The following is a 54308-nucleotide window of genomic DNA, read 5'->3' as shown; positions in this document are numbered from 1 at the left end:
GATTTTTGGTAAAAGCAGCCTGATCCCCACCACCACGGCGACTATTGTGGTGGCGTGTATCCTGTTCGCGATTGCCATCGCGATGATCGAGATTGGTTTGCAGAGTGAACGTGAATTTCATCGACTGGCGATTAAAGTACTGCGCGCCATTTTAAAGAACCCGCTGATTATCTCACCGCTGTTGGGGGCAGCTTGCTCCAGCGCGGGTTTGACCATGCCCGGCAGCGTTGAAACCTTCATGAAACTGCTCGGCGGTGCGGCCAGCCCTTGCGCGCTGGTGTGTTTAGGGGTGTTTCTAGCCAGCCGACAAAAAGCCAAAGCCAGCGAATTGCCCACCGCGGCGAAAATGAGTTTCACCACGGTGGGCCTGGTCGTGGTGGCCAAGTTGGTGATGCAGCCACTGCTGACCTGGATTTTAGCCGTCTGGCTGTTTCACCTGCCGCAGGATCTCACCAACATGGCGATTCTGCTGGCGGCACTGCCCACCGGCACCGGGCCCTTTATGCTGGCTGAGTATTATCGGCGTGATGCGCAAATCACTTCTGGCGCGATCCTCATCTCCACGGTGCTGTCAATCGTTACACTGGTGGCGATCATGCACTTTATGCAAGTCACGCCCATCGCCTAGCGCGTCATTTCGCCGCTGAGCGTTGATCTCCAGCGGCGTAAATGGTGCACGCCGCCTCTTCCTTCTCACGATACTGCTCGCAATTTGCCAGAGCTTCATGGTTCGCATCCTGCTGGGTGCGAGCCCAGTACGCGCGGCCCCACACACCTTCGCCGTTGGTCGCGAACGCTTTCTCATAGCCGAGATCTGACAGACAGTGTTTGAAAGCCTGTAGACCTGATGACGTTAATCCTGCCGGTGCAGCAAGCTCGGCCTCAGCAAGGGACACGACACCATGGCTCGGCAAATGTTGCTGGCTAAGAAACGACGAGACGCTGCGCCACCAGAATCCTTCCGGTGCTGAAATCAGTAAATCATGCCCATCGTTACCGTAAGCCGGCAGAGTGATCAGCTTACCCTTAGCCTCTGCGTGATGGTAAGCCTTGAACATCTCCTCGCCAAGCTGGGGTGAAAACGACTGATCATTGGCAGTGTAAAGCCAGAGTGTTGGGATTCGTGCGGTTTGACCATAAGATTTCAGCGTCGCCAGCAGTGAGGTTTTATCACAAACCTGGCCCTCACCCATGGCTCCGCGTCCACCTGAAAAGCTGATGATAGCCTGTACACCCGGTGGATTCAGGGCACTGGCGGCGAGCACGCTGAATCCGCCAGATGATTGGGCGACCAGCACCGCTTGATGTTTTGCCGCCCAGGGCTGTACCCGTATCGCCGTCAGTGCAGCAAGGATATCGTCTCGTGCCATTTTCCCTGCTAGAGCATGTTGCGGCTGGGCGCAGCTGTTGCCTTGATAATCGTTGTGGCCGGTGGATTGACCATAGCCCTGTCGCATCACCACCACAGCGGCATAACCATGTCGGGCAAAGGTGATGGCGGCAGCTGAGAAACGGTTCGGCGTGAGATGCTGGCGATCGCTTTGCTCGCTGCCATCGGTGCCGTGGGTGATCAGCGCGATGGGAAATACACCGGGTATGTCGGGTCGTGTAACATACGCATCCAGCACCGCGTGTTGCCCGTTGGGGAAGGTTATGGTTAATGAGAGCGGCTCACGTATCAATCCCGCGAGTTGCGAAGCGCCGGCTGTCTGTTCGGCGAGACTCAGGCAACTGCTCCCCAATAGACCGATGATGAGAAAACTGCGGATAAAATACCGGCGCATCAGTTAATACTCCCTTATTAACACCAGGTGATGTTTACCGGGAGATACTATCACCTAATCTGGAGTTAAAACCTGTACAACGCCCTGCTTGAGATCAAACCCCATATTTTATGAAGCCAGCTGTTGCTGCACCGCATCAAGAAACAGTCGCAGCGCGGCGGGTTGGCGTTCGCGCGACATATACAATCCATAAATGCCGAGGGTTTTCGGCGTAAAGTCCGGCAGTACACATTGCAACTGACCGTTAGCTATCCCGGCGCGCGCCTCCATTTCTGGCACCATGGCCAGCCCACATCCGGCGATGGCGGCATCGCACAATACCGATGAGATGCCGGCACTGAAATTGCCGCTTACGGCTGTGCTCAGGGCATCGCCATTGGCATCGTTGAACTGCCAACTCTGCCCGGCAAAGCGGCTATAGTGCAGGCAATTATGCTGGCTTAAATCCTGCGGCGTTTCAGGATTGCCATGCTTGCGCAAATAATCGGGTGATGCGCACACCACAGAAGCACATTCGCCAAGACGGCGGGCAATCGCGCCCGGTTCCGGATTGTCCGTGATCCTGACTGCTACATCGATGCGCTCTCCCACTAAGCTCACCGGCTGATTGTTGATTTCTAATTCAATTCGCAACAATGGATAGCGCGCCAGAAATGCCGGGATCATCGGCCCCAGAATATGGGTCGCGGTGGAGTGCGCACAGGCGACGCGCAATGTGCCCTGCGGTTCTCCCGGTTCACCCTGTCCGGTTATCTCATCGGCCAGCCGTGCCAGCATGCGGGTTTTTTCCAGCACTTTTTCCCCGGCCGGGGTGATGGTCAGGCGACGTGATGAACGGTGTAGTAAACGTGCGCCTGCCCATTTCTCCATTTCATCCAGATAACGGCTGACCATCGGCCGGGAGATATCCAGCGCCCGCGCTGCGGCGCTCAGGCTGCCTAATTCGCAAATGCGATTAAATACTGAAGCGGCTGTGACTCTGTCCATCTGCTCTCCATCTGATCGTTTTATGAAACTGATCATCTCTATTTGCGGGAATTCTAGCAGACAGCAAAATCCTTACAATGATGTGCTTACCAGCCATGTTGGCACTGAAAGGAAAATGAGATGAAGATGAACTCACTGACGTTGGTGCTCGCACTGGCAGCCGGCCCGGCGTTTGCTGCCCCATTGCAATTGGCAGTTTACAATCCACAGGAACAAGGGGTGTTTCCGGTATCGTCAACGCTGATTACCGGGCCACATGAAGCGCTGCTGGTCGATGCACAGTTCAGCCCGAAAGATGGCGAGAAACTGGTGGAGATGATCAAATCCAGCGGTAAAAAACTCACACAAATCCTGATTACCTCAGGTGACCCTGACTTCTACTTTGGACTGGAGCCCATCGTCAAAGCTTTCCCTCAGGTGAAAATTGTCGCAGCACCAACAGTGGTTGAGCATATCGAAGCCACTAAAGCCGCCAAGTTAGCGTATTGGGGCCCGAAAATGCCGGGTGGTGCGCCTACCCAACTTTATGTACCACAGACCACCCATCAGACTTCGTTTAGCGTGGATGGTGAACGTATTGAACTGCGCCATGCGGGGGATAAATCCGCTTATCTGTGGATCCCAGCCAATAAGGCCGTGCTGGGTGGCACCGCCGTGGCAGCGGGCATCCACGTCTGGACCGCAGATACGCAAACGCCAGCCAGCCGTGAGCAGTGGCGCAGCGTGCTCAAAGAAATTCAGCAGCTTAAGCCGAAAGTCGTGATTCCAGGACACTACATTGGCGCGCGTCCGGCGGGCGATGGCGCGGTGACATTTACCCTTGATTATCTGCAAACCTTTGAAAAAGCACTTCAGCAGCACAAAGGGTCAGCAGAAGTGATTGAAGCGATGAAAAAAGCCTATCCGAATTTGCCGGATGAGAGTTCACTGGAGCTGAGTGCGAAAGTTAATACTGGCGAGATGAAGTGGTAATCACTGTAATGTGATGAGGTATCAGGTCGTTATTAATAACGACCTGACTTTATCATCACGCCATGATGTTATTATCTGAATGACTGCAATCCAATCCCATTTTACTTAATAGTCAATCCCACCCTTACCTGCTAATTTCCCCGAGCCTGCAACATATTTATTATTCTCACAAAAGGGTTCGCGAGATGAATGCATTGCGACGTTTAAGTCGAATTTTATTTATTACACTAATGGGAACGCTTAGTATCATTTCAGCTCAAGCGGAAGCGCCACAAAAAGGCGGGACGCTGACGCTAATTTTACCCAGTGAACCGTCAGCACTGGTCGCGCTGGCAACAGTTGCGCAACCTGTGATTGCCACCAGCGCCAAGGTCAATGAAGGTTTACTGACCTACGACTATAATCTCCATCCGCTACCACAATTGGCTACTTCCTGGGAAATCAGCCCAGACGGCAAGCGCTATACCTTCCATCTGCGTAAAGGGGTGAAATGGCATGATGGTCAGCCCTTTACCTCTGCCGATGTGGCCTATTCTCTCGATCTACTTAAGAAAACCCATCCGCGCGCCAAATCCACCTTTGCCAACGTCACCAGCATCGAAACCCCGGACGATTTGACTGCGATACTGGTGCTTAGCCATCCGGCACCTTATTTGATCACCGCGTTTGCCGCCGGAGAAACGCCGATTCTGCCTAAGCACATCTATGAAAACGGTGATGTGCTGAAAAATCCTAACAACAATGCACCGATTGGTACCGGGCCGTATATTTTCGAAAAATGGGAGCGTGGCAGCTACATTCTCTATAAACGCAACCCTAACTATTGGGATGCGCCAAAACCTTATATCGACCAGCTGGTAGTGAAGTTTTCGACCGATCCCACCGTACGTTCACTGGCGTTGCAAACCGGTCAGGCTGATATTGGCTATCGTACGCCGGTCGCGCTCAGCGAGCTGAAGCGATTGCAGGAAAACCCCAAATTAGAATTTGAAACCAAAGGCTATAACTACTCCAACAGCGTGGCCTCGATCCACTTCAACCTGGATGACAAGCTGTTTAAAGACCTGCGCGTGCGTCAGGCGATTGCGCACAGCATTAACCGCAAGGCGCTATTGAATGTGGTTTATTTTGGCTATGCCACCCCCACAGAAACGCCTGTTGGGCCTAACCTGAAAGCATTCCATAGCAATAAGCCTTCCCCTTATCAATACGATTTGGCAGCAGCAAACGCCTTGCTGGATGAGGCGGGCTATAAGAAAGGCGATGACGGCGTGCGCCTGCGCGTCACGCTGGATTACAGCACCTTCGACGACACCTTCCGCCGCAACGCTGAATTTGTCCGGTCCGCACTCGCTCGCGTGGGCATCGCGGTGACATTGCGTTCGCAGGATCTGTCGACCTACGCCACACGCGTATTTACTCAACGCGATTTTTCCTTCTCCATCGATCAGTATGCCAACCTATACGATCCCACCGTAGGCGTGCAGCGCCTGTATTGGTCAAAGAACTACCGTCCGGGTGTGCCATTTACCAATATCTCTCATTACCAGAATCCTCAGGTTGATCAATTGCTGGAAGCGGCACAAACCGAGAATGATGCGGCGAAGCGCGTTGCGGAATTTCAGCAATTCCAGGACATCGTGCAACAGGAACTGCCGGATATTAATCTGGCCTCTCCGCAATTTATCACCATCAGAAGTAAACAAGTCCATGATGACTCGCCTACTGCCGATGGTCTGGAAGGTAATTTGTCCAGCGTATGGATCGATAAGACAGCCAAATAATGTAGCGCTCGTAACAATAATTAAACCGGCAGATTAACGCTACCGCTTTTCGTTATCAGAAAAGCGCAAAACTTTTGCGCTTTTAATTGATTCTTCCCGTCAGCCCCCTTTGTTAACGTCAATCTTTATTATGCCTTTCGGTATTTCCAGGGATCACAATCATGACGCAATCCATACACCAACCCGCCACCATTGGCATTCTGATGGTCAAAACTGCTTTTCGTCGCTATCAGGGCGATATTGGCAATCCGCAAACCTGGCGATTTCCGGTGCGCTATCAGGTGGTGGACGAGGCCATTCCTCAGCGCATGGGGCATTTGGGTGAGCACGCGCTGCTGGAGCCATTTAAACGTGCCGCTCAGTCCTTGATTGATCAGGGTGTTGATGGGCTCACCACCAGCTGCGGCTATCTTTCCTGGTATCAACAGGAACTGGCGGCCTGGTCACCGGTGCCCATCGTCACCAGCAGTTTGTTGCAGTATGTCAGCCTGCGCCAGATCCTGCCGGCTAACCGCCCTCCGCTAATTCTGACTTTCGATGAGAGCACGCTAAAGGCGGATTATCTGACCCGCGTGGGCATTCCCGCAGAGGCACAGGTGGCCGGTATGCCAGCAGATTCTGAGTTTGTGCGCTCCATCCGCGAAGGCGACAGCAGCGTCAACTGGGCAACGCTGGCCGATGAAGTGCTTAGTGCGGCGGCAAGCGCTTTACAACGCTTCCCCAACAGCGGCGCACTACTACTGGAATGCACCAACCTTGCGCCCTTCAGTGCGCTATTGCAGGCGCGCTTTGTCTTACCGGTTTATGACACACTGACGCTGGTCAACAGCTTTCAGGCGGCTTTGCGCCCTCCGCATTGGGATCGGGGGGCACAATGGACCCTTTAATGTCGCGCAGCCACGCAGCCGATCGCCAACCCGTACGGCCGCTGTCACGCACCACCCGGCGCGTACTCTATGCACTGCGTGATGCACTGATTCAGGCGGTTCCCGCTGCGTTAGGGATCGTGCTGGTGGTATTCGTTTTACTGCAACTGGTACCCGGCGATGTGGTGGATGTGATGGCCAGCCAGTCTGGCAGTGCCTCCGCCGAAACCATGGCGTGGTTGCGGGCCGAATACGGTCTCGATCAACCTGTTCTGACGCAGTTCTGGAACTATCTGTGGCAACTTGCTCACTTCAGCCTCGGTTACTCTCCGCGCTTTGGCACCGATGTCACCGGGCTGATACTTGGCCGTTTACCCGATACGTTATTGCTGATGCTGCTGGCACAAGCCGTTGCGTTGGTGATCGGGATTGGTTTCGGTGTCGTCATGGCCGTCTGGGCCAACAAATGGCCTGACCGTCTGCTGACGCTGGTGAACCTGCTGTTATATTCCTTGCCCGGATTCTGGATTGGATTGCTGGTGTTACTGCTGTTTTCGGTGCAACTTAACTGGCTACCCAGTGGCGGCAACCAAACGATTGGGGCCAATCTCTCGGCCGGTGGCGCGTTGCTGGATAAACTGCAACACGCGCTGTTGCCAGTGCTGGCGCTCAGCAGTTATTTCATCGCGATTTACGCCCGCCTGACCCGCACCGCGTTGCTGGACGTCGCCGATCAGGATTTTATCCGCACTGCGCACGCCAAAGGTCTGGCACCGTGGCGCATCGTACTGCGCCATATGCTGCGCTGCGCGCTTACGCCAGTAACCACTGTTGCAGGCTTGTATTTTGGCAATCTGTTGGGCGGTGCCGCCGTGATTGAAACCGTATTTAGCTGGCCAGGATTAGGCAGTCTGGCTATGGAAGCCATCGTGGCACGTGATTTCAATGTGGTGCTGGGCATTCTACTGCTGTCCGCTTTTATGGTGGTGATTGTGAATGTGCTGGTCGATGTGCTGCAAAGCCTGATTGACCCGCGTATGGAGGGACGCGCATGAAGGCCCTCACACTCTCTTTCACGCCATTAGCCGTCTGGCGCCGTTGGTTTCGATCGCTGGAAGTGGTCTTGGGCAGTCTGCTGCTGGCCATCGTGTTGCTGATGGCATTACTGGCCGATTGGTTGTATCCCGGTGACCCGCTGGAGATGGTGGCTCAGCCCTTTCTCTGGCCGGGTGATGATGCGCAATTTCCGCTGGGCACTGATTCTCTCGGGCGCAATGTGGCCGCCGGAATTTTTCATGGCGCGCGGGTTTCTCTGCAAATCGGCACTATCGCGGTGATGGTTAGCGTGGTGATTGGCCTGATCGCCGGGGCCAGCGCAGGCTATTTCGGTGGCAAAACCGACCGCATCGTCACGCGTATCAGCGAGCTGTTTCAGACCTTCCCGGCTTTTTTACTGGTGGTGGTACTGGTCGCGATTGGACATCCCACGGTGAATTACATTGCTGGCGCGATTGGTGTAGCGAGCTGGCCGATGATTGCGCGGCTGGTGCGGGCTGAGTGTCGTCTGCTGCGTCATCAGGAATTTGTGCTCGCGGCACAAACGCTGGGTTACAGCCCACTGCGGATTCTGTTACGTGAAGTGCTGCCCAATCTGCTGCCTACCTTGATCGTCACGCTATCCGTGATGATGGCCAGCGCCATTTTGACAGAGTCCTCATTAGGTTTTCTCGGCTTCAGCGATCCCAATCGCATCAGTTGGGGCGGCATGATTGGCGATGGTCGCCAGTCATTGCAGAACGCCTGGTATCTGGCGGTACTGCCTGGCAGTGCACTGGCCGCGACCATACTGGCGCTGAATTTACTGGGCGATGCGCTCAATGATTGGCTCAATCCGCGTCGTAAAGGAGCATCTCAATGAGCGCGATACTGAAGTTTCGTCACTTCTCTGTCCATTTTGATGGACGTTATGCGGTACAGGATCTCAATCTCAGTGTGCGGCCTGGCGAGATGCTGGCGCTGGTTGGCGAATCGGGGAGTGGCAAATCGATCAGTGCCCTGGCGGCTTTGCGGTTAACGCCGCCAGCCGCCACGCTGGAAGGTGAGATTCACTACCAGGGGTTAAATCTACTGGCACAGCCGGAAGCCACATTACGACGGCTACGTGGCAAGTCCATCGCCATGATTTTTCAGGATCCGATGACCTCGCTGAATCCGGTGCTAACCGTCGGACAACAGTTAGCCGAAAGCGTACAGTTACATCTTGGCTTGAACCGGCATGAGGCGCGTCAGCGTGCCATTACCTTACTGGAGCAGGTGAATATTGCTCACGCACAGCAACGCGTTGATGATTATCCACACCATTTCTCTGGCGGTCAGCGCCAGCGCATCATGATTGCCATGGCAATTGCCTGCGAACCGAAGTTGTTGATTGCCGATGAACCCACTACCGCGTTGGATGCCACCGTGCAGCGTCAGATTCTGGAGCTGCTGGATCGCCTGCGCCATGAACTTGGCATGAGCGTACTGTTTATCACTCACGATCTGGGGTTAGTCGAGCAATATGCCGATCGCGTGGCGGTATTGTATCGCGGCGTAAAAGTCGAAGAGAGCAGCAAGGCCGCGCTGTTCCATCAACCGCAACATCCCTACAGCCGTGGACTGCTGGCGGCTTCATTACATGCAGGGGAAACACCTCATTACCGTCAGCGCCGCCTGACAGAGATCGTGCATCAAGCAGATGGCCCGCCGCGCCTTGTGACACCTGAAGCCCACGCGCTACCGGCGATTGATGCGCAGGCAGCACCGCTGCTGGCGATTGATGACTTGCAGTTTCGTTATCCTTCCATGCCAGCGGGCAGCGCTTCAGTGCGGGATGTGTCATTGCATATCCAACCCGGAGAGACACTGGGGCTGGTGGGCGAATCTGGCTGTGGTAAATCAACGCTCTCGCGCCTGCTGTTAGGATTGTTAAAACCGGATGGCGGCCAGATTCATTTCGCCGGTGAGCGGTTAGATCATCTTAACAACCGTCAGCGTGCGGCATGGCGGCCGCGCATCCAGATGATCTTTCAGGACCCGTTCTCCTCACTCAATCCACGCCATACGGTGGAAGAGATTCTACGAACACCTTTACGCGTTCATGCGAGAGGCTCGCACGCTGAGCAACTGCGTGCTGTGCATGAAATGCTTGAGCAGGTTGGCTTGCCATTAAACGTACTGAAACGCCATCCATATGAGTTTTCTGGTGGGCAGCGTCAGCGTATTGGCATTGCCCGCGCGCTGATGCTCAACCCGGATTTGCTAATTTGCGACGAACCTGTGTCAGCGCTGGATGTGTCGGTTCAGGCGCAAATTTTAAATCTGCTGGTGAGTCTCAAACAGCAGCGCAACCTGTCGCTGCTGTTTATCTCCCACGATCTCGCGGTGGTGCGTTATATCGCGGATCGAGTGATGGTGATGTATCAAGGCGAGATTGTGGAGCAAGGCGACCATCAGCAGATTTGGCAGAGACCGGTGCATGCGTATACGCAGCAGTTGCTCTCGTCGGTGCGCCCTGCCACTGCACCGCCATTGCTGACGGCGACAGGGTGATCGACTTAAGCGGGATAAAGGAAAACCTTATACTTCCATGCCTGCGCGGTATTGGCCCCACTTCAACACCGAGTTCACGCCAATCGACAGGAAAGGCTCAGCTGGCGTGAGGTTGGGTCCCGGTGATTGGGTGAGGAAATCGATCAACTCGTTTTTCTCTCCCGCGATCATATCCGCAATCAATTTGCCGGTTGCCGTGCCGCGCGTTATGCCCAATCCGTTACAGCACAGCGCACCATAAACATTCGGTGCCAGCTTGCCAAAGAAGCCTTCGTGGTTTTCCGACAGGCAAATCGCGCCGCTCCAGGTGTATTCAAAATCCACCTGCGGCAGCATCGGGAAACGGCGTTCAAACGATTTGCGATGGTTTTCCAGATACTGCTTGAGGTATTTCTCGCGTGGTCGTCCATCCGGATGGAAACTAAAACTGTTGCGCACCAGAATACGATTATCCACTGTGCGACGAATGGTGCTGCCAAACGGATGCGCCGGAATCACCCCCCACACCGCTTTGCCACCCAATCGTGCCTGCTCTTCTTCAGTCAACTGACGTGACAGGCTGCCGTAAAGAAAAGTCGGTAGCAAACGGCGCTGCAGGAAACCAAAGTGCAACGCAAAACCGTTATTAGCCAGGATCAAGGTATCAGCGGTGATACTGCCTTTATCATGCACCAACGTCACTTTGTCACCGTAATCAATCGACGTTATGGGCGTGTACTCGTACAGCGTGACATTAGCAGGCAGATTATCCGCCAGACCTTTTACCAATGCTGAAGGCTGCAACAAGATGGTGCCGGGAATAAACAGCGCCTGCTTGTAATAAGAAGTGCCAATGTGATCCGGCAGATCTTTACCCGAGATCATTTCGGATTCGCGCCCGATCTTTGCCAATCCGCTACGATAGGCTTCGAGAATCGCCGTGCCCTGCTCACCGACTGATGCCTGATATTTACCGGATTCGGTCATCTGACATTCGATGCCGTGTTCCTGCACAATCTGACGCAGATAGTTTTGCCCTAATGTATTCAGCTTGAGGACTTTATTCGCAATGGTGACGTCGCCAATATAATCCCTCGCGCCGATATCATGCGGTACATCGATGGCAAAACCGGCGTTACGTCCTGCCGATCCATATCCCACTTCCTGCGCCTCAATCAGCACCACTTCATCATTGGGGAAATTGAGCGCTAATTGTCGCGCAGCTGCCAGACCTGTTAAGCCCGCCCCCACAATCGCGAAGCGTACTTTTTTCTGACCAATATGCGCCGGGCGTGGCGTACGAGCGGCACTGGTATGAAACCAACCCGGCATCGAATCATCGGCAGGCAGTGAGGTGATCTTTTGCAATTCCGTTACTCCAATACACGTTTTCATTGTTTGTACTGGCGGATTGCCCGTACAACGTAGGGTTTTTTAGCGGTGTAAAGCGTAAGTATTTAATGCATTTCACGGGTATTTATCATGTATACCTGATGTATAAAGTTTTACTGAATCTCATGAAATGTTGTCAATATGTTCACGATACGATTGTGTTATGGATCGCAAAAAATCGGGGGTTCAGGCGCGGGGATTGGCATGAAAGTGTTAGAGGGATCCGGTGTGCTCAACTTACGCCACAGCACCGGACCTGAAATAAATTTGGTGGCCTGAAAGGGGGAATACTCATTACGACGTCACAACGCTGACGCGTGAGAATGGGGCAACTAGCGCTGATGGGATCCTTCAAGCGATTGCAGCAAGCCCGACAGGTGGCTATCCAGTGCCATCAGCACTTCAGGAGAGAGCCCAGACAAAATCTTTCTTTCGTTATCAACGTGTTTTTCTACCGCACGGTCGATTAACGCCAGCCCGTCCTGACTTAATTGCACCAGCATGCTTCGTGCATCCTCTGCATTTACCTGTCGGGTAATCAGCCCTCTGGATTCAAGACGTTTTAGGCGATGGGTCATGGTGCCCGAGGTGACCATTAGCGTCGAAAACAACTCGGTGGGACTCAGACTGTAAGGTGCTCCGGCACGGCGCAGCGTTGCCAGCATATCAAACTCCCACATGCTCAATTCAAACTCGGCAAAGGCCTCTTCAAGTCGCTGTTCAATCAGCGCCGTGCAACGCTTGAGACGTCCAATCGGCCCCATCGGGCTGCAGTCTAAATCTGGCCGCTCGCGCTGCCACTGCTGAAGGATGAGATCGACGGCATCAGATTGGGTTTCAGATAGATCATTCATTTATCTTGACTTCAAGGTAATAGGTGGACACACTAATTTTATCTTGAATTGAAGATAAAGGCAAAATGATGCAATCCTCTTTCTCACTTTCGTACTGGCGTGATGTGATATTGACTGCCCTGGCCCCGGCTATCTGGGGATCGACCTACATCGTCACAACACAATTTCTGCCACCCGACCGTCCTTTTACGGCGGCGCTGATTCGGGTACTTCCGGCAGGGGTATTGTTGTTGCTGTTCACTCGTCGCCTGCCCGCCAGCCGCGATATTGGACGGCTCATTATTCTTAGTGCGCTGAATATAGGTGTTTTCCAGGCGCTGTTGTTTGTCGCTGCCTATCGACTGCCTGGCGGGCTTGCTGCCGTCTTAGGCGCGATACAACCGCTGCTGGTGATGTTACTGGCATGGGGAGTTGAACATCGGGCGCCAGCAAGAATCACTTTATGGGCAGCGCTGGCCGGGGTTGTCGGTATGGCCTTGCTATTACTCTCTCCACAAACGGTGTTCGAACCCGTCGGCATTGTGGCAGCGTTGTTGGGCGCGACCTGTATGGCCACAGGCGTATGGCTGACACGCCGCTGGAAAATGGATTTGCCGGTGATGGACCTCACTGGCTGGCAGCTGATACTGGGTGGAATAATGTTGCTACCCGCAGCGTGGTTGATCGACGCCCCACTGCCCACACTGACGCTGCCGCAGTGGGCGGCTTATGCCTATCTCTCCCTGGCCGGTGCATTCGTGGCATATGGGTTATGGTTCAGGGGAATTGGCCGCCTGCCCAGCGTTGCGGTGGCATCGCTCGGATTACTCAGCCCGATCACCGCCGTGCTGCTCGGCTGGATAGTGCTATCTCAGGTGATGAGCGGTACGGCTTTTGTCGGACTGGTCATCGTTTTAATCAGCGTGTTGCTCGTGCAGCGCACATCCCTTCGTGGCAGTTAAGGTTTCACTCGACATTTTCCAGACGTCGAATCCACCATCCTCTCTCCTTTAATGAACCAGCCGGTTTTGTTAATATTTATCGCCGACAGAGGAGAGAGTGATGCGCACGCTAACCGAACAAAAGAGAACTGACATTATCAACGCCGCTTCAGCCGTGTTCCTGGAACAAGGATATGAGCGAGCCTCAATGGATGGCGTAGCAAAGCAGGCCGGTTGCTCGAAGGCGACACTCTATAATTACTTCGCTTCTAAAGAGAGCCTGTTTGAAGCCGTTGTCAGATGTTTTAGTACAAATTTTCTGATGCGTGCGGCTGATGAACTTAACCACCCGGAGACTCAATCCCTGTTGTTAAGTGAGAAGTTGCAGCGTTTTGGTGAAGGTATGCTGGGCGCGCTGACATCAGACTGGAAGGCTCTGCAGTTGTACAGAATGGTGGTCGGTGAAGCGGGCCATTCCGATATCGGCGTGCTTTTTCATGAGTCCGGGGTACGTGAGAGTATGAACGCCCTGACGGCGGTAATGGAGCATCACATCGCCAGCGGGGAATTAATTGGCGGCACACCAGCCTTACGCGCCAAACAATTTTCAGCTTTAGTAAAAGCTGAAGTCGATGAATTATTCCTTCAGCGAACGTTGCCGAATTATACCAAAAGTGAGGTGACGACTATGGTGCAAAACGCCGTTTCGTTGTTCCTCAGAGGTGCTGCTCACAACATCTGAATTCTGGCTGACAGAATGCAAATAAGCGCCACCACCACAATGGTGTCGATAATCAGCAGCATCACTAAGGGTTTGCGGCGCGCCCCCCAAACCCTGACCGCATAAAAACGGCTTTGTTTTATGCCTGATTGCCATAGATAAATTAACTCCACGAGATTGCGGATGGCGCGGATGAGCAAAAATACAATTGCCGCAAATCCGGCCATCATTCCACCAGGTCTCCGGTAAACCTTTCACTCGACACTAACGAACGTCTTTCATTCACCTCTCTGCCCCCGCATCACGATGTCACACCCTGAAACCTCTTCTTGACAGATTTATGCTAACTGATATTAACTAAACCGTACAGTTCATTTATGTCTTCTATCGGAGAGTATCAAGATGAGTCGTTTGTTCAGCCCGTTGTGTCGTAGCCTTGTATTAGCGGCCGCTTTTACCGCTGTCGGTTGTTCCTCCACTAGCCCGGTGAAATATGCTGGTATCGCGTCAGCATCACGCATGTCGCCGAATACGTCTGACGATAGCGATCGCATTCCCTTTCGTTATGCCGCTCCCGTAGACTGGAGCAAATATCGCAGTATCAGCATTGAACCGGTCGACATTTACAGCGGCAATGATGCGCAATTCAATGACTTGTCTGTGGATGATCGTCGTCAACTCGCTGAATATATGCGTAAGAAGTTTGAAGACGTGCTAGCGGAGAAATTCATCACCAATCCCCCTGCCGGGGCGGCTCCTGCGCTCAAATTGAAACTGACGCTGACCGGCGCCGATACCACGCCGCAAGTGATTGGTACATTCACAAAGTTTGATTTAGCCGGCGGCCCTTACAATATCGTTCAGTCGGTACGTGGAGGGCGTGGCTTGATGAGTGGATACGTTAATTTCGCCGTGGAGGTGAAAGATGCGGGATCGAATGAACTCTTACTGGCGTACGTTGCGGAACAATATCCAAATGCGATGAACGTGGGTGCGACTTTTGGTTCACTTAGTGCAGCAGAGACAGGAATTGATAAAGGGGCTGAGCAACTTTTAGAGAAGTTACGCCAGTAAATCAAACGGTAAAGGCTGCCAGCCTCTGTTCGGCATGCTGGCAGCATCAATGATCAGTGCCGATTATTTCTTCTTATTTAACATCGATTTTAAATCAGCAAAGGGATTATAGGTTGCTGCTTCTACATCGTTCTGCGCATCTTCCCCGGCCACCACTCGGGTGCCGTATATGTCAGCTTCGGTGTACTTAGAGTGCTCATGGTCGTGACAAAAGAGACACAACAATTCCCAGTTACTGCCATCTTCCGGGTTGTTAGTATGATCGTGATCGATATGATGCACGGTGAGTTCACGCAGGTTGGAGTAAACAAATTCACGTGAGCAGCGTCCACAAACCCAAGGATAGATTTTTAATGCTTTCTCACGGTAGCCGCTTTCCAGCCGTGCATAGTTTTTCGGGATCAGAGCCATTGCCAATGTTACCTGTTTCGCAGAGATATTCGGGTGTTAGTGCTGCCAATATAGCGCAAAACCTTCGCCAGGCGTGTGCTGATTTCGCCGTGCTGTTTCAGGGTTGCTGCAGTGAATGCTGATTAACCTCGAACAGTGCGATTAGATGATCAGCGACTGCTCTGACACGTCTGGAACCCGCTAAATCGGTATGCATCACCAGCCATAAACCTTGTTCGACGTCGATGTCCAAATCGATACATTTAAGCCCCTTCTGGCGCGCCATAAAATGCGGTAAAACGCCCAAACCCAGGCCAGCGGAAACCGAAGCAACCTGCGCAACCAGCGTATTGGCTTCAATTTTACAAGGCCTTCCTCGAAGTGTTCGGCTGATCCACTTTGCCGCGGGTAGCTGCTGATGAGATTCAGACCAACCTACATACTGCGCATCACTAAGCGAAAAGCCAACGCCCTTAACGCTTATTGCATCGAGATAAGGCTGAGAACCGTACACGCCAAATCCTACTGTACCGATACGCTTTAAAGTTAAATTTCCTGCATCAGGTTTAACCATTCTGATGGCCAAATCGGCATCACGGCGATGCAGGTTGAGAGATTGAATGCCGCTTAGCACCTCTATCCGAAGGTCCGCATGAGTTTCCAACAATACAGGTAGCGAAGGCAGGATAAAATGTGTGGCCAGATTATCTGATGTCGCCAACCTAACGAGCCCCGAAACGCTCCCCTGAAGTTTAGCCGTTTCGCCAAATGCAATGACGGCATGTTCCAAAACCTCTGCTCTTTCCAACATGGCTTCACCATCATCGGTAAGTCGATACCCATTCTGGTGTCGGCTAAACAGCGGCATAGCCAAAGTCTGTTCGAGTCTGTCCAGTCTTCTCGACACCGTTGCTATGCCCATGTCCATTGCATTTGCCGCACCGCTTAACGTGCCCGCGCGTGCTATAGCCAGAAAAATTCTTGTGTCATCCCAGTTGAACTCAGTTTTCATGATTTTCCATTTATGGAAAACGGCTCTCCGTTTTCGTGTCTTTTTTATCAATTTAGAGAAGATGATACTGCAGCTCAACACAGGAGATAAATATGCAATCACGAAAATTGAGTTCCACGAACAACACTGCACTGACTCAAAATTCAACGTCATCGCGCACATGGTTAGCCGTTATAGCATTAGGCGTAAGCGCATTTTCCATCGTCACCAGTGAGCTTGCGCCGGTTGGCATGCTGAGTTCACTGGCAGCCGATCTTCATCAGACCGAAGCAGGTACTGGCCGGGTGGTAATGGCTTATGGCTGGGTTGCTGCTGTGGCAGCCCTGTTATCCGGGGCAATACCCTCGACAATTTCCCGGAAAGGCCTGCTGGTGGGGCTGATGCTCATTCTGGCGATTTCCTGCATGGCGGCGACTCATGCTACTACGATGAACACCTTTATGAGTGCTCGCATGGTCGGTGCACTCGCACATGGGGCGTTCTGGGCGTTAATCGGAACAGTAGCCGCTCAACTCGTCCCTGTTGAAAAGCTGGGGCTAGCAACGTCTGTGGGTTTGGCGGTGTTTCTGCAGCCAGCGTACTGGGGGTGCCATTATCGAATTTGATTGCCGACTTATCTGGTTGGAGAACCGCATTTATGGCCATTTCAATGCTTTCTCTCGCGACAGCTTGCGCCCTGTTATGGACGCTTCCTGGCTTGAAAGCACCTGGCACCCTATCCGTCAGTATTTATTACCGTATTGTCAAAAATCCAATTTTACTATCACTCTATGCTGCTACAGCTTGCATCATCACAGCCCACTTCGCCGCTTTTACTTATCTTGAGCCTTTACTAACAAAAGAGCTGAGTGTGCCGTCAACCTCTGTTTCCCTGCTGTTACTGGTTTCAGGCCTGTCGGGATTGGGCGGCAATATCGTCGCGGGTAAACTGATTGACCTACATCTTAAAAAACTCATCATCGGCTCACTGATATTATCTTCGCTCTCAATGTCCGTGCTGGGCATGCCTTTTATCGCATCACTACCCGTCACAATGACTGGCACTTTACTCGCCATTTGGGGTGCAGGTATCGCCATTGTTTTCGTAGGACTACAAACCTGGCTGCTACGCAGTGCCGCTGATGCTACGCAACCTGCGTCAGCAATCTATGTTGCGATTTTCAATGCAGCTATTGGAACGGGTGCGCTGGTCGGTGGCATGTTGTTATCCGCTGTGGGCTTGAAAGAGATGGTTCTGGTTGCATCGGGTATCATCCTGGCAAGCGTTGTTCTGGTCATAAGGTTAAAAGAGTCGGTAAGATAACTGAACTGGCAATCTTTGCTTCTAGAAGAAAACTTTACCGCAAGGCCCTGACCGTTTCTTTTTTCTGGTTCGGGCCAGACCATCAAATTAAAAGGCATTTAAACTGACCTATCAGGTGATATATGGAAAATTTTTCAGTTAAAGTATCCGCCGTTATCGAGCCAGAACATTTACAACCCATTGATGCTGGGCTGACGGCATTTAATACGGATATGACAGGTTACAATGACCATTTGCCGCTATCAGTGGTAATACGTTGCAATGAAACGCAAGAGGTCTTGGGAGGAATACTCGGGCGTACCTATCTTGGGATACTGTTTATCGACCTTGTTTATTTACCCTCAGAACTGAGATCGAAAGGTTTAGGAGAAAAACTTCTTACACATGCTGAAGAAGAAGGCAGAAATCGAGGCTGCATTTCAGCTTTTCTCTATACCATTAGTTTTCAGGCTCCTGAGTTTTATAAAAAACACGGCTGGGAGGAGTTTGGCCGCATTGCCTGCCTACCGGCAGGCGCAAGTCGCATTTTCATGAAAAAAACGCTTTAGAAGATTGGTACACATTCGCGACTGCTGATAAGTTGCTGTTACCTCTTTTGATAAGGAATATCGAATGCCTGAATATTTTTTTTATAAAAAAGGAAATCAGATCGTGGCGCTGCGAAAGTCAGACATTAAAGGAGCTACTCTGTTAACCCGTCAGGGATTCGAAAAACAGTTTGAAGAAGTCAGCGCGGCCGATGAAAAGGCAGCACTTTCACGTTTTAATGACATCCGTAAAGAAAAACACATAGATCAGCATAATTTTCGAGCGGGGGCTATCACGATGCCATTCATTGGGATATTAACTGCTATCGCTAATCTTTTTTTCCGGAAAAAATAACCGGCGCTAATCTGGCTTAAACTTTCCATACATTTTAAGAACGCTCAATTAAGGAATTCCGTGTTAGCCAATATCCTTGTTGCTCTCGTCGCCGTGATTCACATCTACATTCTGGTGCTGGAAATGTTTCTGTGGGAGACGAAAACGGGCCGGAAAGCCTTCAAACTCAGCGTCGACTTTGCGCGCGAAACCCGTGTGCTCGCGGCCAATCAAGGCCTTTATAACGGCTTTCTGGCGGCGGGTTTACTCTGGGGGTTATGGCTGGGAGAAAACGGAGTGCCTGTCACTCTGTTTTTCCTCATCTGTGTGTTGATTGCCGGAATCTTCGGCGCGATGACCGCCAGCCGGAAAATTCTTTACGTGCAGGCCCTTCCAGCTCTGATTGCCTTGATCGCAGTACTCCTGCGCTGATACGACGATTTATCAGGATCTCGAACCTCGCCGTGATCAGCCTTCGTATTACAGGTATAATCCGGCCAGGTTTTAACGGATTTTAGAGACGAAGATGACAAAACTCACCTTACAAGAGCAGATGCTCAAAGCTGGATTAGTTTCCACCAAGAAAATGGCCAAAGTGCAGCGCACTGCCAAGAAGTCTCGTGTGCAGGCACGTGAAGCGCGCGAAGCGGTGGAAGAGAATAAAAAAGCGCAAATTGAGCGTGATAAGCAGCTAAGTGAGCAGCAGAAGCAAGCCACTTTGTCCAAAGAGTACAAAGCGCAGGTTAAGCAACTGATCGAAATGAACGCGATCACCGTTGCCAAAGGGACGATTGATTTCAACTTCACCGATAACAACTTAATCAAAAAAATCGCCGTGGATAAAACCACGCAAACACAGTTGATCAACGGCCGTCTGGCAATTGCGCGCCTGGCGGCGGATAGCAGTGGCGAAAGCAAATACGCGATTATTCCCGCCAGCGTGGCTGATAAAATTGCGCAGCGTGACGCAGATAGCATTGTATTGAACAGTGCATTGAGTCAGGAAGAGCAGGATGAAGACGATCCGTATGCAGACTTCAAAGTGCCTGATGATTTGATGTGGTAATACATGCCGCCCGTGTCAAAACGGGCTGGCATGACGCGCAGTGATGTTCTCCCCGCTAATGGGATGGACAAAATGCAATTCACTGGCGTGCAGCATCAGCCGGGGTGTTTTTTCCGTACCCGGCTGCAGCAATCCTCCATACAGATCACAGCCAAGAATCGGATGGCCCAATTGCTGGCAATGGATACGCAATTGATGGGTGCGGCCCGTCTCTGGCAATAGCTGCACCCGCGTAACCGGCAATACCACGCCATTATCCCCTTCACGAGTTAACCGTTCTATTACCTGATAGCGCGAACGCGCAGGCTTCCCCGTCTCGGCACAAATCGACATCAACGGAAACAGCGCCGGGTCTTTTGCTATCGCGGCGTCAATCACCCCTTCATCGTGGTTGAGATGCCCGCATAATAGCGCCGTGTAGACTTTAGTCACGCTGCGCTGGCTAAACTGCTGGCACAACAGAGCGTTGATCGCTTTGTTGCGCGCCACCACCATTAATCCGGATGTCCCGAAATCGAGGCGATGCACTAAGGTGCAGCCGGGGAACAACTTCACCAACCGATGGTGTACGGAATCCAGATTTTGCGGATTTTTACCTGAAAGGCTGAGCAGCCCCGTGGGTTTATCGATCAATACCAGATGCTCATCCTGATAGTGAATCGAGATCTCTTCAGAACACGGCGGAGCTATAAAGGTATCGTTAATGGTGGACATCGGACTGCCAGGCTGGGAAGTGGGTGCGGATGATAACCAATTTTCATCGGGCTGACGAATTTTGCCCTCTTCTCACAGGCTCGCGCTCGCACAGCAGAAATTTATCGTCCAGACTTACAGCAAAGGCGTAGTCTGCGCAGGCAATGTGCTTTACACTGCGCGCTGCAAAAAACTGATTAGATTAACGATTAAGTAGGCGGTAATGGCGATGAACGGAACGATCACAACCTGGTTTGAAGACAAAGGTTTTGGATTTATCAAAGATGAAAACGGAGACAACCGTTATTTCCATGTGATTAAGGTCGCCAACCCTGATCTGATTAAAAAAGACGCGGCAGTGACGTTCGAACCGACCACCAATAACAAAGGTTTATCGGCCTTTTCGGTGAAAGTGATACCGGACAGCAAATACATCTTTATCGCCGGTGAGCGTCTGAAGCTCACATCGATTAAATCCTTCGTGGTTTACAGTGAAGAAGAGCCGGTTGATACCCGCATTGATAAAGAAAACACCGTACTGTCGGTGGGCCTTCTGATGAACAACATCAAACCCAAGACAGACGTAAAGCCTGATGAAATGCGCTCAGTGAAAAAACTGGCGGTGACCACTTTCCAGGGGACGACGCTGATCTTTACTGAAGATGAGATCGACATTGATGCCGCAGTGAAAATGCTCAAAGTTTAAAGGGGAGCTGATAATGAATAACAATATTCCACTGAAGTATTATGACATTGCTGAAGAATACGCGTCGGAATCTGAACACGATGTGAGCGAAGCAGAACTCGATGCACTGGCGCACTACTTCCAGCTGTTACTGACTCGTCTTAGCAATAACGAAGAGATTAGCGAAGAGTCGCAGCAAGAGATGGCCCGTGAAGCGGGTATTCAAGCGGTGCGAATCGATGAGATTGCCAATTTTTTGAATGAGTGGGGCAACGAGTAAGCCCTGTTGTTTAAAAATACTCTGCGCATTTCAAGGCGGTCAAAAGGCCGCCTTATCGTATCAAAATCGACAACCCTGAAACTACAGCTTATCCCCTTCCGGTGACTGCACCAGATCGTCCGCTTTTAACCCCTGCGGCGCGATAAAGATCTCCATATTTTCGCGTGACAGTTCCCAATGTTCGAACACCAGATCCACCACCTTCTGCTCATCTCGCGCTTCAATCGCGCTGATAAAGGCATCGTGATGTTCGGCGGCTAGCTGCAGGCGCCGTTCCATGTCTTCATTTTGCGGGCGGAAGAAGGTGTGGCCGATGCGGCAATGGTCGATCAGTAAGCGCCCCAGGCTAGGCTGTAAATAGGGATTGGCAGCCATCTCGCCCATGATCTCATGGAAACGATTGTTCTCCAGTGCCAGCGCTTCGGCATCACGCGTCTGCACCGCTTTACGGAAGCGCTTTTGCGTCTCTTTCAGCGATTTCAGCTGGGAAGGTTTAAAATTCTGTACCGCCAGGCGACCGGTAGCGGCGTAAATCATCGGTGCGACGAGGAAGAAATTGCGCAATGTGGAATGGCTCATCGGGATGACGCGCACGCCGCGTTTTTCGACGATTTCTAAGTAACCCTCTCCTGCCAGTCGCTGGAAAACTTCACGCACAGGCGTGCGAGATAAACCGTATTGTCCCGTCAGGCTGGCTTCATCCAGCAACTCGTCTGGGTCCAGTTCCATGGTCAAAATTAGGCGTTTTAAATCTTCGTATAACGCTGCTTTTCCCGATCTCAAAGTGACCTCCTGTGATGACATTCCGCATGCGATTCCTGCTTAACCTACAGAAAAAGTGTGTATACAGCAAAAATAATTATGGGATATTTTTTGCATTCTGCGGTGGATCACAGAAAAGGGAATGATGATATTACAAGGAGTTACAGAAGAAAAAACGAGTCGTCATCTGCAGAGAATTATCCTATATCCAGGGCATACCCGCCATCCGTGGCGGGCATTAAGCTTACTCAGCAGGCACATCAATCCAGATGGTTTTCAGCTCGGTGTACTGATCAAGTGCGTATACAGATTTATCACGTCCACCAAAACCAGACTGTTTATAACCACCAAATGGCGTGGTTGCATCACCTTCACCGAAACAGTTAACCGTCACCGTTCCCGCACGCACTGCACGTGATACGCGAATAGCACGGCTTAGTTTGCCAGTGTAAACCGATGCCGCCAGACCGTAATCAGTGTCATTTGCCAGTGCAATGGCTTCGGTTTCCGTTTTAAAGGTGGTGACACACAGCACCGGCCCGAAGATCTCCTCGCGGAACAGTGCGCTTTTCGGCGTCACGCCATCCACAATGGTCGGCTGCACGTAAATACCGCGATCGGTGAATCCGCCCTGAATGATGCGTAATCCTTCTTTGCGCGCGGTTTTCAGATAGTCACTGACTTTGCAGAAATGATCGGTGGTGATCATGGTGCCCAGACGATTCTCTGGATCCAGCGGATTGCCCATACGCCATTCACCGATCTGCTCCGCGATCTGAGCGAGTAATTTATCCTTAACCCCTTCCTGCACCAGCAGTCGGGAAGTTGCAGAACAGTTTTCACCCATATTCCAGAATGCGCCGTTTAACACATTGGCGGCAACGCTGGCCAGATCTTCGGCATCATCGAACACCAGCGCCGGGTTTTTCCCGCCGCATTCCAGCACAATCTTCTTCAGATTCGATTCCGCGGAATAGTGCAGGAAACGGCGTCCGGTCGCCGTTGAACCGGTGAAGCTCACCATATCAATATCAGGATGCAGGCCGATGGGTTCCCCCACCTCTTTCCCGGTACCGGTGACGATGTTGAGCACGCCGGCTGGAATACCCGCTTCATGCGCCAGTTCAGCCACGCGCAATGCCGTTAGCGAAGTTTGCTCCGCCGGCTTCACAATCACCGAGCAGCCAGCAGCCAGCGCTGGGCCGATTTTCCACGCCAGCATCAGCAGCGGGAAATTCCATGGCAGCACGCAGCCCACCACACCAATCGGCTCACGAACGATCATCGCCATCGCCCCGTTGCCGGTTGGCGCGGTCTGGTCGTACAGCTTGTCGATGGCTTCAGCATGCCAGCGAATCACGTGAATCGTCTCTGGCACGTCGACTGCCAGGCATTCGCTAACCGGTTTGCCGCTGTCGAGGCTTTCCATTACCGCCAGTTGCGTGACTTCGTTTTCCAGTAAGTCAGCCAGCTTGAGTAGTACGGCTTTGCGCTCGCCGGGATGAAGCTGGCTCCAGCTGCCGGCTTCAAAGGCACTGCGTGCGCCCTGTACCGCCAGGTTCACATCCGCGCTTTCACAAGCAGCGATGTGCGTCAGAATCTCACCCGTCGCAGGATTGGTGGTTTCCAGTGTTTTGCCGGAGACCGCCGCAGTAAAACGTCCGTTAATGAACGCCTGATCCGGGAACCGCAGTTCTCGCGCCACGTTCACCACATCGCTCAGCGTTTGTACCTGTTTCATGCGCACTCCTTAAAGCACTGCAACGGCTGCCACATTGCGTTTCACACCGTCGATCACGGCCTGCAACTGCGCTTTCTCATCTTCTTCCAGTCCCTGCAGTGGTGCGCGCACCGGGCCTGCTTTCAATCCTGCCAGTTCTGAACCGTACTTAATGGACTGGACAAATTTTCCGCCATCCAGGAAGTTCATCAGTGGCATCATCGCAGCCATGATCTTACGTCCTTTATCAAAATCTTTTTCCACGACGCAGGCGTTGTACAACGCGACGTGCTCACGTGGAATGAAGTTAGAGCCCGCACACACCCAGCTACGCGCGCCCCAGGCGAAGAACTCCAGCGCCTGATCATCCCAACCACAAGAAAGCGCGATGTTCGGGAATTGACAGGCCAGCAGATGCAGATTGTTGAAGTCGCCTGAACTCTCTTTAATCGCCACCACATTTTTCGAACGGCTCACTTCGCGGAAGTAAGTTTCTCCCATGGAGATGCCCATACGGCCCGGATAGTTGTACAGCATGATCGGCAGCTGAGCGGCCTTGTCGACGGTCAGCGCATGGTGGGCGTTTTCCAGTTCGGTTGGCAGCGCATACGGCGGTGACGTCACCAAAATGGCATCGGCTTTATGCTCACGAGCGTGGATTGCGAAAGCCACCGCGTCTTCAGTGCGAATCGCGCCGATACCCACAATCAGTGGCAGACGATTGCCAATCACTTTACGTGCATGTTCAACCAGAGACAGACGCTCTTCTGCGCTTTGTGCATAATACTCACCGGTTGATCCACCGATGATAATGCCGTGCACGCGCGCTTCGATCAGCGATTCGAGGACGTTGGCGAACGCCGCGAAATCAATGCTGCCATCTGCTGCGTAAGGGGTAATTGCCGGGGTGTAGATACCTTCAAATGTCATCACGAAATCTCCAGGTGAATTCAGGACCAAATGCAACGCCGTATGGTTGCGTTTGTTAACAATTTGCATATCGCATGGAGAGAGGTCAATCGGGATAAGTTTTTTGTATACGTGAAAAATACAAAGGAAATACTATAAGATGGAACATTCCTACCTGGAATTAACTTATATTCACTATTAATCAACAATTTAAATTATTTTTAGTGACGTAATAATTTTCTAAATGAATTCAGATAACGATCACATTCCACAACTATCGTCCCCTTTGACGTATTTACACTGTGCGTCAGGCGGCATAGTTTTATGCTGGTTTTAACCTGAATTTAACAGGTAAGCTTGCACCGGCATTTCAGGTGAACATTGTGTAGAAGAGGTAGCGGGTGATGCCCCAAAAGAAAGCGACGCTCATAGGTTTGATTGCCATCCTGTTATGGAGCGCGATTGTTGGATTGATCAAAAGTGTTAGCGAAGGCTTCGGTCCGATCGCTGGGGCGGCGTTGATCTACAGCTGCAGTGCCATATTGCTGCTGTTCAGCGTGGGATTTCCCAACCTGAAAAAATTTCCCCGCCGCTATGTGATTGTCGGCAGCGTCCTTTTTGTCTGTTATGAACTTTGCCTTTCGCTCTCACTCGGATTTACCCATAGCGGACGGCAAGCGATTGAAGTGGGCATGGTGAATTATCTATGGCCAAGTATGACGATTGTGCTGGCGGTGATTGTTAACCGGCAAAAAGTCAGCCCGCTGATTATTCCGGGCGTGATTTTAGCCGTGGCAGGAATATGCCGCGTACTGGGTGGTGATCAAGGGTTTTCGCTCAGTGAGATGACGAACAATATCATGGAAAACCCGTTAAGCTATGGCCTGGCATTGACCGGCGCCATCATTTGGGCCATTTATTGCGTGGTCACCAAAAGAATAGCGAACGGTAATAACGGTATTACGCTGTTCTTTGTTTTAACAGCATTAACATTATGGGTTAAATATCTCATTTCGCCGCAACCCGAATTTGCACCCTCTTTTAATACGTGGATTTCACTGGCGCTGGCGGCGATGGCGATGGGATTCGGTTACGCGGCGTGGAACGTCGGCATTTTGCATGGCAATGTAACGGTATTAGCCGCCGCGTCTTACTTTATCCCGATCATTTCGTCGATTTTAGCGGCCTTTATTCTCAGTTCGCACCTTACCCTGTCGTTTTGGCAAGGCACGGCGATGGTCAGTCTTGGGTCATTAGTCTGCTGGTGGTCAACACGTACCGTTGCCACCAAAAGTGTCAGCAGTAAGATTTCTGAATAATGCCTCGGGAGGCATGGTCGCCTCCCGCAAAAAAGCCACATCAAAATGATAAAACTCTCAGTTGTATTTATCCGACTATCCTGCACCGGAGGAAATGATATATGAAACAATCCCGTTAGCGTTATCGATGCACTTCTTTTTTAATTTCTGTTCTGAATAACATTTTAATCACCGCTACAGGTTTAAATTTATCTGGCGTCCTGATGATGTTAAGCACCCATCGCAGATTGTGCTTAATTCAGTCGCATTGGCGTAGTGAATTTCCCTCACGCCGAAAAGAAACAGGAGTAAAACATGTCAAATAACATGTCTGTTGAAGATGTTCCTATCAGCCGTTTCCACCGCTTATTAACGGTGCGCTCAGGCGGCGGCTCTTTCGTCGATGGCTATGTGCTCAGTATTATTGGTATAGCCATGACGAAAGTGTCGCCGGCCTTGGGTCTCAGCCCATTATGGGAAGGTCTGATTGCGGCTTCTGCCCTGATCGGGATTTTCTTTGGTGGCTTCATGGGTGGCGTACTGACCGATCGCCTGGGTCGCCGCATGATCTACTTCGTCGGCCCCACCCTCTTTATTGTCTGTTCGCTGGTGCAGTTCTGGGTACAAAGCGGAGAAACGCTCTTTGCCTTACGCTTTATGACGGGCGTCGCAGTGGGCATTGAATACCCGGTTGCTACCGCTTTTCTGGTTGAGTTTATGCCGAAGAAGTCGCGCGGTCCCTGCCTCGCCACGCTCACCATTCTGTGGTTTGCCGGGGCGGCCACCGCGTATCTGGTGGGTGAAGCTTTGCTGAATTTTGGCGGTGTAGAAGCATGGCGTTATACGTTGGCGAGCACGGCAGTCATCGGCGCGCTGCTCTTCATTGTCAGAATGGGCACACCTGAATCACCGCGCTGGCTGATTAGCAAAGGAGGACATCAGGAAGCAGAAGCTGTTATCCGCCGCGTCTATGGCGACCGCTTTAGTTTAAAAAACTTGCCCGCACAACCTGAAAACAATCACTTATCATTCGGTAGTTTGCTGCATTCCGGCTATGGCAAACGCATGGCGTTTGTGACTATTTTCTGGACCTGCTCGGTTATTCCGGTGTTCGCCGTATACGCCTTTGCACCCAAAGTTTTGCAGGCGCTACATCTCAGTGGTGATTGGGCATCATACGGTTCCATCGCCATTACCTTGCTGTTCGTGGTGGGCTGCATGATCGGCACGCGTTTGGTGAACTCACTGGGACGCCGTAAGTTGCTGTTGCACAGTTTCTTGTGGTCAGGTCTGGCACTGCTGTTACTCGGTGCCTTGCGTGATGGCCCTTCAATGATCATCCTGCTGATGTTTGGTGCTTACGCCCTGTTTATCGGCGGCGCGCAGGTGCTGCAGCTGGTCTATCCAAATGAGATCTTCCCGACTGAAATTCGCGCCGGAGCCGTCGGCATTGGCACCTCAATGTCGCGCATTGGCGCGGCGGTGGGAACATATCTGGTGCCGATTTCACTGCAAACCATCGGCATTGGTTCCACGATGTACATTGCTGCAGGCATTACGTTTATCGGCCTGATCGTGTCGTGGTTCCTGGCACCGGAAACCGCATCACGCAATCTGGATGATGCGGCCTCACTGGAGGAAGAAAGCCCCGCGCCATCCGTTTCTGGCAAACTCTCTAAGCATTCGCACTAAGTAAAAAGGGGCCATTTCGGCCCCTACTCCTTAACCAATCTCTCCACCACACGCCGCCGTTTACGAAACGAACTGGGCGTTTCGCCATACTGCTTACGGAACCAGGCAATCAAATGTGAAGCATCGGCAAATCCTGTCGCAGTGGCAATCGCATTGATGCTGTTGCTGGAGTCCGCCATCAACTTGCGCGCCAGCTCCAGCCGCATACGCCGCCAGTAGACAGCCGCCGAGTAACCGGTGCATTTGGTGAAAATCAAATTGAGCTGGCGGAAAGTGACACCTGCGAATTCGGCTACATCGGCCAGCGGAACCGGCGAATCGAGGTGATGTTTCATAAATTCGATGACCTTATTCACCAGCTCGTTTTCATACACATCCGGCTCGTTAAGCGTGTTTTTTTGCTGTGTCTTTTTGACCGGTGCAGCGGGCTCTTCCACCAGCAAATACTTTAAGACCTTCTGTGAACGCACCAGCCCACAATGCTGGCGGATCAGATCGGCAGCGAGATCGATCGCCGTGCCGCCGGGGCAGGAAATGATGCCGCCATCCTTGATATAGGTCTTGTCGATGACCGGGATCGCTTTCGGAAATCGCAGGCGAAATTCATCACGCGTGGTGAAATGAATGGCGCAATGCCGTCCATCCAGCAGGCCTGCGTTGCCAGCGACAAAGGCGCCGCTACACAGCGTGATGATGGGAATATTACGCGCATGCAAGTCGCGAAGTGCCTGTAACAGCCACGGTGGCGACTGGCGTGTTTCTTCCAGTAAGCCTCCCGCCACCACAAAGTAATCCCAGTTCTTGCTGAAATCGAGGTCAGCCGTAGGCGAAACCGGTAGTCCGCAGCTGGCTGTGATCGGCTGGTTATCACAAGTCATCCATTCCCAGCGACAAAAGATCTGGCGACTGGTAAACGATTCGTCTGCCGCAAAACGCAGTGACTCTACCAGCCCCGCGACGGAGGCCAGGGTAAAACTTTTCATCAGCAAAAAGCCGATGGTGAGATCCGGTTTCGGTTCGCCAGGTTGCTCGGCGAAAGCTGTTTGCGGCATGTTATTCAGGTTCCTGCAATCCACCCAGTTTGCTTAATAAGCGCTTCAGATCGGCGATATCCTGGCTGTCGAGGCCGGTGGTGATCATCTTTTCCGCGCTTTTTGCCTGCTCAATCATGCGATTCAGCATCACTTCCCCTTCTGCGGTCATCGACACCAGTTTACGACGACGGTTGTTCACATCTGTCACTACATTCAGCAAACCGCTTTTATTCATGCGATCAATAACATAGGTGCCGGTAGCTTTATCAAACCCGGCACGCTGACCCAGCGTTTGCTGATCGCAGGCTGACTCCTCAGCCAATACCACCAGAATCGCGTATTGCACGGCTGACAGGCCGGTATCCACACATTGAGACCAGCAAAAAGTCGAGTGTTGTCCGGCACGCCTTACAAGGTGCATTAACGAACAATCGCCGTGCGGCCACAAGGGGGCGGCAAGAATTAAGTCAGGATTTTGTGACATCGGTGCACTTGACTCCTTAAATCGTCAAACTTATAGTTCGAACACAAACAGTTTGAACTTAAACTATATAATAATTCGGGATACATATGAAGCTAGTTATCGGGATGACTGGCGCAACGGGGGCAGCAATCGGCGTCCGCGTGCTGTCTGCGTTGCGTGAACTTGACGTCGAAACCCATTTAGTCATCTCCAAATGGGCGCGCGCCACCATCCAAATGGAAACATCTTACAGTGTACAGGAGGTCGCTGCCCTCGCGACCAGGACTTACAGCGAACACGATCAGGCTGCGGCCATCTCCAGCGGATCATTTCGCGTGGATGGCATGATCGTGGTGCCGTGCAGCATGAAAACCCTGGCCGGGATTCGCAGCGGTTACGGCGACGGCCTCATCACACGCGCTGCTGACGTGACGCTCAAGGAGCAACGCAAGCTGGTGCTGGTGCCTCGCGAAGCCCCGCTCAACGCCATTCATCTGGAAAACATGCTGGCGCTCACTCGCGCGGGCGCGTTGATGCTGCCGCCAATGCCTGCCTTCTACAACAACCCGCAGTCCGTTGACGACATCATTAACCACACCGTTTCTCGCATTCTTGATCAGTTCGGCCTGGATAACGACATTACCCATCGCTGGACGGGTCCACGATCTACCCTGGCTTAAGGAGAGCCTGATGAAATATTACGGCGATTTACGCAGCTTTATCACTGCCCTCGATGAAATGGGCGACATCATGCACGTGCACCGTGAAGTGGATGGTGATTTCGAACCCAGCGCCATCACGCGCCGCAGCTATGAAATCCAGTCACCTGCGCCGCTGTTTCACAATGTTGCCGGGGTCGCACCGGGTTTTCGTCTGTTTGGTGCGCCTGCGGCATTATCGTCGCGCAGCGATATGCCCTACGCACGCGTCGCGATGTCACTGGGCTTAGCCCCTGAGTCCAGCGGCCCGGAGATTATCGAAGCTCTGTCCGCTGCCCGCTTTAAACCCGGTATTCCGCCTGTCCGCGTTGAGTCTGCTCAGGCAGAGTGCCAGCAGAATATTTTACGTGGCGATGCGGCGAATCTTGACCGCTTCCCTATCCCGTTCGCTCATGACAAAGACGGTGGTCGTTACGCCAACACCTGGGGCACGCTGATTGTGAAAACCCCGGATGGAAAATGGGTCAACTGGTCTATTGCCCGCGTGATGAGAGTGGATGGCAAGCGCATGGTTGGTCTGATTGTACCAAGTCAGCATATTGGTCAGATCTGGACGCAGTGGGTATCACGCGGTGAGCCGATGCCTTATGCACTCGTGCAAGGTCCTGCGCCAGCGATCTCATGTGTGTCAGGGATTCCGATCCCAGCCAACGCGGATGAAGCCGATTACATCGGCACTTTGGCGGGAGAGCCAGTGCCGGTAGTGAAAGCCATTAGCCTCGATCTTGATGTGCCCGCGACGGCCGAAATTGTGATTGAAGGCCATGTCTCGATTGAGCGTGATTGTCAGGAAGGCCCCTACGGCGAGTACGGCGGCTACCTCGGCGAAGGTTCTTCGGCTCAGCCCACGTTCCACGTGGAAACCATTACCCATCGCGACGATCCGATCTGGCCGATGTCGATTACCGGTCGCCCCACCGATGAATCGCACACCTTATGGGCGATGGGCTTAGCGGCGGATGCGCTGACTTATCTGCGTGAAGCGGAACTGCCAATCAAAACAACCTGGATTCCGGAAGATTCCACCGTTCACTGGTTGCTGGTGGTGATGCCAGAAAACTGGCGCGAACTGCTGCCGGGTATCAGCAGTGAAGAGTTGACCCAACGCATTGGTGAAGTGCTGTTCAAAACCGATGCGATGGTATTTATCCCGAAAGTCTACGTGGTGGATGATGACTTTGATCCCACCAACCTGCGCGAAGTGGTTTGGGCATTGTCAACGCGCGTGCACCCGGTAGGCCGTCGTGCGGTGTTTGAGGATCAACGTGTCATTCGCCTGCCACAATGTTACGACGAGGCAGAATACGTTGCCGGGAAAGGCGCCAAAGTCGTGTTTGACACCTTACAGACTAAGCGCCATTTGCATGCTTCGTTCGCGCAAGGCTATCCGGAAGAAGTACGTCAGCGCATTCTGGATAACTGGCCGGAATAAATAATACACACCAACCGTAGCGGCCACATTTATTGCGCATCTTCCAGTGCCACCCTGGCTTTGAATACGCGTGATAAATCACGCCGCTAAGGTGCTCAACGCCTCTTCTACTCATGAAACGTAGCGACGCAATATATTGCCAGTATTGACGTCTCATGCATGCGCTAAGAGCCGCGCCGCTAGCGCATAAACATCTTGCGATACATCGATGGCGTCATGCCCGTCACCTTAACAAAAGCCCGTCGTAGAACATCGTTACTGCGGTAACCACAGGCGGCCGGAATGGCTTTCAGCGGCATTGATCCTGCTTCCAGCAACTTACGCGCTTGATCAATTCGCGCATTCTCCAGCCAATTGCCCGCCTGTACATCCATATGCTGACGGAAAAGCCTCGCTAAATGCCGTGTGCTAATTTGCATATGTGCGGCAAGATCATCGAGTGAACTCACCTGTGCCAGATTGGCCAAAGCCCATCTCTGCATCTCCTGAAACGCACTGCGCCCACCCAGCGAAAGTGGTTGTTTGCGAACAAAATGCCCTTGATTCACTGGCCGTTGAAAGAACATCACCAAATTGGCAGCGATATCCTGAGCCAATTCGCGCCCCAAATCTTCTTCCACCAACCTCAGGGCAAGATCGAGCCCCGACGTGACGCCAGCGGCGGTACGCAATCGTCCATCAGCGATATAAAGCGCATCGGCCTCCACCTGCGCATCCGGTACCTGTTCCATCAGTGCGTCAGCGCAGGCCCAATGGGTCGTCACTTTTTTACCACTCAGCAACCCGGTTTGTGCCAGCAGCAGCGCACCGGTACAAATCGAGCCAAAGCGCTGGCTGTGATGGCATAGCTCAATCAGACGAGCGGTTTGCTGCGCAGTTAGCTGCATATCCCGCGCCTCAGGTGCCCCCGCGATCAGAAACGTGTCAGTTTGCTGGATATCGTGCAGTGTGATATCCGCCATCAGGCGCACGCCCGAGGAACAACGAATATGTTCCCCTTCCAGTGACATGACTTGCAGCTGGTAAACGGCACGATTGAGCAGTCGGTTAGCTTCGGCAAACACATCCAACGGTCCAGAGACATCGAGCAATTGCGCCCCCGGCACCGCTAAAATCGCAAGATGGTGATTCATGCGCTATTCCCGTCTGTAAAAGTCTTAATGTCTTAAAAGGTCGCTAAAAGCTTATTTAAGACATTCTGCCTCGGCATTAAGCTGATTGCAACTTAACCGAGCGGAGAACCTCCCATGAAATTTTCCATTAACGGCATCACTATTCCCGATACTGCAATGACCCGTGACGCGACGACGTTCGTCCGTGATACCGAATCCGATTTGCTGTTTCACCACTCCAGCCGCGTCTATTACTGGGGCGCACTCGCAGGACGCCGCTTAGATCTTAAGGTGGATGCTGAGCTGCTTTATGTCGGCTGTATGTTCCATGATGTTGGCCTGACGCACGAACACTGCAGCTGCGACAAACGCTTTGAGGTGGATGGCGCCGATGCGGCGCGCGATTTCTTGCAACAGTATGGTGTAGAGCAGGCCGATATCGATAAAGTCTGGACCGCGATTGCGCTGCATACCACCCCGGGCATTCCGCAATTTATGGCCCCGGAAATTGCGTTAGTCACCGCTGGCGTGGAAATGGATGTATTGGGCATCAACTATGATCACTTCAGCGATGCGGAGCGTGAAGCCGTGGTAGAACAGCATCCACGCCCAGCCCAATTTAAGGAGGAGATTATTCAGGCTTTCTACGATGGGATTAAAAACAAGCCTGATACCACCTTCGGCAATGTCAAAGCCGAAGTCATTGCCGATAAGCAGCCTGGTTTTTCACCAATGAACTTTTGTCGCGTCATCCGTCAGTCAAGCTGGGTGGGATGAGTGGGCTGGCGCAGCGAACTCGCGCTGCGCCATACTTCGTTGTTCGCCGAAGCATCTTCATCTCCACTCGCTACACTGCTGCCATCACTGACTGATGGAGCTGAACCATGATTGCTGTCCTGTTTGAAGCACGCACCCAACCTGAGCACCAAGCCCGCTATCTTGAACTCGCCGCACCACTGAAATCTCAACTTACCCGTTTGCCTGAGTTTATTTCAGTAGAGCGATTTTCAAGCCTCAACGATCCTGGAAAGATCCTGTCCCTCTCCTACTGGGAAAACGAAGAGGCCGTGCTGGCATGGAAGAGAAATATCTCGCACCAAAAGGCTCAACAGGAAGGTCGAAACAGCTTGTTTTCTTTCTACCACATCCGTATCGCCGCTGTACTGCGGGAATATGCGCACGAGGCAAGCCAACATGTTTGATATTCACGTGATGCTCAATAATATCCCAGGCGAGTTAGCCGCATTAGGTTTGACCCTTGGCAAGCATGGTGTAGGACTTGAAGGAGGCGGCGTGTTCACGGTGGGTGAACAAAGTCACGCGCATTTTTTAGTTGTGCAAGGGGAGCAAGCCAGACAAGTGCTCATGGCGGCCGGTTTTCAGGTGGTTTCAGTACAACAGCCGCTGATCCGCAAGCTGAAACAGGATCGACCAGGACAGCTTGGCGAAATTGCTGACGTGCTAGCACGCAATGGCGTTAACATTCAGCTTCAATACAGTGACCACAACAACCAGTTGATCCTGATTACCGATAATCCTGAACGTGCAGCAGAGGTAACCACCGCATGGCAAGCCGTAGCAGCCCCATAATCACCAATGAGACGGCGGAACAAGGCTTGCAGCAGGCGATGTCTGCTGTGGCTGCCGCTCTGGCCGACCCTTCGCGTGTCAGCATTTTGTGCGCGCTGATGGATGGCCGTGCCTGGACAGCCACAGAATTAAGCGGCGTCGCCGATATCGCCGCTTCCACCACCAGCGGACATCTGGGCAAACTACTGGATGCCCGCCTTGTGACGTGTTTATCTCAGGGCCGCCATCGCTATTTCCGTTTGGCGGGCAGCGAAATTGCGCACCTGCTTGAAACCCTTATGGGGGTATCGATGCAGCCACAGCGAGCACTGGTTTCCGCTACACCCCTCCATCTGCGCCATGCCCGCACCTGTTATGATCATTTGGCAGGTGAACTGGCGGTTGAGATATACAGTTTTATGCAAGAAAACGAGTGGGTTGTTGCCGATGGTAGTGCTCTTACCCCCTTAGGCCAACAGCAGTTAGAGAGCATCGGCATGCAGCGAAATCTTCGTAGTAAACGTAAACCTTGTTGTGCCTGCCTCGACTGGAGTGAACGCCGCATGCATCTCGGTGGCGCAGCGGGAGCCGCGCTTCTTAGTCTGCTAATTGATAAACAATGGCTAAGCCGCACGGCAGGCTATCGAGAGATAAATGTCACACCAGCCGGGAAAAAGGCGCTTCAACGCCTATTTTGCGTGCAGTTGTAAACATCAAAATAACACGCTCGTCACAAATATAACCTTTATCAAATCAGCAAAATTTAATCATCGATCATTTTATGTACTGGTCACTTATCGTTGCTAATATAGTGACGCAACACACAGCAATGCGTTGCCTACGAGAATTTTTCCTTGGTTTAATTACCCCGCCCGCTTAGCGGGCTTTTTTTTGTCCATGTATGCCCCATCCCAATAGCTGAGGCAGATGTTGAGTCAATAAAAGGAGCGTTTCCTCTCATTAAGAAACGCTTGCTCTGCCGGCGTTGATGGGCGATTTAGGCGCTGATTACGATGTGGATAGCGACCAAACACTTCAATAATCTGCCGATGCTCTAACTCACTCTGATAGTAAGACGATCCTTTCAGCGCATCGAACAACACTTCGGCTTGTTGATGGATAACACGAGACTCGGCATGCATCCAGGGCATCAAGAGAAAGCCTTTTTCATCCAGGTTCAGTGACGCATAGCCCGGAATTTTCACCGCTTCCTGCGCGAGCAATAGCGCCATGCCATCCTGCTGCCAGGCGAGAGCACTGTCCCGGTGAAGATTGCGGGAGAATTGATCCAGCACGATGATTTCTGCCAATCGTCCCCGAATGTCTTTCCGCCAGGCCGATAGCTCACCGCGACGAGCCGCTTCCCAGCTATCATAAAAACCATCTCGTATCGCTTCATCAAACCCGTCATTCTGTTTGAACCAATAGCTTTCATGGCGCGCGTTAAACCAGAATGCCAATACGGTTTCATACTCCATTCTCTTCCCCACAGATAATTCCCCTAATCACCATCAAGGTTAGGCTAAAATCGTGGTGGTTATCTGTTAGACTCGCGCGGGCGCAGTATGGATAACGAAACCACTGAGGTGAATGCATGAGTAATCAACTGGATGAGCGACTACAAACCGAGCTGGATAGAATCAACGTAGAAGAGCAGCGTAATGACCGCCCCTACTTTGATATCTCCTTTATCAAAAATTATCCCGGTTTATTCAGCCTGATGTGGATACTGTTTGTTCTTACCATGGCGCTGCTGTTGTACTCCGACTCTTTCGGCACCATCGAATATGTGGTTTGCATTCTGATTTTTGCGGTGTGTAATTTCTTCTTCTTCTTCCATGTCAATCCGTCGTACAAAGCGAAGGATATCGATAAAGGTGCCTGGAAGAATTGCTACACCGGCGACTGGTATATGGAAGTCCATGTTCGGGACGATTTTGTCGATGAACTGCTGGGCAGCGCCATTCTGACCGAGAGTGAAAAAACACGGCTAAACGAGATGCGCGCCAGAAAAGGCTATCTGTACTTTGCTGATATCTATCGTTTAAGGCATTAAACCCTTATTGCGCGCCGCTCCCGCGACGCGCTTTCAATGCTATTTCACCACCGGATGCTTAGCAAACTGCAGCGCCTGCATAAATTTGTCATCCAGATGCAGATGCTGCCGCACCAAATCTGCTGGCGTACTGGCTAACCATTGATTCAATGAAATATCCGCGTAGTAATCGCTTTTAAATAATTCTAAAAACCGCAGCGGCTTATCACCGATATTTTCAATGTAATGCCCCATGGCGAAAGGAACATAGCCAACATCGCCCGCGCGGAAATCGAAGGTCCGAGCCTGCCCCGATGAGGCAAACACGCCCATGCGCCCTTCACCTTCCAGATAGTATTGCCACTCATCGTTGTTTGGATGCCAATGCAATTCCCGCATAGCGCCGGGCTCAAGTTCCACCAATGCAGCGGCGACGGTTTTTGATATGGGGAAATTACTGGTGTCGGTAATGCGTACAGTGCCACCCGGCAGGGTAATCGGTTTTTGCGCCAGCATTTTATGCGAGAAATTCAACACAGATTTCACGCCACCTTTCACAGCTGCAGAATCCCCGCCCTCCGGCGCTTTCCCGGCAAAAATATACTCGTCGGCCGGTGATGGCAGCGTGTTGAAAACGTCCGCTGATACGCCAAAATTTTTGGCGAGCACTTCAGGCGGAATGTGTTTAAACCAGTCGCTAAGCAGGAAAGTACTGTCCTCATCAAAGTTACCGTTATCAAAGGCCAGTAAAAACTCGCAGCCGTCCGGACCGAGCCCCTGGATAGAGTGCGGCACACCGGGCGGGAAATACCACAAGTCACCCACGCCAACATCATCCACAAACCATCCACCTTGGGTGTCCAGTGCAGTGATACGTGCATTGCCATAGAGCATGTACGCCCACTCGCCCTCTTTATGCCAGTGCAATTCACGAATGCCGCCATTATCAAGCCGCATATCTACACCAGCGATGGTAGTGGAAATCCCTAATTCGCGTTGTGTCACCTGCCGCGTCCAACCTCCGCTGCCTTTGCGTACATGTGCATCGCTAAAAGAGAAGCGCAGATTCGGTAATGTACCGCTGTCTGTTGCGGGTGGATCGACAATATCGGGATTGAGCCCCTCACGGATAGGATCGTGTGGACCGGGGTCGCGGGGATGGCGGGGATCGTTTGCTGGGTAAGTAGCCACTGTTGCCTCGTGGGCATGAACTTTACCTGCTGCCAGCGCCACGGTGCCACCCGCTGCAAATGCCATGAAGGTTCGACGAGATAAGTTTTCTAATTTCATACCTGCTGTTTCCTCAGTTTCATATGGTCTTAAAAGAGCTCATTAACCATAGTGAAACTGTGGTATTGCGATGTAACAGCGTGCTGGTCATTTCAAATCAAGGATTTAATCGAGGACAGAAACTAATCTCATCAACAGGTTAAAATAAACAAATTGTTGATTAAACATTGAGGTTCTGGCGCGCATCCAAATGAATAAAAGGCACGAAGAGGTTAACTCAGCCAAAAAACCATTAGAAAAAATTATCAAAAACCCATCATAAAGTTAATGAAATGTTACAAATGACAAACAGATCGCTTATACCCACCTGCAATTTGATGAGGGTTAGCAGACAACCCACTGTTGTCTGCTCTGTGAATCTATTGTTGCCGCTGGAGGCATCGGGATAAATGGAAGCAGGTTTCAGGATTGGAAAGCCAAACTTACTCATTGAGATGTTCTGGTTTTTCAGTTCGAAAGCCTAAACCAATTAAACGACCGAACAGGTGGCGCAAGAACGGGAAACGGCTGATCATCTGCGGCACCTTACTCGGCGTAGTGCGCTTACGTTTATTACTGCTCATTTTAATTTGCAGGAATTGCGTGGCAACGGTGGGAAACTGTCGGCGCTGTTGCACTTTCTGCAGGTCACGTAGTGTGACATGACCTTTTTTCAGTGGAAGAGTCAGGCAATTGGCCGCTGCCACCGCATCCTGAATCGCCAGATTGACGCCAACGCCACCAATCGGCGACATCGCATGGGCTGCATCACCAATGCACAGCACGCCGGGCTTCATCCACTGATCCAGCCGGTCAATGCGAATCGACAACAGCTTCAATTTGTCCCAACCGTCGAGATCCGCCATACGCTCAGCGCTGAAGGGCGCCACTTCAGCCATAGCCTGCTTTAGCGTCTCCAGACCGGCAAGCCTTAATGCGTCAAACTCTCCTTTTTGGATGGTGTAGCCGCACTGCCAGTAGTCACCGCGATCAATCACAATGAAATTCTGCTTTGGCCCTTTGTGGCCCATACCCCATTCGGGATCGCTTCCCTGTTTGCCCAACCGGAACCACAGCACATCACGGGATGAGCCAAAGCTTTTACTCTGCAGTCCGGCTTTGGCACGTACCTGCGAGTTACGCCCATCCGCGCCAATCACCAGCGAGGTATGAATGATGCGCGTATCGTTACCCTGTAACGTTTTAATACCCGATACCTCACCCTCTGCATAGATCAAATCATCAAAAGCGGTGGATTGTAAGAGCGTGAAGCCGGGAAAAGCGGCCGCTTTGCTCGCGAGAAAATTGAGGAATTCCCATTGCGGCATAAAGGCAATAAAGCGGCACTGCACCGGCAAGCGCGAGAAATCAGCCATCGTGATCTCCTGACCAGCCACTTCTGCCTGTAATTTTTCGGCTCTCTGATGCGGTAAGGTCAGTAGCTCATCCAGCAACCCGAGATGGCGCATGATCTCCAGCGTCGAGGGATGGATGGTATCGCCACGAAAATCGCGCAGGAAGTCGGGATGTTTTTCAATCACCACGACACTTAATCCTGATCTCGCCAGTAAATAACCCAGCATTAATCCTGCTGGTCCGCCGCCGACGATACAACAGTCGGCGGTGAGTTCTGTTGGTTGCATCCTGACCTCAGCACAAAGCAATTGATGATAATCGTTATCATTTATATAGCATCATGATGAGATTTAAGTGGGAATAAATGCCGCAGTATCTGTCGGTACACCGCTGCATGCTGCCCGCAGACGTTAGCTGTGCGAGATCAAACCCAGCTCAATCAAGCTCTGGGCCGTCGCGATAATCGCCTGTTGGGGTGTGCGCGGCTGCCAGCCCAACACAGACATCGCTTTCTCTGCCGTGACGTTCATATCTACCCCCAACAATTTCACCATCCCAATCATCACTGGATTCGTATCTGCAGCAGCCCGCACACTCTCATCCGTGAGTTCGATCGTTGATACGTAGTGGGCGGCCTCACCCAGTGACGTTTTCAAGGTATGGGCTACCTCCACCAGACGCAAACTATGGCCCGAACTGGCAAGGAATCGCTCCCCTCTGGCTGCTGGGTGTTTCATGGCGATGACGTGTAAATCGGCGACATCCCGTACATCCACAAAACAGCTGTTGATATCAGGGCAACCCGGCTGCCCTTCTAACATCTCTTTGATAATCCGGGTTGAGTGTGAGTAGTCTGCGCCCTGCACAGGTCCGAGTACAGCCACGGGATTGATAGCTGACAGCTCTAAACCCCGCCCCTCCTTCTCAATAAAGGCCCAGGCTGCCCGTTCCGATAAGGTTTTGGAACGTTGATACGGCCATAAATCGCTGTCCAGGTTCGTCCAGTCCGTCTCCTTAAATGGGCGCGGGTAGTCCGCCGCGTGACCGACTCCGACCGCACCAAATGCCGACGTTAACACCACGCGTTTAACGCCTGCATCCCTCGCCGCCCGCAGAACGCGCAAATTTCCCTCAATCGCGGGGTTGATCCAATCGGCCTCGGTGGCCTGCTCACCGGATGGTGTAGGTGATGCGCCATGCAGCACATAAGTACAGCCTTGAGTGGCCGCATCCCAACCCTGATCGGCCATTAAATCTGCCACGACAAATGTCAGGTTTTCACCTGGCTCTACACCTCCTTGCTGTAAATTTTGTCGCACTTCATTCTCTCGCTGGGCTGAACGCACCGTCGTGCGCACTCTGTATCCCTGTTTAAGCAGGGAAATAATGCAATGTTGCGCGATAAAACCGGTACCACCCGTCACCAAAACGGTTTCTTTAGTCATGAAAAATGCCTCGCTGTTGTGATACTGAACAGAGTAAACAGCCATGACCGGACTGTGAATGCTTGATAGTGGGTGTATGTTGCGTGATAGTACGGAAATGCAAAACGACCCTTTTTCTGACATCCTGAAATTCGTCCACGCGGAATCCCTGGTGACAGGAGGCTTTAGCGCGGGCGGCCGCTGGGCGTTACGTTTCCCTGCGCCCGAGAAGATTAAGTTTTTCGCCGTTCTGAAAGGACAATGCTGGGTTCAGTTTGACGACGACGCCAGGCCAATTCTGTTCTCAACCGGCGATGTTGGTTTACTGAGTGCAAAACGCGCCTTTGTGCTGTCCAGCGAGCCCGGCGTAGAGCCGGTTGATGCCATGAGTGTGTTTTTCGGTGCCGGAAAACCTCATGCCCCCATTGGTGAAGGGGATGATTTTGCGCATATCGGTGGGCATGTCCTGCTGAATCCCACCAGTGGCCGTTTATTGACGCACGTTTTGCCGCCATGGATTCATGTCCCTGCCGCCTCACCGCAAGCGGCCTCGTTCCGTTGGTTACTGGATCACTTAGTACAAGAGCGTCGTACCACACAGCCGGGTTCGCAACTGGCCTCGTCACAGTTGGCGCAACTGCTGTTTATTCAGATTTTGCGTGCTCATCTGCAAACCTGTGATGCACTCCCCGCCAGTTGGCTGCGAGCCCTTGGCGATGCACGTCTCGCGCCTGCGCTGCAACTGATGCATGGCGATCCGGCAAGAAATTGGCATCTGGAAGAGTTGGCAAAAGCCTGCGCCATGTCACGCACCACCTTTGCTCAGCAGTTTCGTACTGTTGCGGGTGTGACACCGGTTGCCTATCTGACACAATGGCGCATGCGATTAGCCGAACGCGCCTTACGTGAGGAGTGCGATCAGGTGGCCGTGGTGGCGCAGTCGCTGGGTTACACTTCAGAAAGTGCCTTCAGCCATGCGTTTAAACGCGAGACGGGGATGTCGCCAAAAGCGTGGCGACTGGCTGAACGTTCGATGGGATAAAAGGCGCCGCCTTAGCACGTAATCGCATGCGCAAGCATGTATCGCGGATCATGCAGGATATCGACAGCTTACCCAGTGAATACGTTTTGCAGAAACACTAAGTTAAGGCTGCGGCCTTGCATCAAGCTGAAGCTGCAAAAAGGTCAGGTCGAGCCATCGGCCAAATTTGCAGCCTACCTGATTTAATCTGCCGCCATCACTGAAACCCAGCTTCTTGTGCAACGCGATTGAAGCGCTGTTCTCTGACTCAATCCCGGCAATCATCATATGTTTGCCCTGCTCGCGCGCCCGCTCAATCAAGGCGGTCATCAGCATGCCGCCCACCCCTTGGCCGCGCCCGTTTTTATGAACATAGATTGAATGTTCCACGGTATGACGATATCCATCCCAGGGGCGCCAGTCACCATAGGAGGCATAACCGATCACGCCATGTTCATTAACCGCTACCAGTACCGGAAACCCCGCAGCCTGCCGTGTGGCCATCCACTGGATGCGGTTAGCAATATCCACGGTATTCTCATTCCAAATCGCGGTGGTGTTGAGTAGTGCGTCGTTGTAGATGTCCGCGATCGCCCCGGCATCGCCCTCTTCTGCTGCTCGTATTTGCATGATTTCCGCCTCGTCACTATAGTGGATGTTTCGTTTACTATTGTAGTTATCCATTATGTTAGATGAATTGTCCAGTAAAGAAGATGACATCAATGCGCGCATTGGTCAGAACATTAAAATCGAACGTGAGAAGCGCGGCTGGTCTTTAACCGACCTGGCAGAACAGTCCGGTGTTTCACGGGCGATGATCCATAAAATAGAACGGGGTGAGAGCAGCCCAACTGCGACGTCTCTCGCTCGCCTCGCCGGCTCGTTTGCTATGAGCATGTCGCAGCTCATCGCCCTCACGGAAGTTCAACCCGGGACGTTGCTGCGTCATGCACAGCAACCGGTGTGGCAAGACCCAGAAACCGGCTACATTCGCCGCCATATTTCACCTGGCGATATCCCGTTGGATGTCGTGAGTGTAGAGCTCCCTCCGCACACTGACGTGCCAATGCCAGCGATTTCCTACCTTTCACGTCGTCAGTTGATCTGGGTGCTGGAAGGCACTTTGCGCTTTCAGGAGGGCGACAATCTGTTTGAAATGAACGTCGGTGATTGCCTGGAATTGGGCGATCCCACGGATTGCGTGTTTACCAATGCGACTGATGACATTTGTTGTTATGCGGTAATGGTGCTTAAAACCACTGTGTGAGCCCTAATGCGAAGAGACATATGCAGAAGCCTGCTGTGCAGGCGCCACCGCGAAGTTGCGCTGCATGCGCTTGATCTCCTCCGCCGGTGGCAGCCCGAACAGACGTTTGAATTCCCGGTTAAATTGGGATGCGCTTTCATAACCCACCGCAAGGCTCGCCGAGGCCGCCGTCATCTCCTGACGCACCATCAGCATTCGCGCCTGATGTAAGCGTACCGATTTCACGTATTGCATCGGTGACTGCTGGGTGATGGTTTTAAAATGCGCGCTGAAGGTTGGCACGCTCATGCCTGCTTCACCCGCCAACTGCGCCAGATTGAGCGTCTGGGCATAGCAGGCATGAATATGGCGCAGCGCTTTACCCACCTTGCCGAATTGCCCCTGCAACGTCAGCGCGGCACGCAGTGCCTGACCTTGTGCACCCGTTAACACACGATAATAGAGTTCACGCACCAGTGCGGGGCCGAGGATCTGTGCATCCAAAGGATGACTCAGGGCCGTCAGGAAACGTAGCACTGAATCACGGAGCGGCTGATCCATGGGACTCGACATCATGCTCTGCGCCGCTTTCGCCGTGAAAGGCACTTGCTGTTGCTCTAGTTCCAGCAACAATGCTGTCGCCACACTGAAATCAAGATGCATGTAGATCGCCAGCAACGGGTGTTCTGCGCTCGCCGCGGTTTCCATGGTAAAGGGAACCGGCACAGAAACCGCCAGATAATGTTGCTCATCGTAGAGGTAGATTTGATCGCCAAAGAAACCACGCTTAGTGCCCTGGCAGACAATCACAATGCCGGGATCGTAAAGCACCGGCGTGCGCGCTAGTGGGCGATCTGAACGCAAAATACGCACATCAGAAAGTGCCGTCAGGTTGTAGCCCTCATGCGGCGCGAGCGATTTAAGCAATTCCACCGTACGTTGTTGTACCTCTGAATCTACCACCACTCCTCCTCACTCATAAGATTAGGCAATAAAAGCAGAAGATACGGCCTTATAGCGCTGACCTCCAGAGAATATTATGCATGCATCATTCATGTAGGGAGAAAAACGATGTCTACCTCTAAAACACTTTTGATTACTGGTGTAAGCAGCGGTTTCGGTCGTGCGCTGGCGCTGGAGGCCTTAGCCAAAGGTTATCGCGTGATCGGGACGGTGCGAAATGTAGAAGCTAAATTGGCATTTGAACAACTCCATCCGCAAAATGCGCTGGCGTTTGAACTCGATGTCACTCATTTCGCTGTTATTGATGACCTTATAGCCGACATTGAAGCTGATCAGGGTCCAATTGATGTTTTGGTCAATAACGCGGGTTATGGACACGAAGGGATTATGGAGGAGTCCTCGCTGGAGGAGATGCGCCACCAATTTGACGTTAATGTATTTGGTGCCGTGGCGATGATCAAAGCCGTATTGCCCTTCATGCGCCAACGGCGTCGCGGGCATATCCTTAACATCACGTCGATGGGCGGATTTATCACCATGCCGGGCATTAGTTATTACTGTGGGAGTAAGTTTGCGCTGGAAGGAATCTCAGAAACTCTTAGCAAAGAACTCGCCGCATTTAATATTCATGTAACGGCCGTTGCCCCCGGTTCATTCCGTACTGATTGGGCTGGCCGCTCCATGGTGCGCAGCGCACGCAGCATCAGTGATTATGACGCGCTCTTCGATCCTATTCGACAGGCACGAGAGGAGAAAAGTGGTAAGCAGCTTGGTGACCCACAGAAAGCCGCCCGCGCGATGCTGGCTATTATTGAAAGCGATATCCCACCTGCGCATTTGCTGCTCGGCAGCGATGCATTAAAGCTGGTGAAGGATAAACTTGTGGCGTTGAATGCAGAGATCGAGGCGTGGGAAACGCTGACACGTTCAACAGATGGTGATTAGTGACCTTTGCAGGAATGTAATAGCAATTAAAATATTGGCGGGATCAAATGATTAACATTGAATTTAAAGCCCCAATTTAGGGGCTTTAGTATTACTGAAGAACACTCAAACCTTTACGATCAATAATATTGAGCAAACGCAGCGCCGCGCCGTTAGGTTTTTTCTCTTCACGTTCCCATTTGATTACCGTTGCGACTGACATTCCAACGCAAGCCGCCAGCATTGCTTGACTTAAGCCCAAGCGCTCACGCAATTCTCTAATAGCCTGGCCCGACATCATAGGCAGAACAGGCAGTGTCGCTCGCAACTCGCGCAATCTTACCCTGGAGTCAATTTTTTCTTTAAGATCATCAGAGATAACGCCAATTTCATTGAAATCATGTGCGATTTCCTGAAGATCCTTAAGGTAATTAACCATCACACTGCACCTCTCGCATTTTCCCCGACCTAATCGCTCGTCTTGCTTGTTCAGTGGTGAGATTGAATAACTCTTTGGCAACTTGCTTATAAAGTAGCAGTTCAGTTTCGGTCATTTCTCGTATTGTGCTTTTGACTGCTGACTTTGCATACCCATTTACAAAGAAGAGGTGCTTATCAATTTTGAAAGCAATGACAGCTCTGGCACCACTACTTTTACCTTTGGTTAAGGGAATGCGTTTCTTATATACCCCACCGCCTAAATTAGCTTCATATCGACCCGCGATAACTTCTAACGCTGCAATGCATAGCTTGCCGTCGTCAATCCCATCAGCTTTGGTATTTCTGTCGAATGGTTTTAAAACATAAATTGCCATGGTGTCTCCTGACTGTGATTCGATAAGGACGCTCCTTGTCCACACATGCAATATCTATAGTACTAAGTACCATAGGTTAACTCAACCTCTCTCTTATTAGCCCAGACATCAAGTTTAAATGCCCCGAAAAGAGTGCTTTTACATAAGCATTTGTAATTAATAGACTAGCACTTTTTGCAAAAACAGCTCCCCTGATGGATAACCTTATTCCTGTACAACAGGCTTTTCTTTGTATAACTTTAGTGGGCCTGGTGCTCATTAGTTAACCTGGAGGATGGAACCATGCGTCAGGGTAGAAACCTGCTATCAACGTCGGATGCGATTACGCGTTATTTTAATGAGGCTTCCCTGCCTTCTCAGCAGGAAATCCTGGGTAAAATCGTTGGAGAAATACTGCGCTCAGGCCGTTCACTGAGTCGCAAAACGATCTGCACCAAGCTGATTTGCCGACTGGAACAGGCAAACAGCCCGGAAGAAGAGTTGCACTACCAACAGTTAATTGGCCTGATGTTTACCTCCGAGCGATGATCCTGAGAACTTACGCACCGATCTGACATCGAACAAAGTGGCTTCCGCCTCATAGGTTATTTCACGTTAGACTGAATCCACTTTGTTACCTGTCGCAGGTCTGTTGCGGTAACCAGAGAACGTGTATGAACAGAAGTAAAGATGAACGATTAACTGATATCGTCATGGGCGATGCCGTACTGCAGCTGCTGAAAAAAAAGGGGCCGGTGACGAACAGCGCCCTGCTCGATAAGCTTCGTTTGATGGCGTCCATTGAGCCCGATTCTGGCCGCCAAAAAGCACTTAGCCGAGCGATGGCAGAAGTTCTGAACAACATGCAATCCGCTACTCAGCAAAGCATGGCACTCAAAGATACCAATAACGTCACACACATTTTTCGCAACCGCGATAATACGGGCAAAGACACACAGCATTGAAATCGGGGCCTCAAGGCACCCTCTTGTTAATGAAATTTTCATAACTTAAGGCTGCAATTTTAACCCATTGCAGCCCTTTTTTGTCGGACGCTTCACTACGCTTTCAATTCACCATGCTGTTGCAGCTCATAATCGATAAAAGCCGTAATCATCGCACGGTAAACCTGCTCAATAATTTCCTCAGATAACCCCTGCGCTTTTGCCTGACCTCTCACTTTATCAATCACCTGTTGGACACGATCGGGAGCGCGTACTGCGGCGCGGTCTTGTTTAAACTGTGCAGCGGCCTTAACACACTCTCCACGCCGGGCAATCAGTGCCACCAGTTGTTGATCCACTTGATCAATTTCTTCCCTGACTGCATCAATAGAGTCAAATTCCATCAAGATTTCTCCTTTATAAATGGGTTATCGCGAACTGATGAGCAATTTGATGCCCAGGCAAACAAAGCTCAACGCAAAGATTCGGTTCATAAAGCGCATCACGCGCGGTTTTTCGAGCACCCGACGCCTCATCAGCGCGGCAAAAGCGCCATACAACATAAAGATGAAAAGCGTGAGCAACATAAAAATAGCACTAAGTACTAACATATCTTGTGTCGGCGTCGAACTCTCTGAAGCGATAAATTGCGGTAAAAAAGCCAGAAAAAACAGCGATAACTTAGGGTTAAAGAGATTGAGTAACAGAGCATGGTTAATAATACGCAATGCGGATTTTTTACTCTCCACCTCCGTGGTCAGTGACGTCCGCTCACGTAGCGCCATCCACGCCATGTAGAGCAGGTAGCCAACGCCGATTAGCTTCAACATGTTGAATGCGAAGTCACTGGTATGAAAAATAACGGCTAATCCCAGCAATGCAGCGAGTAGATGCGGCACAATACCGAGCGTGCACCCTAAAGCCGTAATAAAACTGACACGCATTCCTCGATTCAGACCGCTGGCGATAGTTAACATAGCCCCAGGGCCCGGTGACATCACCACCACCAAAGTAGTGACATAAAACTCTATTCCAGCGTGCATTTTTAATCCCTCAGTCGAATGTATCGCCTGAGTATCAATTCACGAAATGCCAGCGTCTTGAACAAAATTGCAGAGGATTACAGCAGAATGGCTTTTTGATAGCGTGCCGGCGTGATACCCATTTGGCGCGAGAATGCACGCGTGAGGTGGCTTTGATCGGCAAAACCACTCATAACAGCGGCATCAGCCACACTATTCCCTTTTGCCAGCCATTGTCTTGCATTACGGACGCGCAACTGCATGAGATAGGCATGGGGCGTCATTCCAACTTCACGAGCAAAACTGCGCAAAAGTTGGAATCGACTTAGCCCACACAACGTTGCCAATTCACTCAGGCTCGTCTGACGTGATGGAGCATCATCTAAATATTGCTTTGCCCTTTGTATCGTGGGTGTCATGTTGGGCGGGAAAGCCAGGGTCAGAAGGTGGTGATGACAGAGGTGCATTAAGCATTGTAATAACGTCTCTTCCAGAAAACCCGGTTCAACCTTGGTCTGATTTAGGGCGAAAAATAGCTGAAACAGACGATGGCTCAGAGAGTTGTCTCTGACTAACGGCTTGAGCACTGCATCGGCATCACTCCTCTCCATCCGTAACTCCTGCCACAACAGTTCAGGTTCCAGATAGACCATCTGCCAGCTACGCGCGCCCTTTAGCGGCATACCATCGTGCACTTCTCCCGGATTGACAATAATCACATCTCCAGGACCGGCCTCTATCTGCCCCAGCAGGCTCCATGAGCGCTGTGCACCTTGCGAGATGACACCAATCCCGAAGTGATCATGGGAATGGCGCGGAAAGGTATGTTCGCTCTGCAGCGCCATGGCCTCTGTACCCGCCATGGGGCTATGCAGAACGCGTGACAAGTGGACGGGATTTACCAACGTCGTTTCTCCACAGATACACACTGCCCTCTACTTTAGCGCCTTTTCCTCTCAGCAGAAAAAAAACCGCAGGGATTTTGTACGATGTTGTGCTAACGTCAGATTTATTCCCCAATCTGCCGCGAGCCGATGATGTCTTGGTTCATTCCGTTGACCACAGTGACAACCACCACCGCATTCGTCGGCGGCGTGAGTGTATCTGTAGCAAAAACGTAAGCGTACAGAATCCTCACCCCGTCAGCCAATGGACGGGGATTGTCTCCGTTCATCACCCAGTGAAAGGAGACACACCATGCCATCCTCAAGTAAAAAAGCGCTATTGATTGTCGATATGCAGCACGGCTTGTTTTTTGCGCCGCAGCAGCCATTTGCCGCAGAAACTTTGCTGAACAATATCAACACGTTGATTGCCCGTGCACGCGACGCAAAAGCTCCGATCTTTGCTGCTCGCCATACCGGGCCTGAGGGAACACCTCTTGCCGAGAGCAGTCCGCTCACGCAGCTTATTCCACAGTTGGCGATAGATACCGAGTTGGATGGTGTGTTTGTGAAACGCTACCCCAACTGTTTCCGTGGCACGACGCTCCTGGCTTCGCTACAACTCGCCGGAGTTGAAGAGTTGGTGATTTGTGGTATGAAAACAGAATATTGCGTGGATACGACTTGCCGGGCAGCGGCAGACTTAGGCTTTCGCGTGGTATTAATGAGCGATGCACATAGCACGACAGACAACGGGCAGATGAGTGCATCCCAGATCATTGCCCATCATAACCAAACGCTATCGGGTCCGTTTGCCCAACTGGCGGCTACGGCTGACGCGCTTATTTGAATGTTTGGGCGCGGTCAATATCGCGCCCTGACCTCAGTACCGCGCGCGCCCGCTGAATCCCGCACCCAGTAAAATACTTTGATAAACCTGTGTGCTGGATTCTCCCTCCTCATTCATCAAGCGCGAGATAAAAAAGGGGTAAAGAAAACGGGTGCAGGCATAAAAAATCAGACTACATCAATTGTATGCCAAAGCGCTTTAGCAACGTTGCCCACAGGACAAAAAGCACGATAGTTAACAGGCAACTCGCCACCAGCGTGGGCCAAAATCCCCAGCGCTGATAGAGAAATGGAAAGGCGACAAACATCGGCAGGGTTGGCACCACGTACCAGAAGGTATACCAGGCGTGGCTGGCGATCTTTGCCTGGCTCTGACCTTCCAGCTTCATCCAGATCAGCACCAATATCGTCACTAATGGCAGCGCCGCAATCAACCCTCCGAGACGGTCACTGCGTTTCGCCACTTCAGAAATCAGCACCACCATGCCCGCCGTGATGGCGTATTTTACGATGAGCCACAGCATGGTTTGCTCCTACTTCAGATATGAACGAATAACGCTGACAATCTCTTCCAAATCCTGAGCGCGCTCCGCTTCGGTGGCAGATTCATTCATCAGGTGCTCTCTGATATGCCCCTCCAGCAGTTCTGCCATTAGACCATTAACTGCCCCGCGTACCGCTGCTACCTGCTGCAACACTTTTAGGCACTCCTCACCCGATTCTAATGCGGTCTCGAGCGAAGCTGCCTGCCCTTTAATACGACGTACGCGGGTTAACAGGCTTTTCTGATGCTTGAGTGTATGGCCCATTCTCGGCTCCTGTTGATCTTAATGTATACTGGGGTATAGTATATTTTCTTTGAATTTTTTGATTTTACGGCACTGCAATGCCGCTTTCAACTTATCACGACACGAGATGCACACCATGAATGATTTCGCTGCCCTGCTGAGTCAGGGCACGTCTAGCGCGTTGCTGTTTATCCCCAGCGCCATCTTGCTTGGGGCGTTGCACGGCCTGGAGCCGGGTCACTCTAAGACGATGATGGCGGCATTTATCGTCGCCATCCGTGGCAGTGTTCGCCAGGCGGTGATGCTGGGTCTGGCAGCCACTTTTTCCCACACTGCGGTGGTATGGCTGATTGCGATGGGCGGAATGTATATCAGTCGGCAGTTTACTGCCGAAGCTGCCGAACCCTGGCTGCAGCTGATTTCAGGCCTCATTATCATTGCAACAGCTGCCTGGATGTTCTGGCGTACCTGGTCTGAAGCACAAGCGTGGCATCAGCACCACGATCATGAACATACGCAGGATCATCATCATGAGCACGGGCATCATCATGAACATGAGCATCATCATGAGCATGGGCATCATCATGAGCATGGGCATCATCATGAGCATGAACATCATCATGGGCACGGGCATCATCATGAACACGGACATCATGGCGAATTGGCCAGGTTCGCGGAAGGTTCTCAGGAATATCAGGATGCACACGAGCGCGCGCACGCGGAAGACATACGCCGACGCTTTGATGGCCGTGAAATCAGCAATCTGCAAATTCTTCTCTTCGGCCTGACGGGGGGATTAATTCCCTGTCCCGCAGCGATCACGGTCCTCCTTCTCTGCCTGCAGGTGAAGCAGTTTAGTCTTGGTGCGGCGCTGGTGGTCTGCTTCAGCATCGGCCTGGCGCTTACGCTGGTGACCGTCGGCGTAGGTGCGGCGCTAAGTGTTCGGCATGTATCACGTCGATGGAGAGGTTTCGCCGATATTGCACGCCGCGCACCTTACTTCTCTAGTGCCCTGATTGCCATCGTGGGCGTCTATATGATGTTCCATGGCTACAGTGGCCTCACCCAATAAGGAATTATTTCCATTTCTGTAAAATCGCCTTGTACTGATGTCTGTATTTTTGAGGGAAAAAATGGCTGGTGCCGCGCCTGTGGCCGTACGCGTAAAGAGGCACAGGAGTGGCGCAAAATGTCACCCTATCACCGCAAGGCGATTGAACGCGCATTGAAAGATCGCGTTGCGACGTTGCAAATAAAATAGTCAGGTGCTTCGTTCAATCATGCGCACCAGCTTATTCACTGCGGGAGTACGTTCACGTTTACGATATAAGAACCAAATGGATGAAGGAATAACGGCTCCGGGTATTTCGCGATAAGTGATGCCGGTTAATTTTAATTGAGTCACCAGAATAGCCGGTATTACCGCGACACCATTACCTAATGCGACATTGGCCAGCACTTCATTTAAACTGCCCGCCGACCAGCTACGACTCAGAATAAACCCACCTCGCTGTGCAAAGGTCACGGTGCCAGACACTTGTTCGGGCAAAATAAAGTTTTCCCCTTTAAGTTGCGCAGGTTCGATGGGTTGTTCCTGCGCAACCAGCGGGTGGTTATCCGGCAGTGCCAGTGCGAAGTGATCTTGCTCGACTTCAATGTATCCGACATCGGCAGGTAACGGCACAGGACCGCGCACAAAGGCAACATCAATAGTACGTTCACTGACCTGAGTGGCCAGTGTATCCATGACTGATTCACGTGCATTGATTGAGATATCAGGTGCGCTGGCGCTAAAGCTCGTCAATAACCGGGTTAAAATGCCTGATAATAGTGCGGATGCCACATAGCCCACGCGGATATAACCGCGTTCGCCGCGAGCGGCACTACGTACTCGGGATTTGGCCTGCTCGGCATGTTGTAGAGTCTCGCGCGCTTCCTGTTGGAAAATTTCTCCAATCTGCGTCAACTCGACTTTACGTTGAGTACGATAAAATAATGGCGCACCTAATTCTTCTTCCAATTGATTAATCTGCACCGACAGCGTCGGCGTGGATATATTAAGATTCTCAGCCGCCACGCCATAATGCAGCGTTTTTGCCAGTTCCAGAAAATAGCGTAGATGGCGTAATTCCACGTTTTACCTCCTACTTATCTTGTGTGATCAAAATGTCGATCATTACCTGAAACGGAAACGCCAGCAATATAAATGTTGTTAGTTTTTGCCTAACAATAACTCCAGTACTGTTTATTGAATGACTTCCGTGATGGAATCAAGCTGTAAAGCATTCACTACCTTGCTCGCGGGAGAAAAGATGTCCACTGCTACCATCGCGCTCGACCATCGCCATCTGAATCGTGTTTTACTCGTAGCCTCAACCGGTTGCGCATTGACGGTAATCGACACCAATATCGTCGGCGTTATGTTGCCAACCATCGCTAAAGGTCTGCATGCTTCTTTTGCAGACATGGAATGGGTCATTGGCGCTTACGTGCTGAGCTTTTCCTCACTCCTTTTGCCGGCAGGGTCGCTGGCAGACAAATTTGGCCGACGCCGACTCTTTCTCGGCGGCATTTTACTGTTTGCACTGGCCTCACTCGCCTGTGGCATGGCGACCAGCGTTTTGGCACTCAATATTGCCCGTGCGGTTCAGGGTATTGGCTCCGCATTTCTGCTGGCGCCAGCACTGGCCATTATCGCGCACAGCTTTCGCGATAGTCAGGCACGTAACCGGGCATGGGCGATTTGGGGCGGTGTGATGGGATTAACCATGGTGCTGGCACCGTTGGCCGGTGGCATGATCAGTACGTTGCTTGGCTGGCGCTGGACATTTTTTGTCAATATTCCTATTTGTGCCCTGCTGATGCTGGCCGTCACTCGCCACATTGAGGAATCCCGGCATGAACACGCGGGTAAACTCGATTTACCTGGGATCGCGCTGTTTATCGCAGGCATGTTCTGTTTGACCTGGGCATTAATATTAGCGCCGCAACATGGCTGGTTGAGCCGTGAAGTGGTGGGCAGATTGTGTCTCGGCGCGTTGTGGTTTGGCCTGTTTATCCGTGTGGAAAGTGGCAAAAGCAGGCCGATGTTGAATCTGCAACTTTTCCGCTCGTTCCCCTTTATTGGCGCAGTATTAGCGATGTTTGCTTACGCTGCCACCGCGCAAGTTATGACCTCATTACTGCCGCTGTTATTACAGAATGTTGAGGGAATGACGCCGTTAATGGCCGGAGCGGGTATGCTGCCTTTCGCTTTGGCAATGCTGCTGTTTCCTGTTGTGGCGCGCTGGCTCGGCAAACGCCTGCATGCCGCCACTTTACTGGCTCTTGGCCTGGTCACCGTCTCCTTTGGCAACATGATGATTGCGACTGCCGTGTACCAACACCATTTGCTGCTGACCCTGGCGGGTATGGCCCTACTCGGCAGTGGCGGTGGGCTGCTCAATGGCGAAACCCAAAAGGCGATTATGGCAACCGTACCGCCGCAGCAGGCAGGAATGGCATCGGGTATCAGCACAACAGCCCGTTTTTCCGGCATTTTGTTAGGATTTGCCACGCTGGGCGCGATTCTGGCGGCCAGCACACAGTGGCAATTACAATCAGCGATGCTACACGCGCAGTTGCCCCTTCAACCCGGTTTTAGCGCGCAGGTTATCGCCGGCGATTTCCGCCATGCACTGGCGATGTATGACGCCGTTCATCAGGTCTCTTTACAACCACTCATCATTACCAGCTACGCCGATGGATTTGCCAGCATGTTGTTGTGTGCTGCCGCATTTGCCCTGTTTTCCGCCATCGTTGTGCTCTATTCGGCGCGTCAGCCAACGGCACTAGCCCAGCGCTAATTTTCACGCGTGGGATCGACTGTCGCACGCACAACCCGTCCTTGTTGAGGAGCAATAATGAAGAAGTTAATGACCCTACTCTGCTTAAGCAGCCTGCCACTGTTTGCCCATGCGGCGGCGTTTTCGCTTAAGTCAGCAGACTTCGCCGATAATGGCGTGATGAAGAAAGCATTGGGTGGCAATGATAAGAACAATCTCTCCTGCAGCGGCAAAAACCTGTCGCCCGCGCTTAGCTGGGCCAATCCGCCCGTGGGCACCCAGAGTTATGTGCTACTGCTGACCGATCCGGCTGGCGCCAAAGGCTTGGGGGTGACGCATATGCTGGCGTACAACATTGATGCTACGCGTAATAAATTCCAACAGGGTGAGTTAAGCAAAGGGGGAAATTTTAGCTATGGCACCAATACGCCCGGCACGCAAAACTATTATGGCCCTTGTCCACCCACAGGCGCGGGCTATCACCACTACAACTTTGTGCTGGTGGCGACCGACCTTGCGAACGGCACTTTACCCGCAGGACTCAGTCACACTGAGTTAGTCGCAAAATTGAAAGGTCACGCGCTGGGTTCTGCTAGCCTGGTCGGGCGTTTAGAGAATTGATTGCAGCGGGTCGCCGGCCTGGCGACCCAATAAAATTAGTGTCGAATCGCACAACCACACTGCGACATTTCACCCGGCACATATTTGCCGTGATGGGAGTGACGCACCTGCAACTCACCTTGCTGCCAGGCGTTGCCTGTATCAGCACGGTTTTCCAGTAAACGATTCAGTGCTTCGTTGACCAGCAAGTCACGACGCTGTGCCCAACTGGTCAGATGCCAGGTTGAGGCGCGGGCTTCATCCACATCATCAAAACCTACGACTGCCACGTGTGCGCCCTGGCCAAAATCGCGCACTGCCTGCAATGCACCAAAGGCCAGCACATCGCTTTCGCAGAACAGTGCATTAATGCGCTCCGCTGCACGGGTTTTCTTCAGGTAGGCCATCATGGTCTGATAAGCCAGTTCTCGATCGTTAGCC

64 protein-coding genes and 1 pseudogene (2 of these 65 running past the window's edge) are annotated in these 54308 nt (G+C 51.9%); 36 read left to right on the top strand and 29 right to left on the bottom strand.

Going from position 1 to position 54308, the window contains the following annotated elements; all coding sequences use genetic code 11:
• Positions 1 to 628, top strand: partial view of an AEC family transporter gene (locus AC1MDE_RS00620; protein WP_479415137.1) — the 3' portion only. It extends 347 nt beyond the left edge of the window; only the last 628 of its 975 coding nucleotides appear in the window; the start codon falls outside the window, past its left edge; it ends in the stop codon at positions 626 to 628.
• Between the two features lie 4 nt (positions 629 to 632).
• Here AC1MDE_RS00620 and AC1MDE_RS00615 read toward each other — a convergent pair whose 3' ends face one another.
• Positions 633 to 1784, bottom strand: coding sequence for a dienelactone hydrolase family protein (locus AC1MDE_RS00615; protein WP_480344107.1), 1152 nt, complete (start codon positions 1782 to 1784; stop codon positions 633 to 635).
• Between the two features lie 108 nt (positions 1785 to 1892).
• Positions 1893 to 2771 carry a LysR family transcriptional regulator gene (locus AC1MDE_RS00610; protein ID WP_160867539.1) on the bottom strand — a complete coding sequence of 293 codons (879 nt, stop codon included), beginning with the start codon at positions 2769 to 2771 and terminating at the stop codon, positions 1893 to 1895.
• A 120-nt stretch (positions 2772 to 2891) separates the two neighbouring features.
• On the opposite strand from AC1MDE_RS00610, the gene AC1MDE_RS00605 reads away from it, so the two are divergent.
• The 6 genes from AC1MDE_RS00605 to AC1MDE_RS00580 all read left to right on the top strand — a co-directional run bounded on the left by AC1MDE_RS00605 (position 2892) and on the right by AC1MDE_RS00580 (position 9984).
• Complete coding sequence (locus AC1MDE_RS00605; protein ID WP_479415135.1) at positions 2892 to 3743, top strand: Vmh family MBL fold metallo-hydrolase; 852 nt, start codon at positions 2892 to 2894, stop codon at positions 3741 to 3743.
• Positions 3744 to 3928: 185 nt separating this feature from the next.
• A complete protein-coding gene (locus tag AC1MDE_RS00600) occupies positions 3929 to 5527 on the top strand; it encodes an ABC transporter substrate-binding protein (protein ID WP_479403166.1) in 1599 nt (532 codons plus the stop codon).
• Positions 5528 to 5688: 161 nt separating this feature from the next.
• Complete coding sequence (locus tag AC1MDE_RS00595; RefSeq protein ID WP_479415134.1) at positions 5689 to 6414, top strand: aspartate/glutamate racemase family protein; 726 nt, start codon at positions 5689 to 5691, stop codon at positions 6412 to 6414.
• Positions 6414 to 7448 carry an ABC transporter permease gene (locus tag AC1MDE_RS00590; protein ID WP_479415133.1) on the top strand — a complete coding sequence of 345 codons (1035 nt, stop codon included), beginning with the start codon at positions 6414 to 6416 and terminating at the stop codon, positions 7446 to 7448. The genes AC1MDE_RS00595 and AC1MDE_RS00590 overlap by 1 nt, the downstream gene beginning before the upstream one ends.
• Positions 7445 to 8311, top strand: coding sequence for an ABC transporter permease (locus AC1MDE_RS00585; protein WP_479400171.1), 867 nt, complete (start codon positions 7445 to 7447; stop codon positions 8309 to 8311). The genes AC1MDE_RS00590 and AC1MDE_RS00585 overlap by 4 nt, the downstream gene beginning before the upstream one ends.
• Positions 8308 to 9984: an ABC transporter ATP-binding protein gene (locus AC1MDE_RS00580; protein ID WP_479403169.1), complete on the top strand. Its 1677-nt coding sequence runs from the start codon at positions 8308 to 8310 to the stop codon at positions 9982 to 9984. Before AC1MDE_RS00585 ends, AC1MDE_RS00580 begins: the two co-directional genes overlap by 4 nt.
• Before the next feature lie 27 nt (positions 9985 to 10011).
• Here the strand turns inward: AC1MDE_RS00580 and AC1MDE_RS00575 are convergent, their stop codons facing one another.
• On the bottom strand, positions 10012 to 11331 hold the full coding sequence (locus AC1MDE_RS00575; protein ID WP_479400173.1) for an NAD(P)/FAD-dependent oxidoreductase: 1320 nt from the start codon (positions 11329 to 11331) through the stop codon (positions 10012 to 10014).
• A 356-nt stretch (positions 11332 to 11687) separates the two neighbouring features.
• Complete coding sequence (locus AC1MDE_RS00570; RefSeq protein ID WP_480344106.1) at positions 11688 to 12209, bottom strand: MarR family winged helix-turn-helix transcriptional regulator; 522 nt, start codon at positions 12207 to 12209, stop codon at positions 11688 to 11690.
• Between the two features lie 68 nt (positions 12210 to 12277).
• On the opposite strand from AC1MDE_RS00570, the gene AC1MDE_RS00565 reads away from it, so the two are divergent.
• Positions 12278 to 13150, top strand: coding sequence for an EamA family transporter (locus AC1MDE_RS00565; RefSeq protein ID WP_058960920.1), 873 nt, complete (start codon positions 12278 to 12280; stop codon positions 13148 to 13150).
• Positions 13151 to 13250: 100 nt separating this feature from the next.
• Positions 13251 to 13871, top strand: a complete 621-nt coding sequence (locus tag AC1MDE_RS00560; RefSeq protein ID WP_479400175.1) for a TetR/AcrR family transcriptional regulator — start codon at positions 13251 to 13253, stop codon at positions 13869 to 13871.
• On the opposite strand, the gene AC1MDE_RS00555 is transcribed toward AC1MDE_RS00560, so the two are convergent.
• Positions 13859 to 14080, bottom strand: a complete 222-nt coding sequence (locus tag AC1MDE_RS00555; RefSeq protein ID WP_479400176.1) for a hypothetical protein — start codon at positions 14078 to 14080, stop codon at positions 13859 to 13861. The two genes, AC1MDE_RS00560 and AC1MDE_RS00555, sit on opposite strands and share 13 nt — an antisense overlap.
• 172 nt (positions 14081 to 14252) lie before the next feature.
• On the opposite strand from AC1MDE_RS00555, the gene AC1MDE_RS00550 reads away from it, so the two are divergent.
• Positions 14253 to 14924, top strand: coding sequence for a DUF3313 domain-containing protein (locus tag AC1MDE_RS00550; protein WP_153012305.1), 672 nt, complete (start codon positions 14253 to 14255; stop codon positions 14922 to 14924).
• Positions 14925 to 14987: 63 nt separating this feature from the next.
• On the opposite strand, the gene yajD is transcribed toward AC1MDE_RS00550, so the two are convergent.
• On the bottom strand, positions 14988 to 15335 hold the full coding sequence (yajD, locus tag AC1MDE_RS00545; RefSeq protein WP_058960923.1) for an HNH nuclease YajD: 348 nt from the start codon (positions 15333 to 15335) through the stop codon (positions 14988 to 14990).
• A 97-nt stretch (positions 15336 to 15432) separates the two neighbouring features.
• On the bottom strand, positions 15433 to 16326 hold the full coding sequence (locus AC1MDE_RS00540; protein WP_480344105.1) for a LysR family transcriptional regulator: 894 nt from the start codon (positions 16324 to 16326) through the stop codon (positions 15433 to 15435).
• A 92-nt stretch (positions 16327 to 16418) separates the two neighbouring features.
• On the opposite strand from AC1MDE_RS00540, the pseudogene AC1MDE_RS00535 reads away from it, so the two are divergent.
• The 5 genes and pseudogenes from AC1MDE_RS00535 (at position 16419) to AC1MDE_RS00515 (ending at position 19556) form a co-directional block, all read left to right on the top strand.
• A pseudogene (locus AC1MDE_RS00535) lies at positions 16419 to 17629 on the top strand (MFS transporter).
• 122 nt (positions 17630 to 17751) lie between these two features.
• Complete coding sequence (locus tag AC1MDE_RS00530) at positions 17752 to 18177, top strand: GNAT family N-acetyltransferase (protein ID WP_058960926.1); 426 nt, start codon at positions 17752 to 17754, stop codon at positions 18175 to 18177.
• A 64-nt stretch (positions 18178 to 18241) separates the two neighbouring features.
• The gene (locus AC1MDE_RS00525) at positions 18242 to 18511 is read left to right on the top strand and encodes a hypothetical protein (protein ID WP_479403173.1); all 270 of its coding nucleotides are present in this window, start codon (positions 18242 to 18244) and stop codon (positions 18509 to 18511) included.
• A 60-nt stretch (positions 18512 to 18571) separates the two neighbouring features.
• Positions 18572 to 18922, top strand: coding sequence for a DUF1304 domain-containing protein (locus AC1MDE_RS00520; RefSeq protein WP_058960928.1), 351 nt, complete (start codon positions 18572 to 18574; stop codon positions 18920 to 18922).
• A gap of 94 nt (positions 18923 to 19016) precedes the next feature.
• Positions 19017 to 19556, top strand: coding sequence for a DUF2058 domain-containing protein (locus AC1MDE_RS00515; RefSeq protein WP_058960929.1), 540 nt, complete (start codon positions 19017 to 19019; stop codon positions 19554 to 19556).
• Positions 19557 to 19571: 15 nt separating this feature from the next.
• Here the strand turns inward: AC1MDE_RS00515 and AC1MDE_RS00510 are convergent, their stop codons facing one another.
• Positions 19572 to 20270, bottom strand: a complete 699-nt coding sequence (locus AC1MDE_RS00510; protein WP_058960930.1) for an RluA family pseudouridine synthase — start codon at positions 20268 to 20270, stop codon at positions 19572 to 19574.
• A 202-nt stretch (positions 20271 to 20472) separates the two neighbouring features.
• Between AC1MDE_RS00510 and AC1MDE_RS00505 the strand changes: the two genes are divergently transcribed.
• A complete protein-coding gene (locus AC1MDE_RS00505; protein ID WP_064511353.1) occupies positions 20473 to 20955 on the top strand; it encodes a cold-shock protein in 483 nt (160 codons plus the stop codon).
• Between the two features lie 13 nt (positions 20956 to 20968).
• Complete coding sequence (locus tag AC1MDE_RS00500) at positions 20969 to 21214, top strand: DUF2543 family protein (protein ID WP_058960931.1); 246 nt, start codon at positions 20969 to 20971, stop codon at positions 21212 to 21214.
• 81 nt (positions 21215 to 21295) lie between these two features.
• Here the strand turns inward: AC1MDE_RS00500 and AC1MDE_RS00495 are convergent, their stop codons facing one another.
• From AC1MDE_RS00495 to AC1MDE_RS00485, 3 genes are all read right to left on the bottom strand, one after another.
• The gene (locus AC1MDE_RS00495) at positions 21296 to 22018 is read right to left on the bottom strand and encodes a GntR family transcriptional regulator (RefSeq protein ID WP_182057531.1); all 723 of its coding nucleotides are present in this window, start codon (positions 22016 to 22018) and stop codon (positions 21296 to 21298) included.
• A gap of 202 nt (positions 22019 to 22220) precedes the next feature.
• Complete coding sequence (locus AC1MDE_RS00490) at positions 22221 to 23717, bottom strand: aldehyde dehydrogenase (RefSeq protein ID WP_058960932.1); 1497 nt, start codon at positions 23715 to 23717, stop codon at positions 22221 to 22223.
• A 9-nt stretch (positions 23718 to 23726) separates the two neighbouring features.
• Complete coding sequence (locus AC1MDE_RS00485; protein ID WP_479415206.1) at positions 23727 to 24626, bottom strand: dihydrodipicolinate synthase family protein; 900 nt, start codon at positions 24624 to 24626, stop codon at positions 23727 to 23729.
• A 383-nt stretch (positions 24627 to 25009) separates the two neighbouring features.
• Here AC1MDE_RS00485 and yddG point away from each other — a divergent pair, with 383 nt between their 5' ends.
• Positions 25010 to 25924: an aromatic amino acid DMT transporter YddG gene (gene yddG / locus AC1MDE_RS00480; RefSeq protein WP_479415128.1), complete on the top strand. Its 915-nt coding sequence runs from the start codon at positions 25010 to 25012 to the stop codon at positions 25922 to 25924.
• 294 nt (positions 25925 to 26218) lie between these two features.
• On the top strand, positions 26219 to 27595 hold the full coding sequence (locus AC1MDE_RS00475; RefSeq protein ID WP_480344103.1) for an MFS transporter: 1377 nt from the start codon (positions 26219 to 26221) through the stop codon (positions 27593 to 27595).
• 23 nt (positions 27596 to 27618) lie between these two features.
• Here the strand turns inward: AC1MDE_RS00475 and AC1MDE_RS00470 are convergent, their stop codons facing one another.
• Together AC1MDE_RS00470 and AC1MDE_RS00465 are read right to left on the bottom strand one after the other, a co-directional pair.
• Positions 27619 to 28647: a GlxA family transcriptional regulator gene (locus AC1MDE_RS00470; protein ID WP_097119092.1), complete on the bottom strand. Its 1029-nt coding sequence runs from the start codon at positions 28645 to 28647 to the stop codon at positions 27619 to 27621.
• Position 28648: 1 nt separating this feature from the next.
• Complete coding sequence (locus tag AC1MDE_RS00465) at positions 28649 to 28996, bottom strand: MarR family winged helix-turn-helix transcriptional regulator (protein WP_230599100.1); 348 nt, start codon at positions 28994 to 28996, stop codon at positions 28649 to 28651.
• A 203-nt stretch (positions 28997 to 29199) separates the two neighbouring features.
• Here AC1MDE_RS00465 and AC1MDE_RS00460 point away from each other — a divergent pair, with 203 nt between their 5' ends.
• Together AC1MDE_RS00460 and AC1MDE_RS00455 are read left to right on the top strand one after the other, a co-directional pair.
• Positions 29200 to 29772 (top strand): non-oxidative hydroxyarylic acid decarboxylases subunit B, encoded by a 573-nt coding sequence (locus AC1MDE_RS00460; protein ID WP_480344102.1) that lies wholly within the window; start codon positions 29200 to 29202, stop codon positions 29770 to 29772.
• Positions 29773 to 29782: 10 nt separating this feature from the next.
• A complete protein-coding gene (locus AC1MDE_RS00455) occupies positions 29783 to 31243 on the top strand; it encodes a UbiD family decarboxylase (RefSeq protein WP_480344101.1) in 1461 nt (486 codons plus the stop codon).
• A 179-nt stretch (positions 31244 to 31422) separates the two neighbouring features.
• Here the strand turns inward: AC1MDE_RS00455 and AC1MDE_RS00450 are convergent, their stop codons facing one another.
• Positions 31423 to 32376, bottom strand: a complete 954-nt coding sequence (locus AC1MDE_RS00450; protein WP_058960939.1) for a GlxA family transcriptional regulator — start codon at positions 32374 to 32376, stop codon at positions 31423 to 31425.
• A 114-nt stretch (positions 32377 to 32490) separates the two neighbouring features.
• Here AC1MDE_RS00450 and AC1MDE_RS00445 point away from each other — a divergent pair, with 114 nt between their 5' ends.
• The 4 genes from AC1MDE_RS00445 (at position 32491) to AC1MDE_RS00430 (ending at position 34634) form a co-directional block, all read left to right on the top strand.
• Complete coding sequence (locus AC1MDE_RS00445) at positions 32491 to 33132, top strand: HD domain-containing protein (protein WP_058960940.1); 642 nt, start codon at positions 32491 to 32493, stop codon at positions 33130 to 33132.
• Positions 33133 to 33239: 107 nt separating this feature from the next.
• Complete coding sequence (locus AC1MDE_RS00440; RefSeq protein ID WP_058960941.1) at positions 33240 to 33557, top strand: antibiotic biosynthesis monooxygenase family protein; 318 nt, start codon at positions 33240 to 33242, stop codon at positions 33555 to 33557.
• Complete coding sequence (locus AC1MDE_RS00435; protein ID WP_058960942.1) at positions 33550 to 33945, top strand: amino acid-binding protein; 396 nt, start codon at positions 33550 to 33552, stop codon at positions 33943 to 33945. The genes AC1MDE_RS00440 and AC1MDE_RS00435 overlap by 8 nt, the downstream gene beginning before the upstream one ends.
• Positions 33921 to 34634: an ArsR/SmtB family transcription factor gene (locus AC1MDE_RS00430; RefSeq protein WP_479403178.1), complete on the top strand. Its 714-nt coding sequence runs from the start codon at positions 33921 to 33923 to the stop codon at positions 34632 to 34634. Before AC1MDE_RS00435 ends, AC1MDE_RS00430 begins: the two co-directional genes overlap by 25 nt.
• 225 nt (positions 34635 to 34859) lie before the next feature.
• Here the strand turns inward: AC1MDE_RS00430 and AC1MDE_RS00425 are convergent, their stop codons facing one another.
• Complete coding sequence (locus AC1MDE_RS00425; RefSeq protein ID WP_058960944.1) at positions 34860 to 35402, bottom strand: DUF924 family protein; 543 nt, start codon at positions 35400 to 35402, stop codon at positions 34860 to 34862.
• A gap of 116 nt (positions 35403 to 35518) precedes the next feature.
• On the opposite strand from AC1MDE_RS00425, the gene AC1MDE_RS00420 reads away from it, so the two are divergent.
• Entirely contained in the window at positions 35519 to 35980 is a 462-nt protein-coding gene (locus AC1MDE_RS00420; protein WP_058960945.1) for a YlaC family protein, read from the top strand.
• Between the two features lie 39 nt (positions 35981 to 36019).
• Here the strand turns inward: AC1MDE_RS00420 and AC1MDE_RS00415 are convergent, their stop codons facing one another.
• The 3 genes from AC1MDE_RS00415 to AC1MDE_RS00405 all read right to left on the bottom strand — a co-directional run bounded on the left by AC1MDE_RS00415 (position 36020) and on the right by AC1MDE_RS00405 (position 40029).
• A complete protein-coding gene (locus AC1MDE_RS00415; RefSeq protein WP_479400398.1) occupies positions 36020 to 37216 on the bottom strand; it encodes a cupin domain-containing protein in 1197 nt (398 codons plus the stop codon).
• Positions 37217 to 37671: 455 nt separating this feature from the next.
• Entirely contained in the window at positions 37672 to 38871 is a 1200-nt protein-coding gene (locus AC1MDE_RS00410; protein WP_058960946.1) for an FAD-dependent oxidoreductase, read from the bottom strand.
• A 123-nt stretch (positions 38872 to 38994) separates the two neighbouring features.
• On the bottom strand, positions 38995 to 40029 hold the full coding sequence (locus tag AC1MDE_RS00405) for an SDR family oxidoreductase (RefSeq protein WP_480344100.1): 1035 nt from the start codon (positions 40027 to 40029) through the stop codon (positions 38995 to 38997).
• A 97-nt stretch (positions 40030 to 40126) separates the two neighbouring features.
• Between AC1MDE_RS00405 and AC1MDE_RS00400 the strand changes: the two genes are divergently transcribed.
• Positions 40127 to 41050 (top strand): AraC family transcriptional regulator, encoded by a 924-nt coding sequence (locus AC1MDE_RS00400; RefSeq protein WP_058961010.1) that lies wholly within the window; start codon positions 40127 to 40129, stop codon positions 41048 to 41050.
• 102 nt (positions 41051 to 41152) lie between these two features.
• Here AC1MDE_RS00400 and AC1MDE_RS00395 read toward each other — a convergent pair whose 3' ends face one another.
• A complete protein-coding gene (locus AC1MDE_RS00395; RefSeq protein WP_058960948.1) occupies positions 41153 to 41659 on the bottom strand; it encodes a GNAT family N-acetyltransferase in 507 nt (168 codons plus the stop codon).
• A gap of 55 nt (positions 41660 to 41714) precedes the next feature.
• On the opposite strand from AC1MDE_RS00395, the gene AC1MDE_RS00390 reads away from it, so the two are divergent.
• On the top strand, positions 41715 to 42296 hold the full coding sequence (locus tag AC1MDE_RS00390) for an XRE family transcriptional regulator (RefSeq protein ID WP_058960949.1): 582 nt from the start codon (positions 41715 to 41717) through the stop codon (positions 42294 to 42296).
• Positions 42297 to 42299: 3 nt separating this feature from the next.
• Here the strand turns inward: AC1MDE_RS00390 and AC1MDE_RS00385 are convergent, their stop codons facing one another.
• Entirely contained in the window at positions 42300 to 43238 is a 939-nt protein-coding gene (locus AC1MDE_RS00385) for an AraC family transcriptional regulator (protein ID WP_236699754.1), read from the bottom strand.
• 108 nt (positions 43239 to 43346) lie between these two features.
• Between AC1MDE_RS00385 and AC1MDE_RS00380 the strand changes: the two genes are divergently transcribed.
• Positions 43347 to 44183, top strand: coding sequence for an oxidoreductase (locus AC1MDE_RS00380; protein WP_058960951.1), 837 nt, complete (start codon positions 43347 to 43349; stop codon positions 44181 to 44183).
• A gap of 91 nt (positions 44184 to 44274) precedes the next feature.
• Here the strand turns inward: AC1MDE_RS00380 and AC1MDE_RS00375 are convergent, their stop codons facing one another.
• Positions 44275 to 44601 carry a helix-turn-helix domain-containing protein gene (locus tag AC1MDE_RS00375; RefSeq protein WP_058960952.1) on the bottom strand — a complete coding sequence of 109 codons (327 nt, stop codon included), beginning with the start codon at positions 44599 to 44601 and terminating at the stop codon, positions 44275 to 44277.
• Entirely contained in the window at positions 44594 to 44977 is a 384-nt protein-coding gene (locus AC1MDE_RS00370) for a type II toxin-antitoxin system RelE/ParE family toxin (protein WP_479401978.1), read from the bottom strand. The genes AC1MDE_RS00375 and AC1MDE_RS00370 overlap by 8 nt, the downstream gene beginning before the upstream one ends.
• A gap of 282 nt (positions 44978 to 45259) precedes the next feature.
• Between AC1MDE_RS00370 and ycgZ the strand changes: the two genes are divergently transcribed.
• Together ycgZ and AC1MDE_RS00360 are read left to right on the top strand one after the other, a co-directional pair.
• Complete coding sequence (gene ycgZ / locus AC1MDE_RS00365) at positions 45260 to 45505, top strand: regulatory protein YcgZ (protein WP_058960954.1); 246 nt, start codon at positions 45260 to 45262, stop codon at positions 45503 to 45505.
• 125 nt (positions 45506 to 45630) lie between these two features.
• Positions 45631 to 45921, top strand: coding sequence for a hypothetical protein (locus AC1MDE_RS00360; RefSeq protein WP_058960955.1), 291 nt, complete (start codon positions 45631 to 45633; stop codon positions 45919 to 45921).
• Between the two features lie 95 nt (positions 45922 to 46016).
• On the opposite strand, the gene AC1MDE_RS00355 is transcribed toward AC1MDE_RS00360, so the two are convergent.
• The 3 genes from AC1MDE_RS00355 to AC1MDE_RS00345 all read right to left on the bottom strand — a co-directional run bounded on the left by AC1MDE_RS00355 (position 46017) and on the right by AC1MDE_RS00345 (position 47767).
• Positions 46017 to 46304 carry a chorismate mutase gene (locus tag AC1MDE_RS00355; RefSeq protein ID WP_058960956.1) on the bottom strand — a complete coding sequence of 96 codons (288 nt, stop codon included), beginning with the start codon at positions 46302 to 46304 and terminating at the stop codon, positions 46017 to 46019.
• A gap of 24 nt (positions 46305 to 46328) precedes the next feature.
• A complete protein-coding gene (locus AC1MDE_RS00350) occupies positions 46329 to 46943 on the bottom strand; it encodes a LysE family translocator (protein ID WP_479403181.1) in 615 nt (204 codons plus the stop codon).
• A 77-nt stretch (positions 46944 to 47020) separates the two neighbouring features.
• Positions 47021 to 47767, bottom strand: coding sequence for a helix-turn-helix transcriptional regulator (locus AC1MDE_RS00345; RefSeq protein ID WP_479403182.1), 747 nt, complete (start codon positions 47765 to 47767; stop codon positions 47021 to 47023).
• Positions 47768 to 48119: 352 nt separating this feature from the next.
• Here AC1MDE_RS00345 and AC1MDE_RS00340 point away from each other — a divergent pair, with 352 nt between their 5' ends.
• Positions 48120 to 48656, top strand: a complete 537-nt coding sequence (locus AC1MDE_RS00340) for a cysteine hydrolase family protein (protein ID WP_058960959.1) — start codon at positions 48120 to 48122, stop codon at positions 48654 to 48656.
• A 172-nt stretch (positions 48657 to 48828) separates the two neighbouring features.
• Here the strand turns inward: AC1MDE_RS00340 and AC1MDE_RS00335 are convergent, their stop codons facing one another.
• Both AC1MDE_RS00335 and AC1MDE_RS00330 read right to left on the bottom strand, forming a co-directional pair.
• Entirely contained in the window at positions 48829 to 49179 is a 351-nt protein-coding gene (locus AC1MDE_RS00335) for a DUF3147 family protein (protein ID WP_034824206.1), read from the bottom strand.
• A gap of 9 nt (positions 49180 to 49188) precedes the next feature.
• The gene (locus AC1MDE_RS00330) at positions 49189 to 49464 is read right to left on the bottom strand and encodes a metal/formaldehyde-sensitive transcriptional repressor (RefSeq protein ID WP_058960960.1); all 276 of its coding nucleotides are present in this window, start codon (positions 49462 to 49464) and stop codon (positions 49189 to 49191) included.
• 115 nt (positions 49465 to 49579) lie between these two features.
• Between AC1MDE_RS00330 and AC1MDE_RS00325 the strand changes: the two genes are divergently transcribed.
• Together AC1MDE_RS00325 and AC1MDE_RS00320 are read left to right on the top strand one after the other, a co-directional pair.
• On the top strand, positions 49580 to 50515 hold the full coding sequence (locus AC1MDE_RS00325) for a nickel/cobalt efflux protein RcnA (protein WP_058960961.1): 936 nt from the start codon (positions 49580 to 49582) through the stop codon (positions 50513 to 50515).
• Between the two features lie 3 nt (positions 50516 to 50518).
• Positions 50519 to 50704, top strand: coding sequence for a DUF1289 domain-containing protein (locus tag AC1MDE_RS00320; protein ID WP_480344275.1), 186 nt, complete (start codon positions 50519 to 50521; stop codon positions 50702 to 50704).
• On the opposite strand, the gene AC1MDE_RS00315 is transcribed toward AC1MDE_RS00320, so the two are convergent.
• Positions 50705 to 51577 (bottom strand): LysR family transcriptional regulator, encoded by an 873-nt coding sequence (locus AC1MDE_RS00315; RefSeq protein WP_058960962.1) that lies wholly within the window; start codon positions 51575 to 51577, stop codon positions 50705 to 50707.
• Between the two features lie 178 nt (positions 51578 to 51755).
• Between AC1MDE_RS00315 and AC1MDE_RS00310 the strand changes: the two genes are divergently transcribed.
• Both AC1MDE_RS00310 and AC1MDE_RS00305 read left to right on the top strand, forming a co-directional pair.
• A complete protein-coding gene (locus tag AC1MDE_RS00310) occupies positions 51756 to 53288 on the top strand; it encodes an MFS transporter (RefSeq protein ID WP_480344099.1) in 1533 nt (510 codons plus the stop codon).
• Positions 53289 to 53345: 57 nt separating this feature from the next.
• Positions 53346 to 53888 carry a YbhB/YbcL family Raf kinase inhibitor-like protein gene (locus tag AC1MDE_RS00305; RefSeq protein ID WP_058960963.1) on the top strand — a complete coding sequence of 181 codons (543 nt, stop codon included), beginning with the start codon at positions 53346 to 53348 and terminating at the stop codon, positions 53886 to 53888.
• 35 nt (positions 53889 to 53923) lie between these two features.
• Here the strand turns inward: AC1MDE_RS00305 and AC1MDE_RS00300 are convergent, their stop codons facing one another.
• On the bottom strand, positions 53924 to 54308 hold the 3' portion of the coding sequence (locus tag AC1MDE_RS00300) for a substrate-binding domain-containing protein (protein WP_058960964.1). The gene runs 479 nt beyond the window's last position; 385 of the gene's 864 nt are visible here — the last part of the coding sequence; the start codon falls outside the window, past its right edge — the gene reads right to left on this strand; its stop codon occupies positions 53924 to 53926.

The organism is Pantoea folii (assembly GCF_056678875.1).
The sequence above is the reverse complement of the archived record's forward strand: the minus strand, read 5'-3'. Positions and strand labels throughout refer to the sequence as shown.

Excerpts from the sequence above, each read along its gene's own strand:
- AC1MDE_RS00460 (WP_480344102.1), top strand. The coding sequence starts at position 29,200 with ATGAAGCTAGTTATCGGGATGACTGGCGCAACGGGGGCAGCAATCGGC.
- AC1MDE_RS00530 (WP_058960926.1), top strand. The coding sequence starts at position 17,752 with ATGGAAAATTTTTCAGTTAAAGTATCCGCCGTTATCGAGCCAGAACAT.
- AC1MDE_RS00610 (WP_160867539.1), bottom strand. The coding sequence starts at position 2,771 with ATGGACAGAGTCACAGCCGCTTCAGTATTTAATCGCATTTGCGAATTA.
- AC1MDE_RS00600 (WP_479403166.1), top strand. The coding sequence starts at position 3,929 with ATGAATGCATTGCGACGTTTAAGTCGAATTTTATTTATTACACTAATG.
- AC1MDE_RS00400 (WP_058961010.1), top strand. The coding sequence starts at position 40,127 with ATGCAAAACGACCCTTTTTCTGACATCCTGAAATTCGTCCACGCGGAA.
- AC1MDE_RS00455 (WP_480344101.1), top strand. The coding sequence starts at position 29,783 with ATGAAATATTACGGCGATTTACGCAGCTTTATCACTGCCCTCGATGAA.
- AC1MDE_RS00435 (WP_058960942.1), top strand. The coding sequence starts at position 33,550 with ATGTTTGATATTCACGTGATGCTCAATAATATCCCAGGCGAGTTAGCC.
- yddG (WP_479415128.1), top strand. The coding sequence starts at position 25,010 with ATGCCCCAAAAGAAAGCGACGCTCATAGGTTTGATTGCCATCCTGTTA.
- AC1MDE_RS00570 (WP_480344106.1), bottom strand. The coding sequence starts at position 12,209 with ATGAATGATCTATCTGAAACCCAATCTGATGCCGTCGATCTCATCCTT.
- AC1MDE_RS00615 (WP_480344107.1), bottom strand. The coding sequence starts at position 1,784 with ATGCGCCGGTATTTTATCCGCAGTTTTCTCATCATCGGTCTATTGGGG.
- AC1MDE_RS00405 (WP_480344100.1), bottom strand. The coding sequence starts at position 40,029 with ATGACTAAAGAAACCGTTTTGGTGACGGGTGGTACCGGTTTTATCGCG.
- AC1MDE_RS00305 (WP_058960963.1), top strand. The coding sequence starts at position 53,346 with ATGAAGAAGTTAATGACCCTACTCTGCTTAAGCAGCCTGCCACTGTTT.
- AC1MDE_RS00415 (WP_479400398.1), bottom strand. The coding sequence starts at position 37,216 with ATGGCATTTGCAGCGGGTGGCACCGTGGCGCTGGCAGCAGGTAAAGTT.
- AC1MDE_RS00425 (WP_058960944.1), bottom strand. The coding sequence starts at position 35,402 with ATGGAGTATGAAACCGTATTGGCATTCTGGTTTAACGCGCGCCATGAA.
- AC1MDE_RS00375 (WP_058960952.1), bottom strand. The coding sequence starts at position 44,601 with ATGGTTAATTACCTTAAGGATCTTCAGGAAATCGCACATGATTTCAAT.
- AC1MDE_RS00585 (WP_479400171.1), top strand. The coding sequence starts at position 7,445 with ATGAAGGCCCTCACACTCTCTTTCACGCCATTAGCCGTCTGGCGCCGT.
- AC1MDE_RS00475 (WP_480344103.1), top strand. The coding sequence starts at position 26,219 with ATGTCAAATAACATGTCTGTTGAAGATGTTCCTATCAGCCGTTTCCAC.
- AC1MDE_RS00430 (WP_479403178.1), top strand. The coding sequence starts at position 33,921 with ATGGCAAGCCGTAGCAGCCCCATAATCACCAATGAGACGGCGGAACAA.
- AC1MDE_RS00450 (WP_058960939.1), bottom strand. The coding sequence starts at position 32,376 with ATGAATCACCATCTTGCGATTTTAGCGGTGCCGGGGGCGCAATTGCTC.
- AC1MDE_RS00410 (WP_058960946.1), bottom strand. The coding sequence starts at position 38,871 with ATGCAACCAACAGAACTCACCGCCGACTGTTGTATCGTCGGCGGCGGA.
- AC1MDE_RS00390 (WP_058960949.1), top strand. The coding sequence starts at position 41,715 with ATGTTAGATGAATTGTCCAGTAAAGAAGATGACATCAATGCGCGCATT.
- AC1MDE_RS00360 (WP_058960955.1), top strand. The coding sequence starts at position 45,631 with ATGAACAGAAGTAAAGATGAACGATTAACTGATATCGTCATGGGCGAT.
- AC1MDE_RS00525 (WP_479403173.1), top strand. The coding sequence starts at position 18,242 with ATGCCTGAATATTTTTTTTATAAAAAAGGAAATCAGATCGTGGCGCTG.
- AC1MDE_RS00440 (WP_058960941.1), top strand. The coding sequence starts at position 33,240 with ATGATTGCTGTCCTGTTTGAAGCACGCACCCAACCTGAGCACCAAGCC.
- AC1MDE_RS00510 (WP_058960930.1), bottom strand. The coding sequence starts at position 20,270 with ATGTCCACCATTAACGATACCTTTATAGCTCCGCCGTGTTCTGAAGAG.
- AC1MDE_RS00335 (WP_034824206.1), bottom strand. The coding sequence starts at position 49,179 with ATGCTGTGGCTCATCGTAAAATACGCCATCACGGCGGGCATGGTGGTG.
- AC1MDE_RS00310 (WP_480344099.1), top strand. The coding sequence starts at position 51,756 with ATGTCCACTGCTACCATCGCGCTCGACCATCGCCATCTGAATCGTGTT.
- ycgZ (WP_058960954.1), top strand. The coding sequence starts at position 45,260 with ATGCGTCAGGGTAGAAACCTGCTATCAACGTCGGATGCGATTACGCGT.
- AC1MDE_RS00595 (WP_479415134.1), top strand. The coding sequence starts at position 5,689 with ATGACGCAATCCATACACCAACCCGCCACCATTGGCATTCTGATGGTC.
- yajD (WP_058960923.1), bottom strand. The coding sequence starts at position 15,335 with ATGGCTCTGATCCCGAAAAACTATGCACGGCTGGAAAGCGGCTACCGT.
- AC1MDE_RS00605 (WP_479415135.1), top strand. The coding sequence starts at position 2,892 with ATGAAGATGAACTCACTGACGTTGGTGCTCGCACTGGCAGCCGGCCCG.
- AC1MDE_RS00345 (WP_479403182.1), bottom strand. The coding sequence starts at position 47,767 with ATGGCGCTGCAGAGCGAACATACCTTTCCGCGCCATTCCCATGATCAC.
- AC1MDE_RS00580 (WP_479403169.1), top strand. The coding sequence starts at position 8,308 with ATGAGCGCGATACTGAAGTTTCGTCACTTCTCTGTCCATTTTGATGGA.
- AC1MDE_RS00590 (WP_479415133.1), top strand. The coding sequence starts at position 6,414 with ATGTCGCGCAGCCACGCAGCCGATCGCCAACCCGTACGGCCGCTGTCA.
- AC1MDE_RS00380 (WP_058960951.1), top strand. The coding sequence starts at position 43,347 with ATGTCTACCTCTAAAACACTTTTGATTACTGGTGTAAGCAGCGGTTTC.
- AC1MDE_RS00540 (WP_480344105.1), bottom strand. The coding sequence starts at position 16,326 with ATGAAAACTGAGTTCAACTGGGATGACACAAGAATTTTTCTGGCTATA.
- AC1MDE_RS00490 (WP_058960932.1), bottom strand. The coding sequence starts at position 23,717 with ATGAAACAGGTACAAACGCTGAGCGATGTGGTGAACGTGGCGCGAGAA.
- AC1MDE_RS00445 (WP_058960940.1), top strand. The coding sequence starts at position 32,491 with ATGAAATTTTCCATTAACGGCATCACTATTCCCGATACTGCAATGACC.
- AC1MDE_RS00565 (WP_058960920.1), top strand. The coding sequence starts at position 12,278 with ATGCAATCCTCTTTCTCACTTTCGTACTGGCGTGATGTGATATTGACT.
- AC1MDE_RS00550 (WP_153012305.1), top strand. The coding sequence starts at position 14,253 with ATGAGTCGTTTGTTCAGCCCGTTGTGTCGTAGCCTTGTATTAGCGGCC.
- AC1MDE_RS00485 (WP_479415206.1), bottom strand. The coding sequence starts at position 24,626 with ATGACATTTGAAGGTATCTACACCCCGGCAATTACCCCTTACGCAGCA.
- AC1MDE_RS00420 (WP_058960945.1), top strand. The coding sequence starts at position 35,519 with ATGAGTAATCAACTGGATGAGCGACTACAAACCGAGCTGGATAGAATC.
- AC1MDE_RS00500 (WP_058960931.1), top strand. The coding sequence starts at position 20,969 with ATGAATAACAATATTCCACTGAAGTATTATGACATTGCTGAAGAATAC.
- AC1MDE_RS00555 (WP_479400176.1), bottom strand. The coding sequence starts at position 14,080 with ATGATGGCCGGATTTGCGGCAATTGTATTTTTGCTCATCCGCGCCATC.
- AC1MDE_RS00370 (WP_479401978.1), bottom strand. The coding sequence starts at position 44,977 with ATGGCAATTTATGTTTTAAAACCATTCGACAGAAATACCAAAGCTGAT.
- AC1MDE_RS00355 (WP_058960956.1), bottom strand. The coding sequence starts at position 46,304 with ATGGAATTTGACTCTATTGATGCAGTCAGGGAAGAAATTGATCAAGTG.
- AC1MDE_RS00340 (WP_058960959.1), top strand. The coding sequence starts at position 48,120 with ATGCCATCCTCAAGTAAAAAAGCGCTATTGATTGTCGATATGCAGCAC.
- AC1MDE_RS00505 (WP_064511353.1), top strand. The coding sequence starts at position 20,473 with ATGGCGATGAACGGAACGATCACAACCTGGTTTGAAGACAAAGGTTTT.
- AC1MDE_RS00495 (WP_182057531.1), bottom strand. The coding sequence starts at position 22,018 with ATGTCATCACAGGAGGTCACTTTGAGATCGGGAAAAGCAGCGTTATAC.
- AC1MDE_RS00350 (WP_479403181.1), bottom strand. The coding sequence starts at position 46,943 with ATGCACGCTGGAATAGAGTTTTATGTCACTACTTTGGTGGTGGTGATG.
- AC1MDE_RS00515 (WP_058960929.1), top strand. The coding sequence starts at position 19,017 with ATGACAAAACTCACCTTACAAGAGCAGATGCTCAAAGCTGGATTAGTT.
- AC1MDE_RS00395 (WP_058960948.1), bottom strand. The coding sequence starts at position 41,659 with ATGCAAATACGAGCAGCAGAAGAGGGCGATGCCGGGGCGATCGCGGAC.
- AC1MDE_RS00560 (WP_479400175.1), top strand. The coding sequence starts at position 13,251 with ATGCGCACGCTAACCGAACAAAAGAGAACTGACATTATCAACGCCGCT.
- AC1MDE_RS00330 (WP_058960960.1), bottom strand. The coding sequence starts at position 49,464 with ATGGGCCATACACTCAAGCATCAGAAAAGCCTGTTAACCCGCGTACGT.
- AC1MDE_RS00325 (WP_058960961.1), top strand. The coding sequence starts at position 49,580 with ATGAATGATTTCGCTGCCCTGCTGAGTCAGGGCACGTCTAGCGCGTTG.
- AC1MDE_RS00470 (WP_097119092.1), bottom strand. The coding sequence starts at position 28,647 with ATGCCGCAAACAGCTTTCGCCGAGCAACCTGGCGAACCGAAACCGGAT.